Origin of the sequence: Rhizomicrobium sp. (assembly GCA_037200045.1) — a bacterium.
Classification (GTDB): domain Bacteria; phylum Pseudomonadota; class Alphaproteobacteria; order Micropepsales; family Micropepsaceae; genus Rhizomicrobium.
The window spans coordinates 964,980-1,020,039 of sequence record JBBCHM010000002.1 but is presented as its reverse complement, the minus strand read 5'-3'; the positions used below and the strand labels follow the sequence as shown (position 1 = coordinate 1,020,039).

The window sequence follows — 55,060 nt, the reverse complement described above, 5'->3', positions numbered from 1 at the left end:
GGAAAATCCTCGCCGCGCGACGGCGCGTGCTCCCATTTGAGGGCCGGCCCCAGCAAGGCGTCGTCGACCGCGACCAGCAGGATGTCGTTCACGCCCGCATAGTAGAGGCGCAGCGTCTCGGCGAGCTGCGGGCCGGTCGAAAAATGGATGAACCCGTCCGCCTTGTCATGCGCCGAGCCGTCGAACCGACCGGCGCGTTCCGCCTCGGCCCAATCGGCTGCCGTCGCGATCTTGAAGATCATCGGATCACGCCGTCCCGCGGCCGGAAGGCCGCCCGCTCACGATGCTGCCGTGCCGCCGACGGTCAGCCCGTCGAGCCGCAGCGTCGGCTGGCCGACGCCGACCGGCACGCTCTGGCCGTTCTTGCCGCAGGTGCCGACGCCCGAATCGAGCTTCATGTCGTTGCCGACCATCTTCACCCGGGTCAGCGCTTCGGGCCCGCTGCCGATCAGCGTCGCGCCCTTGATCGGCGCGCCGATCTTGCCGTTCTCGACCAGATAGGCCTCGGTGCAGGAGAACACGAATTTGCCGTTGGTGATGTCGACCTGGCCGCCGCCGAAATTGCGCGCATAGATCCCCTTCTTGACGCTGGCCAGGATCTCGCCCGGATCGGTCTTGCCGCCCAGCATGTAGGTGTTGGTCATGCGCGGCATGACCGGGCTGGCATGGGACTGCCGCCGGCCGTTGCCGGTCGGCGCCACGCCCATCAGCCGCGCGTTCTGCCGGTCCTGCATATAGCCCTTCAGGATGCCGTCCTCGATCAGCACGGTGCGCGAGGTCGGCGTGCCTTCGTCGTCGATCGACAGCGAGCCGCGCCGCCCCTCGATCGTGCCGTCATCGACCACCGTCACGCCCGGCGCCGCGACACGTTGGCCGAGCAGGCCGGCGAAGGCGCTCGTGCCTTTGCGGTTGAAGTCGCCTTCCAGTCCGTGGCCGATCGCCTCATGCAGCAGGATGCCGGGCCAGCCGGGACCGAGCACGACGGTCATCTCGCCGGCCGGCGCCGGGATCGATTCGAGGTTGACCAGCGCCTGGCGCAGCGCCTCGTCGACCGCCGCATGCCAGTAGTCCGCGGTCAGATAGGTCGAATAGTCGCCGCGCCCGCCGCCGCCGAAATGTCCCGATTCCTGTCGGCCGTCCTGTTCGGCCACCACCGACACGTCGATCCGCACCAGGGGACGGATGTCGCGATAGACCGAGCCGTCGGCCCGCAGGATCTCGACCTGCTGCCACTCGCCGGAGAGATGGCAGGACACCTGCCGCACCCGTCCGTCCTTGTCGCGCGCATAGGCATTCATGTCTTCCAGGAGCTTCACCTTGGTCTCGAACGCAGCGCTGCCGAGCGGGTCGATATCCGTATAAAGCTTCACATTGCTGCGCGCCGGCGCCAGCGCCACCGTGCCGCCATGGCCGCGGGCGACCGCCCGGACCGTGTCGGCGGCGCGCTGGATCGCCTCCTCCGACAGGTCGGTGGCATGGGCATAGCCGGTGGCTTCGCCGGCCACGGCGCGCAGGCCGAAGCCCTGGGTGGTGTCGAACGTCGCCGCCTTCAGCCGCCCGTCGTCGAAGGAGAATGATTCGCTCTGGCGGAATTCCAGGAACAGTTCGCCGTCGTCCGAGCCCTTCAGGGCCTCGCCGACGGTGCCGAGCACGCGGTCGCGGTCCATGCCGGTGCGGGAGAAGAACAGGTCTGTGGTGTCGCTCATGACGGGCTCCGAAACGCGTGTTTTCGCTGCTATATACATATAGGTGCTTTTGCCGCGGCTTGCCCATGGATCGGCGGATGCGGCCGAGCCCCCCTCCAAACCGACCCCGTGCCAGAAGGTCGCAATGACTTTAGGGGCTTAGCGCCTCTAAATCGCCGGCAAGAATCTGAAAGCGGGGGTTTCAGACGCCCCGCCGGCTTACTTTGTGAGGAATGCCTCATGTCCTTGAGAAAAACCGGCATCGGCGCTGGCATCGTGGCGGGTGCCATGGCCTGGGCGGGTTCCGCCCTGGCGCTGCCCTATAATTACGAGCTGGGCATGCAGCCGGCCGCCTCGCCGGTGATGGAGCGCATCGAAAGTTTCCACACCCTTCTGCTCTACATCATCGTAGCGATATGCATTTTCGTGCTGGCGCTCTTGATCTGGATCATCGTGCGCTACAATGCCCGCGCCAATCCGGTTCCGAGCAAGACCCACCACAACTCGCTGCTCGAGGTCGCCTGGACGATCATTCCGGTGATCATCCTGGTGATCATCGCGGTGCCGTCCTTCAAGCTGCTCTATTTCGAGGCGGAGATTCCCAAGCCCGATTTGACGATCCGGGTCATCGGCAAGCAGTGGTACTGGACCTACCAATACCCGGCCGCCAACCTGACCTTCGACTCCAATCCGCTGAACGACGATGCCGCCAAGAAGGCCGGCGAGCCGCGCCTGCTCGGCGTCGACAACATCGTGGTGGTGCCCGTGAACAAGGTCGTCGAGATCGTCACCACCGGTGCCGACGTCATCCATTCCTGGGCGGTGCCGCAATTCGGCGTGAAGATGGACGCCATCCCAGGGCGCATCAACCACACCTGGTTCCTCGCGACGCGGACCGGCACGTTCTACGGCGAATGCTCCGAGCTCTGCGGCCCCAACCACGACTTCATGCCGATCGAGGTCAAGGTCGTGTCGGACGCCGATTTCGCCGCCTGGCTCGCCGCCGCCAAGAAGAACACCAAGGTCTATTCGCCGATCGCCGACGCGGGTGAACCCACGCGCCTGGCCGCGCAATAACGCAGGACAAAGTCCATGGCTGATCTCGCCCACGCTGCCGACGACCACGCCCACGGCCATCCGACCGGCTGGCGCCGCTACGTCTATTCGACGAACCACAAGGACATCGGCTCGATGTACCTCATCTTCGCGATCGGCGCGGGGATCATCGGCGGCTTCCTGTCGATGATGATGCGCGCCGAGCTGATGGAGCCGGGCCTGCAGATCTTCAAGGATCCGCACACCTTCAACGTGTTCGTGACCGGCCACGGCCTCATCATGGTGTTCTTCATGATCATGCCGGCGATGATCGGCGGCTTCGGCAACTGGCTGGTGCCGCTCATGATCGGTGCGCCCGACATGGCGTTCCCGCGCATGAACAACATCTCGTTCTGGCTCCTGCCGTTCTCCTTCGCGCTCCTGGTGCTCAGCATGTTTGTCGAAGGCGACAGCGGCGGCACCGGCGTCGGCGGCGGCTGGACGCTCTATGCGCCGCTTTCGACCTATGGTTCGCCGGGGCCGGCGATGGATCTGGCGATCTTCTCGCTGCACATCGCGGGCGCCTCCTCGATCCTGGGCGCCATCAACTTCATCACCACGATCTTCAACATGCGCGCGCCCGGCATGACGCTGCACAAGATGCCGCTGTTCGTGTGGTCGATCCTGGTGACGGTGTTCCTGCTGCTGCTGTCGCTGCCGGTTCTCGCCGGCGCGATCACCATGCTGCTCACCGACCGCCATTTCGGCACCTCGTTCTTCAACCCGGCCGGCGGCGGCGATCCGGTGCTCTACCAGCACCTGTTCTGGTTCTTCGGCCATCCGGAAGTGTACATCCTGATCCTTCCCGGCTTCGGCATGGTCAGCCACATCATCTCGACCTTCTCCAAGAAGCCGATCTTCGGCTATCTCGGCATGGCCTATGCGATGGTGGCGATCGGCTTCATCGGTTTCCTGGTCTGGGCGCACCACATGTACACGGTGGGCCTCAGCGTCGACACCAAGGCCTATTTCGTCTTCGCCACCATGGTCATCGCGGTGCCGACCGGCATCAAGATCTTCTCCTGGATCGCCACGATGTGGGGCGGCAGCCTCGAGTTCAAAACCCCGATGCTGTGGGCGGTGGGCTTTGTGTTCCTCTTCACCGTCGGCGGCGTGACCGGGGTGGTGCTCGCCAATGCCGGCGTCGACGTCGTGCTGCAGGACACCTATTACGTGGTGGCGCATTTCCACTACGTGCTCAGCCTCGGCGCCGTGTTCACGATCTTCGCCGGCTTCTACTTCTGGTTCCCGAAGATGAGCGGCTACATGTACAACGAGTTCCTCGGCAAGCTGCACTTCTGGATCACCTTCGTCGGCGTGAACATCGCCTTCTTCCCGATGCACTTCCTGGGTCTGGCGGGCATGCCGCGCCGCTATGCGGACTACCCGGAGGCCTTCGCCGGCTGGAACTACGTCTCGTCGATCGGCGCCTTCATCGCCGGCCTCGGCGTGATCGTGTTCCTGATCATGCTGGTCGAGGCTTTCGTGCGGAAGCGGGTCGCCGGCGACAATCCGTGGGGCCCCTACGCGACCACGCTGGAATGGACGCTGTCCTCGCCGCCGCCCTTCCACCAGTTCAACGAACTGCCGAAGATCACGTGATGGCAAAGAATAACTTTCCTCCCCCGCTTGCGGGGGAGGTGCTGAGCGAAGCGGCGCGTAGCGACAGCGTATGCGCGAGGGGGCAGGGCGTATGGCTCTGACTTCAACATTCGAGACAGCACGTGTCGCTACCGTCGGCGACTACTTCGCGCTGCTCAAGCCGCGGGTGATGTCGCTCGTCATCTTCACCGGACTGGCCGGCCTCGTCGCGGCGCCGGGGCACATCGATCCGGTCACCGGCTTCGTCGCGCTGCTCTGCATCGCGGTGGCGGCCGGCGCCTCGGGCGCGCTCAACATGGCCTATGACGCCGACATCGACCGGGTGATGTCGCGCACCGCGACGCGGCCGATCCCGATGGGCCATATCGCGCGCGGCGAGGCGCTGGGTTTCGGCTGGACGCTCTCCGTCGCGTCCGTGACGCTGATGGGCCTGTTCGTGAACTTCGCGGCCTGCGCGCTCTTGGCGTTCACGATCTTCGTCTATGTCGGCGTCTACACGCTCTGGCTGAAGCGCCGCACGCCGCAGAACATCGTGATCGGCGGCCTCGCCGGCGCGCTGCCGCCGGCCATCGGCTGGGCCGCGGTGACCGGCGATCTGTCGCTCGCGCCGATCCTCCTGGTCGCGATCATCTTCCTATGGACCCCGCCGCATTTCTGGGCGCTGTCGCTGTGGCGTTCCGAGGATTACGCCCGCGCCGGCGTGCCGATGATGCCGGTGGTGCGCGGCAAGGCCTCCACCCGCCGCCAGATTCTCGCCTACACCGCGATCCTGATCCCGCTCGGCCTCCTGCCCGCCGCCATCGGCACCGCCGGCCCCGTCTATCTCGCCGCCGCCGCCGGCATCGGCGCCTGGTTCGCGGTCGAGGCGGTCGCCGTCTTCCTGGAGCGCGACGCGGTCAAGGAACCGGCCGCGCATCGGCTGTTCCGCGTTTCGCTGATCTACATGTTCGCGCTGTTCGCTTCGCTGATCGTCGAGCGCGTGGCGCATATCGCGGCCTTCGCGCCATGGCTGTGACGGCGGTGGACGAGAATGGCGACAAGGCCCGGCGGCGGCGTAACATCGCGCTCGCCTTGGCGCTGGGCGCGTTGGTTGTTTTGTTTTACGTCATGACGATGGTGCGGGTTCACCCGTAGGAGAGGGTTTCGAAAATGGCCGATTCAGAGGTCAAGCACGACTACCACCTGGTCGATCCCAGCCCGTGGCCGATCGTCGGCTCGATGTCCGCTTTCGTCATGCTGATCGGCGCCGTGTTCTGGATGAACAAGGACTATACCGGCTTCTTCGGCCTGCCGGTGAACGGCCAGCCCTGGATCTTCGCCATCGGCCTGTTCCTGGTGCTGTTCACCATGGCGGGCTGGTGGCGCGACGTGGTCGCGGAATCGGTCTATCGCCACCAGCATACGCCCATCGTGAAGCTGAATTTGCGCTACGGCATGCTGCTGTTCATCGCGTCGGAGGTGATGTTCTTCGTCGCCTGGTTCTGGGCCTATTTCAATTCGGCGATCTTCTTCAACGACGTGTCGATCGGCTCCTGGCCGCCCGCCGGCATCGTGACACTCGATCCCTGGCATTTCCCGATTCTCAACACGCTGATCCTCCTGACCTCGGGCACCACGGTGACCTGGGCGCACCACGCCATCCAGCACGGCGACCGCAAGGGCTCGATCCAGGGCCTGGTCATCACCGTCCTGCTCGGCGCCTCCTTCACCTGCGTGCAGGCCTATGAATACGCGCATGCGCCGTTCACCTTCGGCTTCAACCACGCCGCCCTGACGGCCTTCACCGATCCGGCGCATATCAACCTCGCGGCCTCGAACCTCAATCCGGTGATCGACCTGATCAATCCGGCCTCCAAGGCCTTGATCGCCGGCGGCGGCGACCTCGGCGCGATCTACGGCTCGACCTTCTTCATGGCGACGGGCTTCCACGGCTTGCACGTCATCATCGGCACGATCTTCCTGGCCGTGTGCCTGTTCCGCGCCATCGCCGGCCAGTTCACCCCGACCCGCCATTTCGGCTTCGAGGCGGCGGCCTGGTACTGGCACTTCGTCGACGTGGTGTGGCTGTTCCTGTTCGCCTGCATCTACGTCTGGGGCGCCGGGCCGGTCATTGCCGGCTGATGGCATGACCGCGCCCAGCACGCTGCAGGCAAGCCTGCTGGGCCGGTGTCCGCGCTGCGGGCAGGGCCGGCTGTTCGACGGCTATCTCAGCATCGCGCCGGCTTGCACGGTCTGCGGCCAGGACTTCAAGGCGTTCGACGTCGGCGACGGCGCGGCAGCCCTTGTCATCCTGGTGGTCGGCGCCATCGTCTGCGGTCTGGCGCTGTGGACCGAGTTCACCTTCCAGCCGCCGCTCTGGGTGCACGCGGTGCTCTGGGCGCCGGTGATCGCGGTCCTGACGATCGTCTTCCTGCGGCTCACCAAATCGACGCTCCTCGTCCTGCAGTACCGCCACAAGGCCGGCGAGGGGCGGCTGGAAGGGTGAGGGCGAACGTGCCAATCACCTCTCCCGCTTGCGGGAGAGGTCGAACGGCGCGAAGCGACGTTCGGGTGAGGGGATGTCCGCGCCAGACGGCCCCTCACCCGGAAATGCTTCGCATTTCCGACCTCTCCCGCAAGCGGGAGAGGTAAGAATGCGCTTCCGCCCGCTCCCCGGCATCACCATTGCCGTCGCGATCCTGCTCGCCCTCCTGATCGGTCTTGGCGTCTGGCAGCTTCAGCGGCTGCAATGGAAACTCGCGCTGATCGATCAGGTGAACAACAACCTCACGGCTCCCCCGCTGCCGCTGGACCGCATCCTCGCCCTGGGACCGAAGGCGGAATACCGCCGCGTCGCGCTCGCCGGGCGGTTCGACAATTCCAAGGAAGCCTACATCTTCGGCATCGGCGTCGAGGGCGCGCCGGTCTTCCACGTCGTCGTTCCGTTCCGGACCGACGACGGCCGCGAGCTCCTGGTGGATCGCGGGATCGTCCCGCGCGACCTGCGCGATCCCGCGACCCGTCCGCGCGGCATCGTCGCCGGCGAAACCAGGATCGTCGGCGTCTGGCGCGCGCCCGACACCGGCGGTGCCTTCACGCCGCCGCCCGATCTTGCGAACCGCGTCTGGTTCGACCGCGACGCCGCCGCCATCGCGCGGCGCCTCGGCGTCCGTCTCTCCGCGCCGGCGCTGATCGAGGCCGATGCGGCGCCCAACCCCGGCGGCTGGCCCCGGGGCGGCCAGACCGTCGTGACCTTCCGCAACGAGCACCTGCAATACGCCATCACCTGGTTCCTGATGGCGGCGGGACTCCTGGCGGTCTACATCGCCTATCATGTGTCTGTAGGCAGGCTGACATTCGGAAAGAAACCGTGAGCGACGCGCCGCATTACATCAGCACGCGGGGGCGCACTTCGCGCGCCCCCAGGGCGAGCTTCGCCGACGTGCTGCTGGCCGGCCTGGCGCCGGATGGCGGGCTCTATCTGCCGGAAGCGTGGCCGCGCCTCTCCGCCGCCGAGATCGACGGTCTGCGCCGCGGCAGCGACTATATCGCCGTCGCCACCGAAATACTCCACCGCTTCGCCGGCGGCTCGTTCAGCCGCGACGAGATCCACGCCGACGTGACGGCCGCCTATGCCGACTTCGACGATCCCGCCATCGTGCCGCTCAAGACGCTGGCGCCCGGCCTGCACCTGCTGGAGCTGTTCCACGGTCCAACGCTCGCCTTCAAGGATTTGGCGCTCCAGGTTCTTGGCCGTCTCTTCGCGCGGGCGCTCCAGCGGCGCGGGGGCAGGGCGACCGTCGTCGTCGCGACCTCCGGCGACACCGGCTCGGCGGCCATCGCGGCGCTCGGCGGCCTTCCCGACATCGACGTCTTCGTCCTGCATCCCTTGAACCGCGTCAGCGAGGTCCAGCGCCGGCAGATGACCACGGCGGCCCACGCCAACGTCCACAACATCGCGCTCGAAGGCACCTTCGACGACGCACAGAGTCTCGTGAAGGCGCTGTTCGCCGACACTGAGTTCGCGGACGCCGTCTCGCTCACCGCCGTCAACTCGATCAACTTCGTGCGCATCGCGGCGCAGGCCGTCTACTATTTCACCGCCTCGCGGATCGGCGAGGGCAGCGTCTTCGTCGTACCGACCGGCAATTTCGGCGACGTCTTCGCCGGCGAGGCGGCGATGCGCATGGGCCTTCCCATCGCCAAGCTGGTGATCGCCACCAACGCCAACGACATCCTCGCCCGCGCCCTGAACGACGGCGTCTATGCGCGCGGGTCCGTGCACGCCTCGCTCAGCCCCTCGATGGACATCCAGGTCGCCAGCAATTTCGAGCGCGCTTTGTTCGAAGCCTCGAACCGCGACGCCGCATGGTTGCGCGACGCGATGGCCGCTTTCGCGCGCGATGGCCGCCTCGTCATCCCGCCGCCGGTGCTGGAGGCCCTTCGCGCCCGCTATGCCGCCTTCGTCTGCGACGACGCGTTGACGCTCCAGACCATGGCGCGCGCCCAGCGCGATTTCGGCGAGATCGTCGATCCGCACACCGCCGTCGCCCTGGCCGCCGCGCTGCCCTGGTGGGACGCGAAGGAACGCAATGTCATCGTCCTCTCGACCGCCCACCCCGCCAAGTTCCCCGATGCCGTCGCCAAGGCGACCGGCGCCCCGCCGCCCGTGCCCGAGCGCCTGAAAGGCCTGTTCGACCGCCCCGAAAGCTTCGAAATATTGCCCAACGTCAAGGCCTTGGTTAGGGCTCATATCGAGTCTAAGCTGAGCCTATGAAACCTGAAATCACAAGACTTTCCAACGGCTTGACCGTTGTGACCGACCCCATGCCGCAGCTTCAGAGCGCGATGCTGGGCGTTTGGGTCGATGCCGGCAGCCGCAACGAGACCCGGCCGCTGATGGGCGTCAGCCACATGCTCGAGCATATGGCATTCAAGGGCACGGCCACGCGCAGCGCCCGCGACCTCGCCGAAGAGATCGAGGCGGTCGGCGGCTATCTCAACGCCTATACCAGCCGCGAGCAGACCGCGTTCCACGCCCGCGTGCTGAAGGCCGACGTGCCGCTCGGCATCGACCTGCTCGCCGACATCCTGATCAAACCCGACCTTCGAACAGGGCGAACTCGAACGCGAGCGCCATGTCGTCCTTCAGGAGATCGGCCAGGCCGCCGATACGCCCGACGACATCATCTTCGACCATCTGCAATCGGTGACCTATCCGGACCAGCCGATCGGCTGGCCGATCCTGGGCTCGGTCGAAACCGTCAGCGGCTTCACGCAGGAGCATCTGCGCACCTATTCGAATGCGAATTACCGCGCCGGTGGCATGACCTTCGTCGCATCCGGCGCCGTGAGCCATGACGAGATGGTGAAACTCGTCGCCGAGAAATTCGCCAATCTGCGTTCCGGCCCGACGCCGCCGCCGCTGCCCGCGCGCTATGCCGGCGGCGACATCCGCGTCGTGGAAGACCTCGAACAGGCCCATATCGCCTATGCGCTGCCCGGCGTGTCGGCGACGGACGCGGATTTCTACGTCGCGCAGGTCTATGTCACCGCGCTCGGCGGCGGCATGTCCTCGCGCCTGTTCCAGGAAGCACGGGAAAAGCGCGGCCTGTGCTACGCGATCTCCGCCTTCGCCCAGGCGTCGAAGGATTCCGGCACCATCGGCATCTACACCGGCACCGGCGAGACCGAGGCGGGCGAGATCTCCGCCGTCATCGCCGGCGAGATGGAGAACCTCGCCGCCACCGCGACCGAGGCCGAGGTCTCGCGCGCCAAGGCGCAGATGAAATCGAGCCTGTTGATGGGTCTCGAACGCCCCGGCCAGCGCGCCGAGCAGATCGCCGGCCAGATGTTCACGCATGGCCGCGTGCTCCCGATCGAGGAACTGACGGCCAGGCTCGACGCCGTCGACCGCCGCCGCGGTGCGCCGCTTCGGCGAGCGCGTGATGGCGGCGGCCGAGCCCGCCATCGCGGCCATCGGCCCGATCGGCAAGCTCGAAAGCCACGACGCCTTCGCGCGGCGCTTCGGTGTCGGCCACACGTTGCGAGCGGCGGAATGAACACCGGCCCCATGGGCGTTCATGCGGGGGCCTCACCTTTCCCGGCGGCCAGCAGCCGGTCATCAAGGCGGGCGCGGTCTATCTGCGCTATCCGCGCATGGCGGACTTTCCCGCCTGGGCGCGGCTGCGCGGCGAGAGCCGGGCGTTCCTCGAACCCTGGGAGCCCGTCTGGGCCAGCGACGAGCTGACCAAGGGCGCCTTTCGCCGCCGCATCAAGCGCTACCAGAAGGAGGCGCGGCTCGACGGCGCCTATGCCTTCTTCGTCTTCCGCTACGAGGACGACGCGCTGATGGGCGGCTGCACGCTGTCGAATGTGCGGCGCGGCGTGACGCAATGCTGCGCGCTCGGCTATTGGGTCGGCGAGCGCTTTGCGCGCCAGGGCTACATGTACGACGCGATCCGCGCTCTGGTGCCCTTCGTCTTCGGCACGCTCGGCCTGCATCGGATCGAGGCGGCGTGCCTGCCGTCCAACCAGCCGTCGCGCAACCTCCTGACCAAGGCCGGGTTCCGGCAGGAAGGCCTGGCGCTGCGCTATCTGCAGATCAACGGCGAATGGCGCGATCATCTCCTCTTCGCCCTCCTCGCCGACGAAGCGAAGCTCGCGTGAAACGCCCACGCCCCCGCTGTCATGGCCCGCGAATGCGGGCCACCCAGTTGAAACCTTGCTCGGTGCCGGTCGCACCGGTTCAGTTACAGTCCTTCGCCAATCGATTTTCTCCTCAACTGGGTGGCCCGCATTCGCGGGCCATGACAATAGATTGGCGATGAAACGATTCGCCTTCATCGCCGCCCTGTGGGCCGTGCTGGCGGCGGCCTTCGCGGCCGCCGCGCCGCAGCCGCCGTCGATCGACTTCGCCGGGCCCGAAGGCGTGGTCGAAGTTTCCGACGCGCTCGCGCCCTATCACGCGCCGACGGGCCACACCGAGCCGAACGGCACCGCCTGGTACATCTTCACCGCGACGAATTCCTCGATCCGCCCCGCCGCGCGCGTGCTCCAGGCGGCGCAGCCGCAGAGCGTCAGCTTCCGCCTCCTGCCGCGTTCGACCCGCCCCGCCATCCTGGCGGTCGCCAGTTCGGATTCGCTCGTCGACATCGGCCATCTGAGCGCCTATGGCCGGCGCGCCTTCCGCGTCATCGTCCCGCCCGCGACCTCGGTCGCCATCGCGGTGGAGATCGCCAACGCCGCCGAGCCGCCGGCGCTGCTCGCCTGGACCGAGCCGGCGCTGGCCGGCCACAACCGCCAGCTCGCGATCTTCACCACCGCGGTGTGGGCGGTGATCGCCGCCGCCGCGCTGCTGGTCGCCGGCCTGGCGGTGACGCTCGGCCACGCGCCGGCGCGCTGGGCCGCGATCGCGCTCCTTATGATTTTGCTGGAACGACTATCCGAGACCGGCCTGTTCGATGCCAGCCTCGCCACCGCGGTCGGCGGGCCCTACGGCCTGATGGCGATGATGGCGGGATTCTCGCTCGCCGCCGCCGCGATGCTCGCCGACGCCATCGTGCCGCTGCACGATCTATGGCCACGCCATGTCCGCCGGTTCCGCCTCGCTTTGGCCGGACTGTGCCTGATCGCGGTGCTCGCCTGGTTCGGCATCCCCGGCGCGGCGGTGCTCTCCGACACGCTCGTCGTCCTCGGCACGCCGGCGCTGGCCGCCTATCTGGTCTATCGCGGCAGGCTGGGGGCCCAGGCGGCGCGCGTCGCCGCCCCCAGCGCGCTGGTCTTCTCGCTTGTCGTGTTCGCCTCCGCCATCGCCACGATGAACAATGTCGGCGACTCCTGGGCGACCTCCGCCGCCGGCGGCTTCGCCGCTGCGGGCGCGCTCCTGCTCGCGCTGGCCGTCGCGGCGGGCGAGGGCATCGCCGTGTTGCCCTTCCAGTCGGTCGCCGCGCATCCCGAGGCCGAGCCGCTGCCGCCGCCCGAGGCGCCCGCCGCCGGCGGCTTCACCAGTACCGCGCTGCAGGCCATCGGCGCCTCGCACCAGGGCGTGTTCGACCTCGATTTCGACAGCGAGATCGTGAAGCTGAGCCGCGAGGCCGCCATCCTGATCGGCCTGCCGCAGGCGAGCGCCCGTGTCGCCCATGCCGACTGGCTGGACCGCATCCATCCCGACGACCGCGAGACCTATGCCCAGGCGCTCGACGATTACCGCAGCCATCCCGGCATCGCGTTCCGCGTCGAGTTCCGCGTGCGCAGCGAGAGCGGCCGCTATGCCTGGCTCGAACTGCGCGCCACGATGCAGGGCGAGCGCGGCCCGTCGGAGCGCTGCCTGGGCCTGATGGCCGATGTCACCACGCGCAAGGAGACCGAGGCCGATCTCCTGCGGCGCACGCTGCGCGATCCGCTGACCGGTCTGGGCAACCGCGTCGCGCTGATGGAGGAACTGGAACGGCTCGGCACCGGGCTTTCGGGCGCTACTTTCGCGCTGCTCGACATCGACCGCTTCAAGCAGATCCACGCCAGCCTGGGCGATGCCGGCGGCGACGAACTCCTGACCCAGGTCGCCGGCCGTGTCGCCGCGCGCTTTCAGGGCGTCGCCGAAGTGTTCCGCGTCGGCGGCGACGCCTTCGCGGTCCTGTTCCCGAACGCGGACGGCGAGCCGGCGTCGGTCGGCAACGAACTGCTTGAGGTCTGCGCCGCGCCCTACGGCCTCGACGGCCGCAACGTCTTCGCGCCGGCCAGCATCGGGGTGGCCCAGGGCCAGGGCGCGCGCGATCCGCTCGATCTGCTCAAGAACGGCGAGCTCGCTCTGCTGCAGGCCAAGCGCGCCGGCGGCACCTGCGTGCGGGTCTATTCCCATGACCTGGAAGAACTGGCGCCCGGCGATGCCGTGGCGCTGGAGACCGATCTGCGCCGCGCTCTCGAAGACAACCAGCTCGACCTCTACTACCAGCCCATCGTCCGGCTCGCCGACAACACCGTCGCGGGCTTCGAGGCCTTGCTGCGCTGGAACCATCCGACGCGCGGCCTGGTCTCGCCCGCCGATTTCATCGCCCATTCGGAGGAGACCGGCACCATCGTCGCCCTCGCCGCTTCGCGCTGGAGCGCGCCGCGCATGAGATGGCGCATTGGCAGCGCTTCTTCCCGCTCGATCCGCCGCTGTTCGTCAGCGTCAACGTCTCGCGCCGGCAATTGCGCGACGAGGATTTCGTGGTCTTCCTGGGCGCCCTGCTGCACAGCGGCACGATCGCGCCCGGCACGCTCAAGCTCGAAGTGACGGAGAGCACCGTCGCCGCCAACCAGGACGTGCGCGCCGCGCTGGAGCGCTGCCGCGCGCTCGGCGCCGGCATCTCGATCGACGATTTCGGCACCGGTGTGTCGAGCCTCAGCCAGCTCAAGACGCTGCCTTTCGACACCATCAAGATCGACCAGAGCTTCCTTGCCCGCCATGCCAGCGCCGACGCGGCGGCCGATGGCGAGACCATCCTCAAATCGATCATCGCGCTGGCGCAGAGCCTCAAGCGCCAGGTCGTGGTCGAGGGCGTGGAGACGGCGCGCGACGCGCAATGGCTGAAGGCGCTCGACTGCGAATTCGGCCAGGGGTTCTATTATTCGCAGGCCGCTGCCGTCGCCCAGGCGCTGCAATTCATCGCGCTCCACTTCGGCGGCCAGGCTCAAGACGCGGCGAGTTGATGGCTTTCTGAGATAAAAACCGTCATGGGCGGTTGCCCCGCCCATCCATCGCGCCCGCGTCTGCGGGCGCAAGAAATCTCACGCGGAGCCGCGGAGAACGCGGAGTTCAATTTGATCTCCGCGTTCTCCGCGGCTCCGCGTGAGTCATTGGCGCGCCGATGCGCGCCGGATGGATGGCCGGCTCGGAGGCCGGCCATGACGAGAGATGGGATTACGCCCGTCCCGCTTCCGACGACAGTCCCGACAATCCCGCGCCCAGCTTGCCGAAGGCGAGCCGCCATTTGTCGTTGGCGTCGGCGTCGAACACCAGGCCCGGATCGGCGTCGCAATGGATCCAGCCGTTGGCGACGATCTCGCTCTCGATCTGCCCCGGCCCCCAGCCGGCATAGCCCAGCGCCATCAGCCAGCGCTCCGGTCCGCGGCCGTCGGCGATGGCGCGCAGCATGTCCACGGTCGGGGTCAAAAGGATGTCCGGCGTCACGGTCAGCGTCGACGGCCGGTTGGTGGGCTCGGCGCTATGCAGGACATAGCCGTGATCGGTCTCGCACGGCCCGCCGAACAGCACCGGCTTGGACGACGTCGCGTCGGTCGTCTCGATGTCCATCTTCTGCATCAACTCGCGGAAGCCGAGCTGCGGGATCGGCTTGTTGACGATCAGCCCCATCGCCCCGGTGTCGGAGTGGGAAATCATCAGGATCACGCTCTGCTCGAAGCGCGGATCCGACATGCCGGGCATGGCAATGAGCAGCTTTCCATGCAGAAAGCCCTGTTTCTCCTGGGGTTGCTCGTGCAGCGCCGACGCCATGGGGAGAGGCTATCATCCTTGGGAAGGCTTTGCGACCCGCTTCGCGCTGGGCTAAAACCCGCATCCCGCCTTTCCAATCCCTCCAGGAGACACCCATGACCATCCATGTCGGCGACAAGGTTCCTTCCGCAACCCTGATGGAGATGCAGGACGGCGGCCCCAAACCCGTGAAGACCGACGATTTCTTCGCCGGCAAGAAGGTCGTCCTGTTCGCGCTGCCCGGCGCCTTCACGCCGACCTGCTCGGCCAAGCACGTGCCGGGCTATGTGCAGAATTTCGACGCGCTGAAGGCCAAGGGCGTCGACGCGATCGCTTGCGTCTCCGTCAATGACGCTTTCGTGATGGGCGCCTGGGGCAAGGACCAGAACGCCGGCGGCAAGGTCCACATGCTGGCCGACGGCAAACGGCGATTTCACCCGCGCGGTCGGCCTGGAGTTGGACGGCACCAAGTTCGGCATGGGCAAGCGCAGCCAGCGCTATGCGATGATCGTCGACAACGGCGTGGTGAAGGAACTCAACGTCGAAGAGCCGGGCGCGTTCTCGGTGTCGAGCGCGGAGCACGTGTTGGGACAGCTTTAAGATTAACCTCTCCCGCTTTGCGGGAGAGGTATTCTTCAAGGTATCGCCCCGCGCGCCAGCGCATCCGCACGTTCGTTCTCCGGATGCCCGTCATGCCCGCGCACCCATTGCCAGCGTATCTCGTGGCGCGCCATCTCGACTTCGAGCAGCCGCCACAGATCGTCGTTCTTCACCGGTTTCTTGTCGGCGGTCTTCCAGCCGTTCTTCTTCCAGTTCGCCAGCCACTTCGTCGCGCCGTCCAGCACATAGCGCGAATCCGTATAGAGCGTGATCGCCGACGGCGTCTTCAGCGCCGCCAGGCCCTGAATCGCCGCCATCATCTCCATGCGGTTGTTGGTCGTGGCGCGGTCGCCGCCCGACAATTCCTTCTCGGCGCCCTTGGAACGCAGGATCACGCCCCAGCCGCCCGGCCCGGGATTTCCCGAACAGGCGCCGTCGGTGAACATCTCGACCTCGGGCTTGCTCACAATCCGTACTCCGTCGCGTTGCGGACCTTGCGGTGGAAGCGCAGCCGGCGCGAGAAATCGCGCGGGTCCTTCGGCCGCACCAGTGCGTTGGGGTCGTGGTTCAGCCGGTCATAGAGCCGCGTCAGCAGGAAGCGCAGCGCCGCGCCAGCGCTGAGCACGGGCAGGGCGGCGATCTCCGCGCCTGTCAGTTCGCGCTCGCGGCGATAGGCGCCGATCAGGCTGGCGCTCTTGGTGACGTTGAAGCCGCCATCGCTCTCGAAGCACCACGCGTTCAGCATCACCGCGAGGTCGTAGGCATAGGCGTCGTTGCAGGCGAAGTAGAAATCGATCAGCCCCGAAACCTCGGCATTCATGAACAGCACATTGTCGGGGAACAGATCGGCATGGATCACGCCGCCCGGCAGCCCCTTCGGCCAGTTCGCGACGATGTCGCGATGGCTGTCCGCGATCAGGTCGCGCAAGCCCGCCTCGATCCCGTCGGCGCCCGCTTCCGTCTTCAGGGCCAATTCGCCCCAGCCGCCCGGCCCCAGCGCGTTCGGGCGCGCGATCGCGAAGCCGACGCCGGCCGCGTGCATCCTCGCGAGCGCCGCGCCCGCCGCGGCGCAATGCACCGCGTCCGGCCGCTTCAAGGACAATCCGTTCAGGAACGTCACCAGCGCCGCCGGCCTTCCGTTAAGCGTGCTCCATTGGCCGCCGTCGCGCCGCCTTATCGGCTGCGGGCAGGCGATGCCGCGCGCCGCCAGATGCTCCATCAGCCCCAGGAAGAACGGCAGATCGGCCTCGCTGACGCGCTTTTCATAGAGGGTGAGGAAATAGGCGCCGCGGTCGGTCTGCAGGTGGAAATTGGAGTTCTCCACCCCCTCCGCGATGCCCTTGAAGCTCAGCGGCTGGCCCAGATCGTAATCGCCGAGCAGCGTTTCCAGCTCCTCGAAGGAGACGTCGGTATAGACCGCCATGGCCCGTTCTTCCCGAAGGCGGCGTGCTTCCCCTGAAGCGTCCGCTTGGCTATTGTCCGGCCGCGTTTTCGAAGGCCCGTGCGCCGAGAAGTCGGCCGGGCCCCGGCAAAAGTCAAGCGAAGGGCGTTGTCATGTCTGAGCCATATATGGCGCGGAAATCTCCGTTTTCGACCGATGCGAGCCCGCTCGGCCGCCACGCCGCGCCCCGGTGCGACGGCTCGCGCAACACACTTTAGAGCAACGCCATGATCCCGATTCTTCGCAGCGCCGTCGTCCTGTCGATTCTGCTCCTTGCCGGCTGTCAGTCCGCGAAGGAGAAGGCGATGTGCCCCGCCTCGAACGTGCTCTCCAACACCGCCACGCTGACGATCTTCAAGAAGGGCATGGAGGGCGATCCGGCCGGCGAGCTCTACACCGTCGAGCTCACCGGCGTGAGCCTGAGCTGCAGCTTCGACAAGGACGAGGGCACGACCGATTCCGACGTTCAGCTCAGCTTCCGCGCCCGGCGCGCGCCCAGCGGCGACGCAGCGAACTACACGGTGCCCTATTTCCTCGCCACGGTGCTCAACGGCGCCGACGTCATCGACAAGCACATCTTCGCGACGGTCTTCGCGTTCCAGCCCGGCGAGGCGACGACGACCTTCACGGCGGAAATCCCCTCGGCCGTCATCCATTTCGCCAACGGCAAGAAGCCCTATGAATACGGCCTGCTGGCCGGCCTCCAGTTGACGCGCGAACAGCTCGACTTCGCCAAGGCGCACGGACCGCTCGGCCCATGACGTCGCTGCTTTCGGACCTGGGCGTGATCGCGGGCGCCGCGTTCGCGGCCGAAGGACTGTCCGAATCCTTCGGCCAGGTGAGCCGGTCCGACCGGCCCGACCTCGCGCAGTTCCAGTGCAACGGCGCGCTCGCCGCCGCGAAGGCCGCCAAGGCCAACCCGCGCGCCATCGCCGAGAAGGTCGCCGCCCGGCTGAAAGCCGATCCGCTGTTCGCCAAGGTCGAGATCGCCGGCCCCGGCTTCATCAACCTCGACGTGACCGACGCGGCGCTCGCGGCGCGCGGCGTGGCGCTGGCGAAGGACGCGACGCTCGGCGCGCCGGCGACCGGCGCCGGCAAGTCGGTCGTGCTCGATTTCGGCGGCGCCAACATCGCCAAGCCGATGCATGTCGGCCATCTGCGCTCCGCGATCATCGGCGACAGTCTGCAGCGTCTGTTCCGCGCCAATGGCTGGACCGTGACCAGCGATATCCATCTCGGCGATTGGGGCCTTCAGATGGGCCAGCTCATCTCCGAGATCGATCATCGCGGCATCGCGCCGGTCTATTTCGACGCGAATTTCACCGGTCCCTATCCGGCGCAATCGCCCGTCACGATGGACGATCTGGAGGAGCTCTATCCGGCCGCCTCCGCCGCTTGCAAAGCCGACGAGACAAGGCTCGCCGAGGCCCGCCAGGCGACCGCCGATCTGCAGGCCGGGCGGCCGGGCTACCGCGCGCTGTGGACGCATTTTTTCAATGTCTCCAAGGTCGGTCTCGATCGCGAATATGGCGCGCTCGGCGTCCATTTCGATCTGTGGAAGGGCGAGGCGAGCGTCGATCCGCTCGTCGGCCCGATGGTCGCGGACTTCAAGGCGCGCGGCATCGCGGTGGAGAGCGAAGGCGCGCTCGTCGTTCCCGTCGCGCGCAACACCGACAAGAAGGAGATGCCGCCGCTGATCCTGGTGAAGTCCGACGGCGCGGTGCTCTACGGCACCACCGACCTCGCCACCGTGATCGACCGCGTCGCCGAGCAGAATCCCGACCTGATCGTCTATGTCGTCGACCAGCGCCAGAGCCTGCATTTCGAGCAGGTGTTCCGCGCCGCCGAAAGGGCCGGCATCGCCGGCAAGGCCACGCTCGAACATGCCGGCTTCGGCACGATGAACGGCGTCGACGGCAAGCCGTTCAAGACCCGCGCCGGCGGCGTGATGAAGCTGTTCGACCTTATCGCCATGGTGACCGCCGAAGCCGAGAAGCGCCTTGCGGAGCAAGGCATCGGCGCGGACTATTCCGCCGAGGAGCGCGCCGACATCGCCAGGAAGGTCGGCATCGCCACGCTCCGATTCGCCGATCTGTCGAACTGGCGGCTGACCGACTACATCTTCGATCTCGAACGTTTCTCGAAATTCGAGGGCAAGACCGGCCCCTATCTGCAATACGCGGCGGTCCGCATCCAGTCGATCCTGCGCCGCGCGGCGGAGCAGGGCTTCACGCCCGCCGATCCCGCGATCCGCTCGCCGGAAGAGCGCGCTTTGTTCCTCCAGCTCTTGGCGCTGCCCGACACGATGGCGGCGGCCGAGAAGGCCCGGGCGCCCAACATCCTGTGCGACTACGTCTTCACGCTGGCCCAGCTCTACAGCCGCTTCTATGGCGAGCACCACATCCTCTCCGAATCGGACGCCGCCCTGCGCGCCGCCCGGCTCGGTCTGTGCCAGCTGACCCTGGACGTGCTGATCCACGTCTTGTCGCTCTTGGGCATCGAAGTCCCGCAAAGGATGTGATCGCTTCGCTTTTCGGCGTTTGTCATTGCGCCTTTCGTTGACTTGGGCGCCGTCCTCCTTATGATGCATTGCAACGAGACGCCCCGCCGGATGGCGCGCCGTTCCGGCCATACAATCGATCCCTCGCGGGAGAGATCAGCGAAAGCTGGCGCCGAAGGAGCAACCGCCCCGGAAACTCTCAGGCAAAAGGACCGCGACAGGTGATGAACTTCTGGAAAGCAGGGCGCCGCGTTTCGGCACCCTCACCGAAGGGGTAATCCGCCGGCCTTCGCGCCGCGCGGGGAAATCTCTCAGGTCCCAATGACAGAGGGGCGCGAGTTTCGCGATGAGCGGGCGCGCCGGACAAACCTCTGTATACGGACTGTCAGTGACCGATACCGATCAGGCCCTGAAGCAGACCCCGCTGCACGCGCTGCATGTCGCGCTTGGCGCCCGCATGGTGCCGTTCGCCGGCTACGACATGCCGGTGCAATATCCCACCGGCGTGCTCAAGGAGCATCTGCACGCCCGCGAGAAGGCCGGCCTGTTCGACGTTTCGCATATGGGCCAGGCGTTCCTCTCCGGCGACGATCCGGCCCGCGCCCTCGAACGCCTCACGCCCGCCGACGTGATCGGCTTGAACGAGGGGCGGCAGCGCTACGGCCTGCTGCTGAACGGGCAGGGCACGATCAAGGACGATTTCATGTTCTCGCGCCTTCTGGGCGAGGGCGCGCTCTATCTCGTCGTCAACGCCGGCACCAAGGACGGCGATTTCGCCTATATCGCGGACCGGTTGAAGGGCATCGCCACGCTCGAGCCGCGGCCCGACCGCGCGCTGCTGGCGCTGCAGGGTCCGGCCGCCGCCGCCGTGCTGGCGCGCCATTCGCCGGGCATCGATGGGCTCAGCTTCATGAAGGTAGTGCGCGGCATGGTCGCCGGCGCGCCCGCCATCGTCAGCCGCTCCGGCTATACCGGCGAAGACGGCTTCGAGATCTCCATTGACGCGATCCACGCCGAGCGGGTCGCCAACGCGCTGCTCGGCGAGCCGGAGGTCCTGCCCATCGGCCTTGGCGCCCGCGACAGCCTGCGCCTCGAAGCCGGCCTCTGCCTTTACGGCCACGACATCGACGAGACCACCGATCCGGTCGAAGCCAATCTGGTCTGGTCCATCGCCAAGCGCCGCAAGATCGACAAGGATTTCCCCGCCGCCGATCGGGTCATGGATCGCGTGTTCAACGGCGCGCCCCGCAAGCGCGTCGGCATCCGCCCCGACGGCCGCGCGCCGGCGCGCGAGGGCGCCGAGATCGCCGACAAATCCGGCCGCATCATCGGCAAGATCACCAGCGGCGGTTTCGGCCCCACGCTGAACGCGCCCATCGCGATGGGCTATGTCGAGACCCCATTCGCCGGCGACGGCACCGAGCTTGATCTCATCGTGCGCGGCAAGCCCTTGCCGGCGCGCGTCGTGCCGCTGCCTTTCGTTCCCCACCGTTACCGGAGAGCCCTATGACCGAAACCCGCTACACCGACCAGCACGAATGGGTGAGCCTCGACGGCGACGAGGCGACCGTCGGCATCACGAAATACGCCGCCGAGAAGCTTGGCGACGTGGTGTTCGTCGAATTGCCCGAGGCCGGCCGCAAGGTCGGCGCCGGCGGCGAGATCGCGGTGGTCGAAAGCGTCAAGGCGGCAAGCGACGTCTATTCGCCGGTCGGCGGCGAGGTGACGGCGAACAACGCCGCGCTGGTCGCCGATCCCGCCAAGGTCAACGAGGACCCGGAGGGTGCCTCCTGGTTCTTCAAGCTGAAGCTCGCCGACAAGGCCGAGTTCGCCAAGCTGATGACGGCCGAGCAGTACGCGGAATTCGTGAAGGGGCTTTAACAGAAACGGTGTCATGGCCCGCGAATGCGGGCCACCCAGTTGGTGCGCGCACATTGATTGGAATGAATCTCGGATCGTCTATCGACGCCTGCGCAGGCGTCACCTGGGTGACCCGCATTCGCGGGCCATGACAAGTGTGGAGTGAGAGCGTGAGATATCATCCCCTGACCGCCGGCGACCGCGCCCAGATGCTCGCGAAGATCGGCGTCCCCTCGGTCGACGCCCTGTTCAAGGACGTGCCGGCCTCCGCCGTCGTGCCGCTCTCCGCCTTCGCGCTGCCGGACGGGCAGGGCGAGATCGAGGTCGAACGCAAGCTCTCGCGCATGGCCGCCAAGAACACCGATGCCGGCGCGGGGCCGTCTTTCCTGGGCGCCGGCGCCTACAAGCATCACGTGCCCGCCGCGGTCGATCACCTGATCCAGCGCTCTGAATTTCTTACCTCCTACACGCCCTATCAGCCCGAGATCGCGCAGGGCACGCTGCAATACATGTTCGAATTCCAGACCCAGGTGGCACTGCTCACCGGCATGGAAGTCGCGAACGCCTCGCTCTATGACGGCTCGACCGCCACCGCCGAGGCGGTGCTGATGGCGATGCGCGTCACGCGCCGGTCCAAGGCGATCCTCTCCGGCGGCCTGCATCCGCATTATGCCGAAACGGTGGAGACCGTCGCCACGCTGTCGGGCACCGTCGCCCGCGCGCCGGTTACGCCCGGCAAGGCGGAAGACATCGCCGCGCTGATCGATTCCGACACGGCCTGCGTCGTGGTGCAAAGCCCCGACGTGTTCGGCCTGATCCGGGACCTGAAGCCCATCGCCGCCGCCGCGCACGCCAAGGGCGCGCTGCTGATCGCGGTCGTGACCGAGGCGATCTCGCTCGGCCTGCTCGAAGCCCCCGGCTTCCAGGATGCCGACATCGTCGCCTGCGAGGGCCAGTCGATCGGCAACGGCCTGAATTTCGGCGGACCCTATGTCGGGCTCTTTGCCACGCGCGAGAAGTTCCTGCGCCAGATGCCCGGCCGCCTCACCGGCGAGACCGCCGATGCCAGCGGCAAGCGCGGCTACGTGCTGACGCTTTCCACCCGCGAACAGCACATCCGCCGCGAAAAGGCGACCAGCAATATCTGCACGAATTCCGGCCTGTGCTGCCTCGCCTTCACCATCCATCTCTCGCTGCTGGGCGAGGAGGGCCTTGCCCGCCTCGCGCGCCTGAACCACGCCAAGGCGTCCGCGCTGGCTGACAAGCTGGCGCGCGTGCAAGGCGTCAGCCTCGTCACGCCGTCCTTCTTTAACGAGTTCACGATCAAGCTGCCCAAGCCCGCCGCAGAGGTCGTCGAGGCCCTGGCCGCGAAAGGCATTCTCGCCGGCGTCCCGGCCTCGCGCCTGCTGCCGCACGATCCCGCGGTGCGCGATCTTTTGATCGTCGCCGCCACCGAAACCACCACCGACGAAGACGCCGACGCCTTCGTCGCCGCGCTGACGGAGGTCCTGTCGTGACCATGAACAACCAGGGCCGCCCCACCGCGCCGGGCACCATCGAGGCGAACGAGCTGCCGACCATCTCCGGCGACCGTGGCCTCGACCATGAAGAGCCCCTGATCTTCGAGATCGGCCGCGACGGCATGACCGGCGTCGATCTTCCCGACGTGCAGCTCTCCGACGCGCGCCTCGGCGGCCAGCGCCGGCGCGGCCCCATCGGCCTGCCGGGTCTCTCCGAGCCGGAGGTCGTGCGCCACTATGTGCGGCTCAGCCGTCAGAACTACGCCATCGATGCCGGCCTCTATCCGCTCGGCTCCTGCACGATGAAGCACAATCCGCGCCTCAACGAGAAGATGGCGCGGCTGCCCGGTTTCGGCGACCTGCATCCCTTGAGCCCGCAGTCGGCGACGCAGGGCGCGCTGGCGCTGATCTCCGAATTGATGACCTGGCTCACCACGCTGACCGGCATGCCAGCAGTGGCGATGTCGCCCAAGGCGGGCGCCCATGGCGAACTCTGCGGGCTTCTTGCCATTCGCGCGGCGATTGCGGCGCGGGGCGAGACTCGCAAGCGCATCCTCGTCCCCGAATCCGCCCACGGCACCAATCCCGCCACCGCCGCCTTCGCGGGCTTCACCATCGACGAGGTCAAGGGCACCGCCGACGGCCGCGTCGACATGATCGCGCTCGAAGGCAAGCTCGGCCCCGACGTCGCCGCCATCATGCTCACCAATCCGAACACCTGCGGGTTGTTCGAGCGCGACATCCGCCACATGGCCGACGCCACGCACAAGGCCGGCGCCTATTTCTATTGCGACGGCGCGAATTTCAACGCCATTGCCGGCCGCGTGCGGCCGGGCGATCTCGGCGTCGACGCGATGCACATCAACCTGCACAAGACCTTCTCGACGCCGCATGGCGGCGGCGGTCCGGGTGCGGGGCCGGTCGTGCTCTCCGCCGCGCTGGCGCCCTTCGCGCCGCTGCCGCTGCTCGTGTCGGACACGAACGGTTTTCGCCTGATCGAAGACCGCGACCAACTTCCCGAAGGCGCCCAGCCCTTCGGCCGGCTTTGTGCCTTCCACGGCCAGATGGGCATGTTCGTGCGCGCGCTCGCCTATATGCTCAGCCACGGCCGCGATGGCGTGCGCCAGGCGTCGGAAGACGCGGTGCTCTCCGCCAACTACATCCTGGCCAGCCTGAAGGACGTGATGAGCGCGCCGTTCGGCGACGGCCCCTGCATGCACGAGGCGCTGTTCGACGACGGCTTCCTCGCCGGCACCGGCGTCACCACGCTCGATTTCGCGAAAGCGATGATCGATGAGGGCTACCACCCGATGACGATGTATTTCCCGCTCGTGGTCCACGGCGCCATGCTGATCGAGCCGACGGAATCGGAGTCCAAGGAATCGCTCGACCGCTTCATCCACGTCCTGCGCGAACTGGCGCTGGAGGCCAAGGCCGGGAAGACCGAACGCTTCGCCGGCGCGCCGCGCCTGGCGCCGCGCCGCCGCCTCGACGAAACCGCCGCCGCCCGCAAGCCGGTGCTGCGCTGGAAGAAGCCGGAGCTGCCGCAGGCGGCGGAATAAGGCGCGAAAAAAAGGCCCCGTCCGTGGGACGGGGCCGAAGTTGTCCCTAGGAGGAGACGAAACGGGTCAGGTGCAGAAATGCACTTTGAGGCCGGCTGGCGCCTTGGTGTCGGCGTCGCCGCAGGCCTGGTCGAGCTGCTTCTGGGTCAGGCCGCGCGCCTGGCGCAGGTCCGTGCCCTTGATCGAGGTGATGTCCATGACCGCGCCGGTCAGATCGGCGCCGTCGAGCGTGGCATGCGCCAGGTTCGCGGCCGACAGGTCGGTGCCGCGGAACGTGGCGCCGGTGAAATTCGCATAGGACATGCACATCAGGACGGCGGTGGCGCCGTCGAAATTCGCGCCGTGCAGGTCGTGCGCCTTGACGCAGGTGTTGGTCAGGTCGGCGCCGGCGAGGTTGCAGCCCGGGCAGTCGACGATGGCGGCATGGATGCGCGCGACGGCGGCGGCGTCATAGGCCGGCGCCGCGACGGCGGGCGAACCCGTCACGATGACGAAGGCGGCAATGAAGGCGATCAGTCTGGACACGGGGCTTGTCCCAAAGTGAAACGGTTGCTCCTGTCGTCGCAATCATCGTGCCGCGCCGTGGCGCCGTCAGGCGCGAAGGCCCCGATGGCGCAAGAACCGGGTCGTTTCGCGGCCCGCGCGGCGCCATGGTCGTCCCGTGTTCAAAAACGGGATTGCCTCATGTCTTTCCGCATCCGCGGCCTCGACGCCGGCCAATTCGCACCGCTCTTCGCGCTCGACGATGCCGCGCTGGCCGAGCGCGACATGCGGCGCGTCGCCATCGACGCGCCCCGCGGCGCGCCCTGCCGCGTCACGCTCGAGGACGCCGCGCCCGGCGAGCGCGCGATCCTGCTCCCCTTCGCGCATCAGGAGGCGCATTCGCCCTACCGCGCCTCGGGCCCGATCTTCGTGCGCGAAGGCGCGCGCGAAGCCTTCGACCGCGTCGATGAGTTGCCGCCGGTGTTTACCGGCCGCCTGTTGTCGGTCCGCGCCTATGGCACCGCCGGCATGATGATCGACGCCGACGTGGCCCAGAGCGATCCGCGCGGATTGTTCGAGAAATTCTTCGCCGACGCGAACGTCGACTATCTGCACGTCCACTATGCGCGGCGCGGCTGCTATTCGTGTCGCGTGGACAGGGCGTAAGCAGAAAAAGTTGTCATGGCCCGCGAATGCGGGCCACCCAGTTGAAAGCGGCAACTTGCTGATTGGTTGGGCCGGATCACAAATTTATAGATGGTGCAGTTGTCACCTGGGGGGTCCGCATTCGCGGGCCATGACAATTGGGCCCACCCCACAAACGCAAACGGAGGCCCCTCGCGATGGCCCCCGTCCACGGTCAGCACACTGGTTTGCCTGCTCGTCTCCCGCGCTTCGCAGTGCGGTTCGTCACAGATCCTGTGCGATCTTTTTCGATGCTTCCGTCCCGCCTTTCGTTGGGCCTTCCGCATCACGCTCGTACGGCCTTAGGTTCCGCACTTCGCGCCCAGCTTGAACGGTTTCCCCGCCGTTCCCTGGATTCCCGGTCCACGTCAGCGTTCTAGAACGCTTTCGGTGGCCCTTGCCGCACTCCGATCCGTCGCGGGCTTGCGCCCCCTTCGGCCGGTGCAAGGTGTGCGCCGGTCACCTTTTCAGGTGCCTTGGGCGTTTCCCGTGTGCGCGGGTGCCCTAGGCGCGAGAAGAGATTGCGACGGTTTTGTTTTTGAGTCGAGCGCCGCGAATCACTTGTCCACAGAAACCGAATCACCCGCAAACTTTGCTGCGCTTGCGAAAATTCTCCCCCTTATTTCACGCAGCGGGCGCGCAGATGGACGTACTCGGCGGCCGCGACGCGCCCCGATTTCTCCGCGAGAATCAGCGCGAATTCTTCGTACTCGGCATCGTGACAATCCGTGTCGTCGAGTTCGACGGCGTAGCGATCGACGACATGCCCGTTACGGTCGATTACCTCGACAAGCTGTTTCGCCATGATCCGTCTCCGTCGTTCGCCAACGCCGCCGCTCTGAGTCGCGTTCCTCCGAAAAAGCGGAAGGGGCGGGAGCGCGAGCCACCCACCCCTTCCCACCCATCGCGAGGTGTCTCGTCAGCTGCAGCCGCTCGTCGAGCCGCAGGTGTTGCACTTCATGCACGTCCCGTTGCGCACCAGGGTGAAATTCCCGCAGCCGCCGCAGGCGTCGCCTTCATAGCCCTTCATCCGCGCTTCCGCCGCGCGCTTGGCCTGGAGCTCGCGCACCTTGCCCGATTTGGTCGCGGCGGTTTCCGCCCGCTCGCGCAGCCTGGTGCCCAGCGCGTCGACCAGATCGCCGACCGGGTTCGAGGCCTCGGCCAGCACGCTGGCGCGGATTTCCGACAGCGCGTCCGACACTTCGACGTCGTCGGTGGTGAGGAATTCCTCGACCGCTTCGTGCTGCTCGTCATGCGTGTGCAGATGGGCGTGCTCGGCATGGGCATCCAGCTTCAGCGCCGCGCCGCCGCGCATCACCTTGATGGTGCGCGGAATGCGGCCGCGCACGAAGCCCGGCGACACCACGCGGCGCACTTCGCTGCCTTCGTCCGTACCGACGCCGACATCCTCGTCCCCCTCCGGAAGGACATGCGCCAGGTCGTTGCGACCCAGATAGCTGACCGCCAGTTCGCGGAAGATGTAGTCCAGGATCGAGGTGGCGTTCTTGATCGAATCGTTGCCGATCACCATGCCGGCCGGCTCGAAGCGCGTGAAGGTGAAGGCGTCGACGAACTCGTCCAGCGGAACGCCGTATTGCAGGCCCATCGAGATCGCGATGGCGAAGGCGTCCATCAGCGAGCGGAACGCCGCGCCGTCCTTGTGCATGTCGATGAAGATCTCGCCGATGCGGCCGTCCTCGTACTCGCCGGTGCGCAGATAAACCTTGTGCCCGCCGACGATCGCCTTCTGGGTATAGCCCTTGCGGCGCTGCGGCAGCTTCTCGCGGTCGCGTTCGCGCACCCGCTCGATCACGCGCTCCACGATCCGCTCGGTGACGATGGTGGTGCGGGCCACCGCGCTGACCTCTTCGGTCTCGTCCTCGTCGTCGATCTGCAGCACCTGGCTCGCCAGGGGCTGACTGAGCTTGGAGCCGTCGCGATAGAGCGCATTGGCCTTGAGGCCGAGCCGCCAGGATTGCAGATAGCTCTTGCCGCACTCCTCGACGGTGGCGTTGTTCGGCATGTTGATGGTCTTGGAGATCGCGCCCGAGACGAAGGGCTGCACCGCCGCCATCATGAGAATGTGGCTCTCGACCGACAGCGAGCGCTTGCCGATGCGGCCGCAGGGATTGGCGCAGTCGAACACCGCCAGGTGCTGCGGCTTCAGGTGCGGCGCGCCTTCCAGCGTCATCGCCCCGCAGACATGCAGGTTCGCCAGATCGACATCGGCGCGGGAGAAGCCCAGATGCTTCATCATGTCGAAGTCCGGCGCTTCCAGCGCAGCGGCGTCGATGCCGAGGATGGCGGTGCAGAACTCCGCGCCCAGCGTCCATTTGTTGAACACGAAGCGGATGTCGAACGCCGATTCCAGCGCGCCTTCCACCGCGTTGATCTGCTCGTCGCCGAACCCCTTGGCGCGCAGCGCGTCGTGGTTGAGCGCGCCGCGATAGCCCTCCAGCGTGCCGTGGCCCACCGCATAGGCGACGATGTTGTCGATCTGCGCCTGGGTGTATTGCAGCGTCGCCAGCGCCTCGGGCACGCAGCGGTTGATGATCTTGAAATAGCCGCCGCCGGCCAACTTCTTGAACTTCACCAGCGCGAAGTCCGGCTCGACGCCCGTGGTGTCGCAGTCCATCACCAGGCCGATCGTGCCGGTCGGCGCGATCACGGTGGACTGAGCGTTGCGATAGCCGAAGCCCTCGCCCAGCGACACCGCGTCGTCCCAGGCCCGCTGCGCCGCGAAGGCCAGGTCCCGGTTCATCACCGCCGCGAGGTCGAGCGGCACGGGCAGGGTGGACAGGCCCTCATAGCCGTCCTTCTCGCCATGCGCGGCGCGGCGGTGGTTGCGCATCACCCGCAGCATCGCGTCCTTGTTCTTGGCGTATTCCGGGAACGGTCCCAACTCGCCCGCCATCTCGGCCGAGGTCGCGTAGGCGACGCCCGTCATCACCGCGCTGATCGCGCCGGCGATCGCGCGGCCCTCGCGCGAATCGTAAGGGATGCCCGCCGCCATCAGGAGGCCGCCGATATTGGCGAAGCCCAGGCCCAGCGTGCGGTAGTCGTAGGAAAGCTGCGCGATCTCCTTGGACGGGAACTGCGCCATCATGACCGAGATTTCGAGCACGATGGTCCACAGCCGGCAGCCATGCTCGAACGCCGCGACATCGAACACTTTTCCGTGGCCTACCGCTTCGCTTCTCGAGGCCGGGGCGCCGCCCGGCTCTTTGCGGAACGCCATCAAGTTCAGCGAGGCGAGATTGCACGCCGTGTCGTCCAGGAACATGTATTCCGAGCACGGATTGGAGGCGCGGATGTCGCCGCCCGCCGGGCAGGTATGCCAGTCGTTGATCGTCGAATGGAACTGAATGCCCGGATCGGCGCAGGCCCAGGCGGAATAGGAGATCTTCTCCCACAATTCGCGCGCCTGCACCGTCTTGGCGATCTTGCCCGAGCCGCGATAGGTCAGGTCCCACGGCTTGTCTTCAAGGACCGCGTTCAGGAATTCGTCGGTCACGCGCACCGAATTGTTCGAGTTCTGGCCCGATACGGTGAGATAGGCTTCCGAATCCCAGTCGGTATCGTAGGACTTGAACTCCATCTCCTTGTAGCCCTGCCGGGCGAAGGAGATCACGCGCTCGATGTAATTGTCCGGGATCATCGCCTTGCGCGCGGCTTTCACCTCGCGGCGCAGCGCCGGGTTCTTCTTCGGATCGAAGCAGTCGTCGCCCGAGCCCTGGCAGTTGATGCAGGCCTTCATCACGGCCTTCAGGTGCTTCTCGGCGAGCTTGGAGCCCGCCACCATGGCGGCGACCTTCTGCTCCTCGACCACCTTCCAGTCGATGAAGGCTTCGATATCGGGATGATCGACATCGACGATCACCATCTTGGCGGCGCGGCGCGTGGTGCCGCCCGACTTGATCGCGCCCGCCGCGCGGTCGCCGATCTTCAGGAAGCTCATAAGCCCCGACGACTTGCCGCCGCCCGACAGCCGCTCGTTCTCGCCGCGCAGCGAGGAGAAATTCGTGCCGGTGCCCGAGCCGTATTTGAACAGCCGCGCCTCGCGCGTCCAAAGGTCCATGATGCCGCCCTCGTTGACGAGGTCGTCGGCGACGGACTGGATGAAGCAGGCATGCGGCTGCGGATGCTCGTAGGACGAGGCCGACTTGGTCAGCCGCTGGGTCTTGTGGTCGACATAGTAATGACCCTGGCTCGGACCGTCGATGCCATAGGACCAGTGCAGGCCGGTGTTGAACCATTGCGGCGAGTTCGGCGCCGCCATCTGCGTCGCCAGCATGTAGGAGAGTTCGTCCTTGAACGCGCTCGCATCGGCTTCGCTGTCGAAATAGCCGCCCTTCCAGCCCCAATAGGCCCAAGTGCCGGCGAGGCGGTCGAACACTTCGGTGGCCGAATTCTCGCCGCGGGTCTTGTCGCTGTCGGCGGTCTTGCGCCAGAGGAATTCCGGCACGCCCTCTTCCGGCACCGGCTTCAGCGCCGTCGGCACGCCGGCCTTGCGGAAATACTTCTGGGCGAGCACGTCGCACGCGACCTGGCTCCAGCTCTCGGGTACCTCGATGTTCGACTGCGAGAAGACGACCGAGCCGTCGGGGTTCTTGATCTCGCTGGTGGCGGACCGGAACGCGATGCCTTCGTATGGCGAATGACCCTCGACCGTGAACTGACGGCGAATGCGCATGGACGTGATCCCCGAAAATAAACCTGTTAGGCCCCGTTGTGATCGCCGCTTTCGGCACCATTTCAGGGACGGTTTTCCGTCGCCGGGATCTCCGCCTGTGTGGCAGGACCCTCGGCGGGGAGTTGAATTCCGTCCGCCAGATTTGGTGTCGCGAGCAGCGACAGGCCCCAAGTATGGGCACTGTTCGAAAAGCCTCGCAAGCGAAAAGTAGTAAACGAAACCTTACCCACCATATGTGGTAGGTCGATGACATCGCGTTTTTGCTGGGGAAAGTCGCGTGTCAAGCCGTTAACAAGAATCGCGCAGAAAAAATTTTCGCGTTCGTGACAGCTGGAACCTCGAAGACGGTTTTGGATCGATTGTGGATAGTCGAAGAAACGCGCGTCCAGAGTCGCTGGTCACCGTGTCGCCATCGTCCCAATGGCATCATCGGCAACGGGCTTCTATAGTCCCGCGCGATTCCGTCAGGGGTTTGGCCGGTTAATGTCCTTCATCCGCATGCTCTATAGCTGGTGGCACAACGCCACGCTGGGAACCCTGACCACGACCTGGTTCTCCGGCGCGCTCGTCGGCACCGACGATCACGGCAACCGCTATTACCGCTCCAAGAAGGGCGACCGCCGCTGGGTGGTCTATTCGGGCCTCGTCGAGGCGAGCCGGGTGCCGCCCGACTGGCATGGCTGGCTGCATCACACCTTCGCCGAACCGCCGACCTCCGAGCCGTTCAAGATCAAGTCGTGGGAAAAGGCGCACCGCCCCAACCTCACCGGCACCGCCGGCGCCTATCGTCCGGACGGCAGCCTGCTCGCCTCGGGCGTGCGACCGCGCGCGACCGGCGACTACCAGGCCTGGAAGCCGGAGTAGGGGATGGGCAACAACACCGTCGAGACGATCATCGGCGCGATCGTGGTCGCGATCGCCGCGGTCTTCCTCTGGTTCACCTACACGACGACGAATTCCGGAAGCCTCGGCGGCTACGAGATCACCGCGCGCATGCCGCGGGTCGACGGGCTCGCCACCGGCACCGATGTGCGGCTCTCCGGCATCAAGGTCGGCGCGATCAGCGCGCTGACGCTCGATCCCAAGACCTATCTCGTCACCCTGCACATGGACATCCGCCAGGACATTCCGATCCCCGACGATTCCTCGCTGATGGTGACGTCGTCCGGCCTGCTCGGCAGCTCCTATCTCTCGATCACGCCGGGCGGCAGCGACAAGATGCTCCCGCCGGGCGGCCAGATCACCAATGTGCAGGGCGCGGTCGACCTGATGGGGCTGGTCGGCCGCTTCATCGGCGGCGGCAACAACAACGCCAATGGCGGCCAGCCCAAGCCGGCGCCGCAGACGAGCGCGCCAGATGCGCATCCTTAGCGTCCTGATGCTGGGCGCCGGGCTGGTCTTCGGCGCCAACACCGTGCTGGCCGATCCGCCCGTCAAGCCCGTGCGGGCCAAGCCCGCGAGGACGCTGCTGACGGACTTTCCGGCGCCCAAGGCGCCGGCCGTGCCCACGCCGCCGCCAAAAGGGCCGCTCACGCTTGTCATGCGCGGGCTGGACAAGATCACCGGCCGCGCCACCACGCTGCTGATCCCGATCGGCAAGTCGGCGCAATTCGCAACGCTGACCATCACCGCGCGCTACTGCTATTCGACGCCCCCGACCGAGACGCCCGAGACCGCCGCCTTCGTGCAGATCGAGGACCACCGCCCCGACCAGCCCGCACGGCGCATCTTCTCGGGCTGGATGTACGCGTCGAGCCCGGGGCTCAACGGCATGCAGCATCCGCTCTACGACGCCTGGGTGATGACCTGCAAAGCCATCGCCCCCGGCGAGACCGTCGCCATCGGACCGGAGAAGCCGGTCAAGCCCGTCTCGCCCGACGCGCCCGACACCGAAAAGGCCGTCGCGCTGCCCGCGGACGCCAGCCAGTAACCCCTCCGGTTCAGGGCCTCGTTCAGCCGCGCGAGATAGGCCTCGCGCGCGATCTCGACGGCGCCGAACTGCGACAGGTGCGACGTGAGAAACTGCGTGTCCAGCAGCACAAATCCGCCGCGGATAAGCTGCGCCACCAGATGCACCAGCGCGACCTTGCTGGCGTCGCGCGCCGTGGAGAACATGCTCTCGCCGAAGAACGCCCCGCCCAGGCTGACGCCGTAGAGCCCGCCCACCAACTCGCCGTCCAGCCGGCACTCCACCGAATGGGCATAGCCGGTCGCGTGCAGCGCCGTGTAGAGCCGCAGGATCTCGACATTGATCCAGGTCTCGTCGCGCGTCGCGGCGCAGGCTTTCATGACATCGACGAAGGAAAGATCGAAGGTGACGGCGAACCTGTCGCCACGCACCGTCCGTGCCAGCCGGTGCGGGATGTGGAAGCGGTCGAGCGGAATGACGCCGCGCTTCTCCGGCGACACCCAATAGAGGTCCGGATCGTCGCGCCGCTCGGCCATGGGAAACAGCCCCTCCGCATAGGCGCGAAGAAGCAGTTCCGGCGTCAGCTGCGGCGAGCCGTGCATGGTTCCAGCCTAGAGCCGATCGTTGCCGAGGTGAATCACAATTTGTCCGGCGGGCCGGAAACGAAAAAGCCCCGGCGTTTCCGCCGGGGCCTCTTTTCGTTGCGGGCGGTCCGCTTTAGCGGCGGCCGTTGCCCATCAGCCTCAGGATCATCAGGAACAGGTTGATGAAGTCGAGGTAGAGCTTGAGCGCGCCGTAGATCGCCTTCTTGCCGGCGGTGGCCGCGTCGTCGGCGTCGGCATAGGCGTTCTTGATCCACTGCGTGTCGTAGGCGGTCAGCCCGGTGAAGACGAGCACGCCTACCACCGAGATCACCCACACCAGCATCGTCGACTGCACGAAGAAGCTGACCATCGAGGCGATCACGACGCCGATCAGGCCCATGAACAGGAACGAGCCGAAGCCCGTCAGGTCGGTCTTCGTCGTGTAGCCCCAAAGGCTCATCGCGCCGAAGGTCGCCGCCGTCACGAAGAAGGCCTGCGCCACGTCCGCGCCGGTATAGACGAGCACGATGGGCGCCAGCGCGATGCCGTTGATGCCGGCATAGAGCCAGAACGTGGTCTGCGCCGTCGCCAGGCTCATCTTGGTGATGCGGAACGAGAGGAAGAACACCAGCCCGATCGGCGCGATCAGCGCGATCCAGCCCAGCGGCGACAGGCCGACGCGGCCGGTCTGCTCGTTGACCGCGAAGAACAGGTCGCGGATCGCCGGTATCTCCGCCACGGCATAAGCCGTCGCGCCGGTGAGCAAGAGGCCCACCAGCATGTAATTGTAGACGCGCAGCATGTAGGTGCGCAGGCCGCTGTCGATCAGGCCGGCGGTGTCCGTCTGGCCGCGCAACACCCGATTGTCGAAGTCCGCCATGGTGTCGAAATCCTTTCCTGCCGGTGGTTTGGCCGGCTCACGCTACTATATCGTGTTTCGCGGGCCTCGTATCAAGAGGCGTAAACCCGCGATTTGGCTGAAGAATCATGACACGCCGGCAACCTGGCCGCGCCGCCGGCACGGGATTCACGGCGCGCGCAACTGCTCCGCCGGCTTGGCGGCCAGCGCGGCCCAGGCGCCGATCAGGCCGAACAGCAGCGTCGCCGCGCCGCCGCCCAATATCGTGATCAGCGCGGCGCCCGCATCGAAGCTCAGCGCCACGCCCAGGACCTGCCGGCAGATCAGATCGGCCGCGAGCGCGCCGGCGCCGAACGCGATTACGCCGGTCAAGAGGCCGGTGACGCCATATTCGACGATATAGACGGTCGCGATCCGCGCCCGCGTCGCGCCGAGGACCTTCAGCACCGTCGCGTCGTAGAGCCGCCCGCGGCTCCCCGCCGCGATGGCGCCGGCGAGCACCAGAAGGCCCGACAGGATGGTGAGCAGGCTCGCCGCCCGCACGCCGTCGCTCAACTCCTGCAAGAGCGTGTCGACCTGGGCGATGGCGTCCTTGACCCGCACGGCGGAGACGTTCGGGAACGCGTCGGTCACGGCGCGGTAGAGCGGCTCTTCCTCGCTGGGATCGACGCGCACGGTGGCGAGGAAGGAATGCGGCGCATGGATGATCGGTTGGGGCGTGGTGACGATGATGAAGTTCTGCCCGCCGGTGGTGAAATCCACTTTGCGGAAACTCGCGATGGTGTATTCGATCTCGCGTCCCAGCACGTTGAGCACGATCTTGTCGCCGAGCTTCAGTCCCATTCCCGGCGCCAGGCCGGCATCGAAGGAGACCAGCGGCGGCCCCGCATAGTCCTTCGGCCACCATTTGCCCTCGGTGATCACCGTTCCCTCGGGCGGGGTTGCCGCATAGGTGATGCCGCGGTCGCCGGACACCGCCCATTTCGCCTCGGGCACGATCTTGGCGTCCTTGGCCGCGACGCCGTTCAGCGACACGATCCGCCCACGGATCATGGGCGTGCGCTTGTAATCCTCGGCCGTCTTGAACCTCTGGATCGTGGCATCGAACCGCGCCGCCTCGTCCGGCTGGATGTCGATGAAGAAGAAGCTTGGCGCCGTGCCCGGCAGGCGGTCCTTCACCTGCGCCGAGATCGTGCGATCAAGCAGCGTCACGGTGGCGAGCAGCGTCAGCCCAAGCCCGAGCGCCGTCACCACGCCCGCCGTCGCCGCGCCCGGGCGCGTCAGGTTGGCGAGCGCGAGGCGGATCGTCGGGCTGCGGGGCCGGGGCAGCCTGCGCAGCGCCCAGCGGAACGCGCCCGCGACCAGCCGCAGCGCCACGAGGCTTGCCGCGACGCCCGCCAGGAACTCGGCGGCGAATTCTGGCGAGGGCGAAAGGAAAAGCGCCAGCGCGATCACCAGCGCGCCCGCCACGCCCGCGCCGAGCAGATAGGGCAGGGCGCCGCGTGCGTCGGAGGGCGCCACGATATCGCGGAACAGGCTGGCCGGCGCGATCAGCCGCGCCCGCGCGAGCGGCGGCACGGCGCAGGCAATCGCGGAGAGCAAGCCGAACGCGGCGGCGAAGGCCAGCGGCGCGGGATAGATCGCGAAATGCGCCGGCGCGGGAATGTCGCTGCCGAAGAAATATTCGACCGCGAAGGGCAAGGCGGCGCCCAGGATCAGGCCCACGACCACCGCCAGCGCGGCGATCGCCATCACCTGAAAGAAGAAGATCAGGAAGATCAGCCCGCCATCGGCGCCGAGCGATTTGAAGATCGCGATCTCGCCACGCTTGCGATCGAGGAAGGCGCTCACCGCCTGACCGGCGCCGACGCCGCCGACCGCGAGCGCGGTCAAACCGACCAGCGTCAGGAACATCGTCACCTGCTCGACGAAGCGGCGGATGCCGGGCGCCGCGTCGGAGCGGTCGCGGATGTCCCAGCCGGCATCGGGGAATGCCGCCTCGGCGTCGTGCTTGAATGCCTTGAGGTCGGCATTGGGCGGCAGGACGACGCGGTAATTGTAGTCGATCAGGCTGCCCAGCGTGACGAGGCCGGTGCGCAGCAGCGCCGCGTTCGACACGATGATGTGCGGCCCGAGGCTGAAGCCGCCGGAAATGCGGTCGGGTTCGCTCACCAGGATCGCACTGAGCCGAAAGGTCTGCGTCCCGATCCGCACCAGGCCGCCGGGCGCGATGTTCAACCGGTCGAGCAGCGTCTGCTCCGCCACCGCGCCACAGATATCCGCCGCGCAGGCGAGCGCTTTGTGGAAATCGAGCGCCGGCGACAGCGAGACGTTGCCGAAGAACGGATAGGCGCCGTCCACGGCCTTGAGTTCGACAAGCTGGCGCTCCGCTTCCGCGCCGTTCTTGAGCGCATAGGCCATGCCGCGCAGCGACACCGTCTCGGACACCCGCCCGCGCGTGCCCAGCCAGGTCCGCTCCGCCGGACTCGCCTCGCGATGGACCAGATGCACCACGACGTCGCCGCCGAGCAGCGTGCGGCCCTGTTCGGCGAGACCGTTCAGGAACGCGGCCGACAGCGACTCGACGCCCGCGATGGCGGCGACGCCCAGCACCAGACAGGCGAAGAAGATGCGAAAGCCGGATAGCCGCAGCCGCATCTCGCGTCGCGCGAAACGCAAGGCGAGCGCCAGGCGGCTCACGCCGTCCGCTCGTTGGTCACGATGCGGCCATCCTTGAGCCGCACGATGCGCTGGCAGCGCCTGGCGAGGCTTTCCTCATGCGTCACGAGAAACAGCGTCGTGCGCGCCCGGGCATGCAGCGCGAAGAGGAGATCGGAAATCTCCTTGCCGGTCGCGCCGTCGAGATTGCCGGTCGGCTCGTCGGCGAAGAGCACGGTGGGCCGGGGCGCGATGGCGCGGGCCAGCGCGACGCGCTGCTGCTCGCCGCCGGACAATTGCCCCGGATAATGTTCGAGCCGCGCGCCGAGGCCGACCGCGTCGAGTTCCGACTTGGCGCGGTCGAAGGCGTCCGGGGTGCCGGCCAGTTCCAGCGGCACGGCGACGTTCTCCAGCGCCGTCATGGTCGGAATGAGGTGGAAGGACTGGAACACGATGCCGATGCGCCCGCGGCGAAAGCGCGCCAGCGCATCCTCGCCCAGCCGCGTGATGTCGGTACCCGCCACCGTCACCCGGCCGGCGGTCGCGGCTTCCAGCCCCGCCGCCACCATCAGCAGCGACGACTTGCCCGAGCCCGACGGCCCGAGCAGCGCCACGGCCTCGCCCTCGGGCACCGTCAGCGACACGCCGTTCAGGATGTTCACCGGCCCGGCGACGCTGGACAGCGTCAGCCTCACATCTTCCAATACGATGGCGTCTGGGGGATTGTGCATCGATGACTCGGGCGGACCTTACAGGCGATATGGGATGAGCAGCGCCCGATACAAGCATTTGCTTAGCATGTTTGCCGCCTTTGTCCTTTCCGTGACGGCGGTTCACGCCGCGCCGGTGAAAATCCTCGCGCTCGGCACCAGCCTGACCCAGGGCTATGGCGTGCCGCCCGGGCAGGACTTCACCGCCGTGCTGCAGGACCGCCTGCGCGCCGAACACATCGACGCGACGCTCATCAATGCCGGCGTCTCCGGCGACACCTCGGCCGGCGGATTGTCGCGGCTGGACTGGTCGCTCGCCGACCATCCCGACGCCGCCATCGTCGAGCTCGGTTCCAACGACGCGCTGCGTGGCCAGTCGCCGGCCCAGACCGAGGCCAATATCGCCGCCGTGCTCACGAAGCTGAAGGCGGCGCATGTTCCCGTTCTGCTCACCGGCATGAAGGCGCCGCGCAATCTGGGTCCGGAATACGCCGCGCAGTTCGATCCGATCTATCCCAGGCTCGCCAGGAAATTCGGCGTGCTGTTCTATCCCTTCATCCTGGACGGCGTGGCGATGAACCCCGGGCTCAACCAGGCCGACGGCATCCATCCCAATCCGGCCGGCGTGAAGATCGTCGTGGACCGCATCCTGCCTTATGTGAAACAGCTCATCGCGCAGGCGCGCGCGGGCAAGCGCTAGGCGATGTTCCAGCGGCTCCTCTCGGTCGGCGGTTTCACGCTCCTGTCGCGCATCACCGGCTTCGCGCGCGACATACTCATGGCGGGGATCATCGGCGACGGCATCCTGTCCGACGCCTTGATCGTCGCCTTCATGTTTCCCAACTATTTCCGCGCGATCTTCGGCGAAGGCGCGATCAACCCCGCCTTCCTGCCGCGCTATGCCGCGCTGCAGGCGCGGGGCGAGTCCGATGCGGCCGCCAGGTTCGCCGACCAGATTTTCTCCTGGCAGATGCTGGCGCAGCTCGCGATCCTGGTCGGCGGGCTTTTTGCGATGCCCCTTATAGTCAGCGTGCTGGCGCCGGGCTTCGCCGAGAATCCGGCGCAGATGGCGCTAACCGTGGACCTCGCGCGCATCACCTTCCCCTATCTGATCCTCACCCTGGTCGCGATCCAGCTTTCGGCGATGCTGAACGCCATCGACCGGTTCTGGGCCGCCGCCGCGTGGTCGAATTTCCAGAACCTCGGCATGATCGCGACGCTGGTCTGCTGGCGCTGGTTTCCCAATGCCGCCTATGCGGCTGCCTGGGGCGTGCTCCTTGGCGGCTTCGCGCAGTTGTTCTTCATGCTGTGGGCGGCGAAGCGCGACGCTCTCGACTTGCGCATCGTCTGGCCGCGCTGGACGGCGGAGGTGAAGGAATTCTTCAAGGCGCTGGGCGCCGTGACACTCGGCACCGCCACGACGCTGATCGCGCCGATGATCGACACGGTGCTGGCGAGCTTCCTCGCCACCGGAAGTCGCACCGCGCTCTATTACGGCGACCGGATCAACCAATTGCCGCTGGGCGTGCTGGGCATCGCGCTCGGCACGGTCCTGCTGCCGCGGATGTCGTCGCTCCTGGCGAAGAACGACCGCACCGGATCGGATGCCGCGCAAAACAATGCCGCCGCGCTGACGCTGCTGCTGACGCTGCCCTTCGCGGCGGTGTTCGTCGCGATCCCGGACACGATCATGACGGCGATCTTCGCCCATGGCGCCTTCGACGCCCGCGCCGCGGCGCAGGCCGCGACCGCACTGGCCGCTTACGGCGTGGGACTGCCCGCCTTCGCGCTGGTGCGCATCTTCGCCTCGACCTTCTATGCCCGCCACGACACCGCGACGCCGGCGCGGATCACTTTCGTCGCTTTCGGCGCGAACATCGCGATGAAGCTCGTCCTGGTCTGGGGTCTCCATCTGGGCGTCGCCGGGATCGCGCTCGGCACCGCCTTCGGCGCCTGGCTCAATGTCGGGCAATTGATCTGGACCGGCCGCAGCCGTTCGCTGCTGGTGATCGATGCCAACCTCAAGCGCGCCCTTCTTCCGACCCTGTTGGCCGCCGCCGCCGCCGCCGTCGGCGCCTATGCCGGCATTCACTTGACCGCGCATGCCGCTGGTGCGCCCTGGCTCAGGGACATGATCCACCTGGCCGCGGCCGCGGGCCTGGGCGGCGGCCTTTATCTTGTGATTGTCCTCGCCTTCCGCCGGATGCTGCCGCTGGGCCGCCTGGCGCGTTCCAAGAGCTAGCCATGCAGCGCCTGTTCGTCGCCCTTTCGATCCCCGACACCGTCGCGCAGTCGCTGGCGCTGCTTCAGGCCGGCGTGCCCGGGGCGCGCTGGCAGACGCGCGAGCAGCTTCATCTGACCCTGCGCTTTATCGGCGAGGTCGACGGGCGTGACGCGGCCGCGATCCACGACGCGCTGGCGACGATCGCGGCGCCCACCTTCACGCTCGAACTGCACGGGGTCGGCGAATTCGGCGGCAAGCACCCGCACGCGCTGTGGGCCGGGGTGCGGCCCAACGAGGCGCTTCTGCACCTCCAAAAGAAGATCGAGACCGCGATCCAGCGCGCCGGCCTTGCGCCGGAGCGCCAGAAATACACGCCGCATGTCACGCTGGCCCGCCTGCGCGGCACGCCGGTCGGCCGCGTGATGGACTATCTCACCGATCACGCGCTCTACAGTTCGGTGCCGTTCCCGGTCGCCGGCTTCATCCTCTATTCCAGCGTCCTGACCAGCAACGGCAGCATCTACCGCGCCGAACAGGCCTATAGATTGCGCTAGCCCGCGTCCTCGATCCCATGCATGTCGTCGTCCGACAGCCCGAAATGATGGCCGATCTCGTGGATCAGGACGTGGCGCACGATGTCGCCCAGCGTGTCGGCATGCTCGGCCCAATAGTCGAGGATCGGCCGGCGGTAGAGGAAGATCATCGTCTGATACCCGTGGACGCGGCCGGCGATCTCGTCGGCGAGGCGCGGGCCGTGGAACAGGCCCAGGATGTCGAACTCGCTTTGCAGCTTCATGTCGCGGATCACGTCCTCGTCGGGAAAATCCTCGATGCGAAAGACGATGTCGCCGGTGAGGCCGCGGAACTCGCGCGGCAAGGCCTCGAAGGCGCGCCGCGCCAGCTCCTCGAAATCGGCGAGCGAAGGCGATTCGATGTCGTTCCAGTCCATGGCGCGCTAGACTAACGGCAAACCGGGAGAGAATTCATGACAAAACTGACCGCCCCCGCGCGCGACGCGGCGCTGAAGTCGCTGGCGGGATGGAAAGAGGTCGCCGGCCGCGACGCCATCGCCAAGACCTTCGAATTCAAGGACTTCAACCGCGCCTTCGCCTTCATGACGCGCGCCGCCCTGCTGGCGGAGAAGATGGATCACCATCCCGAATGGTTCAACGTCTACAACAAGATCGAGGTCACGCTTTCGACCCACGACGCCGGCGGCGTGACGCAGAAGGACATCGACATGGCGAAAGCGATGGACGGCTACGCGGCGTGATCCGCGCCCGCCGCCTTCGCGCGGCGGGCACGGCCGTTCGAACTCAGAACGGGATCTGGTGGTAGTAGAGCGCTGCCGCCGTCGCCGAAGCGATGAATGCGGCGAGCAGGAGAAGCAGCACGGGATGCCGGAACGGCGATCTGCGCTGCGCAATCCGGTCGAAATGGTCTTCGAGCGTGTTCGGATTGACCAAGGGCCCAACGAGCGACGTCATGTCAGTGCCTCCTATTACAACCAAGGGGCGGCGCATGTAGTCTTCATTGCCCCCCGGTGCAATAGGGAATTCGCGCCAGCGGGCTTTTTCTTCGCCGCTAGGCCTCCAGGCGATAGCCATCGCCGTCGCGCTTGATCCATCCCGCCGTCGGCGCGGCGAAGTGCGAGCCGATGATGAGGATCGGCTTGTCCGCCCAATCCTGAAACACGGCGCGCCGTGTCGCCACCGAGGCTTTCTTGTCGCTGTCGTATTCGGTCGACCAGTCCGGCCGGCCGATCTGGCAGGGATGGTGGATCATGTCGCCGGTGATCACGGCGGTCTCGCCCTTGGATTCGATCATCACGCTGACATGGCCGGGCGTGTGGCCGGTCGTCGGGATCAGGCGCAGCTCCGGCGAGATGCGGTGGTCCAGCGCCACCGTCTGCGCCAATCCCGCTTCGACGATCGGTGTGACCGAGTCCGACATGATGTCGGCCATCTGGTCCTCGTCGGATGCGATCCAGTGTTCGTAGTCCTTCGCGCTGAACAGATAGCGCGCGTTGGGAAAGGTCGGCACCCATTTGCCGTTCTCGAGCATCGTGTTCCAGCCGACATGGTCGACATGGAGATGGGTGCAGACCACCGCGTCCACGCTTTCGCGTGTGAAACCGGCGGCCACCAGGTCTTCGAGGAACGCCGTATGCAAGGCATTGCCGCCCAGCTCCTTGCGCGGCTTGTCGTTGCCCATGCAGGTGTCCACCACCAGCTTCAGGCCCGGTGCGTCCACCAGCAGGGCGTGAAACGACAGCCGCAGCTCGCCCTTGGGCGTCACATAGTTCGGCCAGAGCCATGGCATGGTCTTGAGCGCCTCCGGCGTCGCGTCCAGCATGAAGGGAATGGGGCCGTCGACGGCGGCGTCCACCGCCATCTCCACCACGCGCGTGACGGTCACGTCTCCGATCTTCCACGTCAGCATGTCGTTGCCCTCCCGTTTTCGCCGAGCCTAACCCGCACGGCGACGCGAGCAAGGGTCGCCGCGCGGACATTCATTCCGGCTTATCGGACGACTTCGCTGTGACGTCCGAGCCGTAGCGCTGGCGGTGGAGAATGTTGATGCGCTGTCGCGGGAGGCCGAAGCCGTTCGAGGCTCTCAGAGCGACAGGTAAAGGATCGCGGCGGCAATCAGCCAGAAGGCGATGCACCCCGCCACGGCCCAGCGCACGAAACCGCTGTCTGTCCCGTCGATCGACGGCCGCGGGCGGAAGTCGTCCTCGAACGAGCGGATGGGGATCAGGGGGTCGGTAAGAGTCATGGCGTGCACAACCCAAATTTCTCGTTGCGAAGTCTGCGCCGATTCCGGCCGCAGCAACACTCCTCTAGGTTACATAGCGTGCGATTAACTCGTTCTGAAGGGGGCGTTCGGATTTTGATGCGTTCGCCGCGCGGATTTGCTGCGCTGCGGTTTTCGCAGGTGCACTTTGCTGCACTGCACGCATCCAGACCGCGAGGCGGACCCGCCCAAAGGCGGATACGCGCTGTTGCCGCGTTACTTCCGGATGGAAATGCTCACGCCGTAGAAGCGGGGCTCGCCGGCGATGAAGGTCGGGATGCCGAAGGCATCGCCCGTATTGCCGGCGTCCTTGATGTATTTCTCGTCGAACAGGTTGTTGGCGAACACCCCGACCGTCCACTGCGTTCCGTCCGGCTGGTAGGTGAGGCGGGCGTTGAACAGGCCATAGGGCTTCTGCAGCTCGTCCTGCTTGGTGTCGGGCAGGATGTGGCTGGTCTGCAGCGCCGGTATGTCGTTGTCGTCGTCGAAGAATATCTTGGACTGCCAGGTGAAGGTCGGCGTCAGCGTGAAGCGGCCGCCGAGCGCGTCCTGGCGCAGCGAAAGCCCGAGCGAGAGCTTGTTATCGGGCGTCAGGCGGAACTGGTTGCCCTTGAAGATGCCGCTCGCGAAGCGGGCATGGCTGTAGGCATAGGTCGCGAACAAATCGGCCCAGTCGGCGATCGCCCAGTCGGCCTGGCCTTCGAAACCGTAGGCGTTGGCCTTGCCGGCATTGGTGGTGACCAGCACCGCGCCCTGCTGGATCGTCGTCTGGAAGTTGGTGTAGTCGTAATAATAGAGCGCGGTGTCGAGGCGCAGCGTTCCGTCGAGCGTCAGCGCCTTGGCGCCGATTTCGTAGGAATCCACGATCTCGGACGGCACCGCGGTGAACACGCCGGCGCCGAACGGCGCGGCCGGCGCCTGTGCTTCCAGGTCGACCGGGCGGCGGCCGCGGGCATAGGAGGCGTAGAAGCTGGTGTTCTCGTCCGCCGCATAGCGCGCGACCGCGCGCCAGGTGAAGGCGCCGTCGGTGTCGCTGTCGGAAATGCGCGCGCCGTTGTTCGCCGTCGGCTGCGCCACGATGCCGAATTGCGGCAGGAGGGCAGCGGGTATGAGCGCGGCGCTGCTCGCGCCCGGCAGCGCGAGGCCGCCGAGCACGGCGTTGCGCAGCGGCGCGGGCAGGCCGAGCGCGCCGATCACCCCGCCGAGGACGGAGCGGCCGTTGTTCAACTCGCTCGCCGAGACGCCGCTGGTCTTGTCTTCGGTGCTGTAGCGCAGACCGGCGGTGAACTCGATTCTGTCGGTGACATGCCAGGTCGCCTCGCCGTACCAGTCATAGGCGTTGGTGAGGCCGAAATTGGTGTACTGCTCCTTGGCATTGTGGCGCAGATTGGCGGCGATGGCTTGCGCCTCGGCGAGGGGCAGGGCGACGCCGGAATGCGCGGCAAGGCCCTGCAGCAGGGCCGGCGCGATCAGCGTGGCATAGGTCGGCGAGTTGAAGAAGGCGGCGGGCTGCGGCGTGGGCGCCGTGATCTGGCCGGTAAGAAGGGCGAGCGCCATGTATTCGTCGATCTCGTCCGGCACGCGCTGAAAGCCGTCATCGTGATAGTAGCTCACGCCGGTGAACCAGCTCACCGGCCCGCCGTCGTCGAAATTGAGGCGGAATTCCTGGCTCGCCTGTTCGCCGCGCGCCTGCTCGGCGAAGGTGAGCAGCGGCAGCGAGAAGCCGTCGGGATCGAACACTTCGAGGCTGTCGAAATCGCGATAGGACGTGATCGAGCTCAGCTTGTAGCGGTCGTCGAGGTCGTAGCTCATGAGCCCCGTCACGCCCCACACCGTGCGGTGGATGCCGAGCGGACCGTCGGGGAAGTCCGAAGCCGCCGAAGCCGCGATCCCCGAATTGTGATCGAGATTGCCCAGCACCGTGCCGGTCGCCGGATTGGTCGGCACGAAGGTGCCGGATTTGAAGCCGGTGTCGCTGGGCGTATCGCGCTGATAGTTGACGATCAGGTCGGCGCGGAAATCGGAGCTCGGCTGCCAGCCCAGCGAGACGCGGCCCGCCCCGGTGCGCACGCCGTTGAAGTCCGGCCCGTCGAGCAGGTTGTCGGTATAGCCGTCGCGGATCTTGTAGCGGCCGGAGGCGCGGATTGCGAGCGTGTCGTCGATCGGGATGTTCACCATGCCCTCGACCATGCCGTAATCGTCATTGCCGTATTCGCCGCCCGCCGACCAGTCGAAGGCGGTCGGATCGGCCTTGGCCTGGACGATGTTCACCGCGCCGATCAGCGCGCTGCGGCCGTACAGGGTCGATTGCGGGCCGCGGGCGATCTCGATGCGGTCGAGGTCGAACAGCTCGACATAGGAGCCGCGGGATTTGGAGATCGAAACGCCGTCCTGGAACACCGAGACGCGCGGTTCCTGCGTCGACTCGCCGGAATCGGAGGTGACGCCGCGCATCACGAAGCCGGGATTGTTGACCGACTGGTTCTGGACCTCGAAGCCGGGGACAAAGAGCGACAGCCTGTCGAATTCCTGGATACCGACGGTGTCGAGGAACTTCCTGCCATAAGCGGTGAGCGCGATGGGCACGTCGATTGAATTCTGTGGGCGCTTCTGCGCGGTGACGACCACGACCTCGATCTGATCGACGGCGGGCGCTTGCGCGACGGCGCAAGTCGGAAGGACGGCCGCCGCGACGGCGTATTTCAGGAAACGGATTCTGCCGGACATGATGAACCCCTACGCAACCAAGTGGCGGTGCTAGGGGAAGCGCATGTCAGCCGCGTGACTGCGAGGCGTCGTCTTTGTCGCGGCCGCGCGGAATGCGCGACATCCGCCATGCGGTGAAACCGCGCAGAGAAAATTTACGGCGTTCGTCCGCTCACGGCGCGATCACGATGGCGCGCGAACGTGCGATCACGATTTGACGACCGCGTTCTTTACCAAGTCCGCCACCACGCTCGGATCGGCCAGTGTGGAGGTGTCGCCGAGATTCGACGTGTCGCCCTCGCCAATCTTGCGCAGGATGCGGCGCATGATCTTGCCGGAGCGCGTCTTGGGCAGGCCGGGCGCGAACTGGATGACGTCGGGCCGGGCGATCGGGCCGATCTCGTGGCCGACCCATTGCTTGAGCTCGCGGTTGAGCGCCTCGCTCGGCTGCACGCCGACCTTCAGCGTGACATAGGCGTAGATGCCCTGGCCCTTGATGTCGTGCGGATAGCCGACGACCGCCGCTTCCGCAACGTCATGATGCGCCACCAGCGCGCTCTCGACCTCGGCGGTCCCGAGGCGATGGCCCGAGACGTTGATCACGTCGTCGACCCGCCCGGTGATCCAGTAATAGCCGTCCTCGTCGCGGCGGCAGCCGTCGCCGGTGAAATACTTGCCGCGATAGGTCCTGAAATAGGTGTCGATGAAGCGCTGGTGGTCGCCATGGACCGTGCGCATCTGCCCCGGCCAGCTATCGAGCAGGCAGAGATTGCCGCTCACCGCGCCCTCCAGAACATTGCCGTCGGCGTCAACGAGCTGCGGCCGGATGCCGAACAAGGGCTTGGCTGCCGAGCCGGGCTTCAGGTCGGTCGCGCCAGGCAGGGGCGAGATCAATATCCCGCCGGTCTCGGTCTGCCACCAGGTGTCGACGATCGGGCAGCGGCCGTCGCCGACCACGCGGTGATACCATAGCCAGGCTTCCGGATTGATCGGCTCGCCGACCGATCCGAGCAGGCGCAGCGAGGCGCGGCTGGTGGATGTCACATGCGCGTCACCCTCGCGCATCAGGGCGCGCAACGCGGTCGGCGCGGTGTAGAAGATGTTGACCTTGTGCTTGTCGATGACCTGCCAGAAGCGCGAGCTGTCCGGATAGTTCGGCACGCCCTCGAACATCAGCGTGGTGGCGCCGTTGGCGAGCGGGCCGTAGACGATGTAGCTGTGCCCCGTCACCCAGCCGACATCGGCGGTGCACCAGTAGATGTCGCCGTCGTGATAGTCGAACACGTAGTGATGCGTGAACGCGGTGTACATCGCGTAGCCGCCGGTGGTGTGCAGCACGCCCTTGGGTTTTCCGGTCGAGCCGGAGGTGTAGAGGATGAACAGCGGGTCCTCCGCGCCCATCTCCTCGGGCGGGCAGTCGTCCGACACCTTCGCCGCCGCCTCGTGATACCAGACGTCGCGACCGGGCTTCATGGCGATGACGCCGCCGGTGCGCTTGACGACGATCACGGTCTTCACGCCCGGCGCTTTTTCCAGCGCCTCGTCGGTGTTTTTCTTCAGCGGTATCGGCTTGCCGCCGCGCAGGCCCTCATCCGCCGTCAGCACGATCGTGGAGGCGCAGTCGGTGATGCGCCCGGCGATGCTGTCCGGCGAGAAGCCGGCGAACACCACCGAATGCACCGCGCCGATGCGCGCGCAGGCGAGCATGGCGTAGGCCGTCTCGGGGATCATCGGCAGGTAGATGGTGACGCGGTCGCCCTTCTTGACGCCTTGGGCCTTCAGCACATTGGCGAAGCGGCAGACCTCGCGGTGCAGCTCCGCATAGGTGATGTGCCGGGACTCGGAAGGGTCGTCGCCCTCCCAGATGATCGCGGTCTGCTGGGCGCGCGCCGGCAGATGCCGGTCGATGCAGTTCGCCGAGATGTTCAGCGTGCCGTCCTCGAACCATTTGATATGGAGATCATCCGGATTCCACGAAACGTTCTTCACCTTGGTGAAGGGCTTGATCCAGTCGATGCGCCGGGCCTGCTCGCCCCAGAACCCGTCGGGGTCCTTGATCGAGCGCTCGTACATCGCCTCGTATTTCGCGGCGTCGATATAGGCGCGGTCTTTCCATTCCTTCGGAACAGGGATCAGGGTATCGGACATGGCGTTTCCCGGGCTTGTTTGCCGCGATATTGGCGGGGGCGGGCCGGGGGTTCAAGAAGGCGGTTTCGGCCACATTTGCGAGGTATGATAAACGCGAAGCAATTCAACCTCACCATCCAGTTTGATGCGATAGATAAGTTTGAATGGCGTCTTCGCGACAAAGAACTGCCGGGTGCCGGTTTCGGGCCCGGGACGGCCAAGCCGCGGGAAGCGGTCCAATCTTTCGGCTGCCGTCGTCAGCCGTGTGACGATCCGGTCTGCGGCCACTTCGCTATCCCGAGCGATGAAAGCCCACGCCTCGCCGATGTCATACACGGCTTCCGGCGCCCAGGCGACCATTTATGCGGCTCTGCGCCGCTCACGCTTGCGCTTGGCGATATGCGCTCGAATTTGACGCAGGGCTTCATCGTGAGAAACCGATTCGCCTCGATCCGAGGACGCGATCGCCTCACGGATACCCTGAACGGCCCAGCCGTCATAATCCAAATATTCCTTGAGAATGCCTTCAACCGCTTTTGATTTCGACTGTTCGTGAAATCGGGCGTAGGTCTCAAGTTTCTTTTCGAGCTTCGGCGCAATACGCGCGGTAACGGTTGCGGATTTAAGCGTACGCTTTGCCATTCCACTCTCTCGCGATAATTGTACACAATGTATACAATTTCACCCGATTGCGCAATTGGTCAGGACGGTTATTCCGCCGCTTTCCCAACCCGGCCCAGCACCGCCTCGGTGCTCGCGCCCGGCTTCTCCGGATTGCGCCGCACGCTCGCCGGCGTCTTGGAGAATTTGACTGGCGGCTTCATCGAGCGCCATTGCCCTTCCGTCTCGTGCGGCAGGACCTCGAAGAAGCCGACCGCTTTCAGATGTGGGTCTTCCAGCACGTCGTCCATCTTGTTGGCGCGCATGATCGGGATGCGGTGGCGCTCGCCCAGCTCCATCCATTCCTCGGTCGTGTGCGTCAGCGCCGCCTGGCGCATCGCCTTGTTGTAGAGCGCGACCTTTTCCTTGGCCGTCTTCGCCGAAACGAAATCCTCGCTGTTGTAAAAGTCTGGGATGCCGCCCAGCTTCATGAAGGTGTCGGCGCCCTCGCGGCCCGAGGGCATGGTGGCGAGCCAGCCGTCCTTGGTCCGAAAGCAGGCGCGGTCCGGCGCCAGCGCCGGCGTCGAGCCGACATGGCCGACCACCGGCTCGAACGACGCGCCGTACAGATGCTCGACCATCAGGAAACTCGTATAGCTTTCCAGCATCGGCACCTCGACGAACTGGCCCTCGCCGGTGCGCTCGCGATGGAAGAGGGCGGCCAGCGTCGCGTAAAGCGCGTGCAGTCCGCTGACCTTGTCGGCGACATAGCTCGGGAACATCCGCATCGTGCTCTCGCCGTTCGCGTCCAGGATCATGTCGGCGCCGCCGCTCGCCGCCTGCACCAGATCGTCGAACGCCTGCCGCCCGCCATAGGGCCCTTCCGAGCCGTAGCCGACGCAATGGACATAGACCATCGACGGATTCACCGCGTGCACTTGGCTATAGCCGAAGCCGAGCTGGTCCATCGCGCTGCTGCGCACATTGTGGATGAACACCTGCGCCGTCGGCAGCAGGGTGCGCAGCTTCTCGCGATCCGCCTCGATCTTGAGGTCGAGCGTCACCGAGCGCTTGTTGCGGCCGAGCATCATGAAGGTCGAGCCCATGTCCTTGGATTTGTTCTGCTTGAAGCCGAAGCGCTGCTTGTCGCCGCCCGGCGCCTCGATCTTGATGACCTCGGCGCCCAGATCGCCCAGGGTTTGCGTCGCGTAAGGTCCGAAGATGAAACTCGTCAGGTCGATGACCGTGACGCCGTCGAGCGGCCCCGTTTTCTCACTCGCATGCATGGGAGAAATCCTCGAAATTGCGTATGGTCGGATGGCGATTGGGAGAGACTAAGCCATGGCGGGAAAGGGGCAAGCGGCCAAGGCGGCGGCCGGGCCGGCCAAGCCGATCATGACCGACGCCGGCATCGCGGCGAAGACCGGCCACGACTGGGACTGGTGGTTCGCCGCGCTGGACAAGGCGGGCGCGGCCAGGCTCGACCACAAGGGCATCGTCGCGCTGCTCAACGGCAAGATGGGCGCCGGCCGCTGGTGGGGCCAGATGATCGCGGTGTCCTATGAGCGCGCCCGCGGCATAAGGGCAATGAACCAGAAATGCGACGGCGAGTTTTCGGTCGGGGTCACCAAGGTGTTCCCCGTGCCGCTGGCAAAGCTCTACGCGGTCGTGACGGATGCAAAGGCGTGGCCCCAATGGCTGCCGGCCGGCGCATTCGAGGAAACCTCGCGCACCGAGAACAAATATCTGCGCGCCAAATGGAAGAAGGACGCCCGCATCGCGATCGGTTTCTATGCGAAGGGCGACGACAAGGCGCAGGTCGCCTTCGACATCGGCAAGCTCTCCAGTTCCGACGCGGTCGAGGCCGAGCGCGCGGCGTGGAAGAAGGCGGTGGACAAGCTCTCCAAAATACTCGAAAGCAACTGAATGCAGCTCCATCTCTCCGCATGGCCCGAGATCGAGGCCTATCTCGCCAAGTCCAAGGCGATCCTGATCCCCATCGGCTCGACCGAGCAGCATGGCCCCAACGGCCTGCTCGGTACCGATGCGCTCTGCCCCGAGATCATCGCGCGCCGCGCCGGCGACGAGGCCGGCATCCTGATCGGCCCGACCTTCAATGTCGGCCAGGCGCAGCACCACATGGCGTTCCCGGGCACGATCACGTTGCGCCCCTCCACCATGATCGCGGCGATGACCGATTGGGCGCAGTCGCTGACACGCCACGGCTTCGAGCGCATCTATTGGCTTAACGGCCATGGCGGCAACATCGCCACCATCACCGCGGCGTTCGCCGAGATGTATCACGGCGTCACCTTCGGCGATCCGGGCTCGAACAAGCCGCCCTTGCGCTGCATGCTGCGCAATTGGTGGGAGCTGGCCGGCGTGATGGATCTGTGCCGCCAGCTTTTCCCGGTGGGCGAGGGCAGCCATGCCACGCCGTCGGAAGTCTCCGTCACCTATTTCGGCTATCCCGAGGCGATCAAGCATGTCGCGATGACGCCGAAGATCGCGCCCAACGGCCCGATCTACGACGCGGAGGATTACCGCCGCCGCTTCCCCGACGGCCGTATCGGCTCCGACCCGAGCCAGGCCAATGTCGAAGCCGGCGGCAAGATCGTCGCTGCCGCGGTGAAATCCGTCATCAGTGAATTCCGCGGCTTCGCGGCCTCGTAACCGTTACCGGCGCTTGAGCAGCCTGATCTGCCCGACGGCGAGGTCGTCGATTTCGAGGCGGCGGATGCGGGCGTGGCCGAGGGCCAGGCGCCCCACCGCCAATTGACCGATCGCCAGAAAACCGATCGCCGCGGCACCGATCGCGAGCGCGCCGAAGGCGACGGCGCCGATGGCTGCGGCGCGCAAGGCGCGGTCGGAACCCGCGGGCGGCGCCATGGTTCAGCCCTTCGCGAACGAATATTCGAGATCGTAGAAGTGCTTGCCGTCCTCGATCCGGATGCCGAGCGCGCCTTCCAGGCCTTCGAGCTCGCCGGTTCCCGAATCCGGCACGACCGTCACTTTCAGCTCGCCGCTGCCGCGCGTCATGACGCCATGATGCTGCAGGATGAACGTGCCCTTGCGGCCCTTGAGCGAGCCCTCGACCTTCTCGATCGCGACATAGCCGGCGGAGCCTTTCACCGCCGTCCCGGCCGACAGCATCTGGCCCTTGCTCGTCGCGTCCAGCTCGCCATGGAAAGTCTTGTCGACGATCATCCGGCCCAGCAGCGGATCGGCCGCGCCTTCGCCGCCGGCCGCCGGCGTCAGCTTCACGTCGAACGTGCCGAGCGCCCATTTCTTGGCGGGCGGTTTGGGCTGTTCCTCATCCGGCTTGCCTGGCCAGATGTAGAGGGCGTCGGGCAGCTTCTCCTCATTGTCGGCGCCGTCGGTCAGCTTTTCGAGCGCGCAGCCATGCCGCTCGTAGAAGCGGCGCGCGCCGGCATTCTGCTGGAACACCCAGAACTGGAAACCTTGCGGATGCCGCGCGGTCACCTGCGCGAACAGCTTGTCGCCGGTGCCGGTGTTGAAGCGCGACGGGTGGACATAGAGATGCTCCAGCCAGCCGCCGTCGATCACCGCGAAGCCCACGATCTTGCCGTCGCGGTCGGCGACCCAGGTCTCCTTGTCCGCCACCACGCCGGCGACGAAGCCGCGCGTCTCGTCATCGGTGTGGAGCGCCGGCAGATAGGCCATGGTCGCGCGGGCGGCCACGAATATGTCGGCGGCGGCCTGGGCGTCGGCATCGGTGGCGCGGCGGATGGTGGTGGGCATGTCTTTGTCCTGCCAAAGGTTCCGCGCTTGAAAAGGCGCCGTGTTGGGGCCATCATCGGCGCATCCCAGGGGTGCCCGCAAGGGCTGAGATCGCAATCCCGCGAATCCCTTTGAACCTGATCCGGTTAGTGCCGGCGTAGGGAGAGGTGAATGAACAAGCCCATCTTGAATCCGAAATCCGTCGCCGTCACGCGCGGGCCGCTGCCCGGTTCGAAGAGGGTGCTGGTGGACGGCGTGCCGTTCCGCGAGGTCGCGCTCAGCGGCGGCGAGGCGCCGGTGCGCCTCTACGACACCTCCGGTCCGTACACGGATGAATCCGTCTCCATCGACATCGACAAGGGCCTCCGTGCCGCCCGCCGCGCCTGGATCCTCGCCCGCGGCGACGTTGAGGAATACGAAGGCCGCGCCCGCAAGCCGGAGGACGACGGTCTCAAGCGCGGCGAACTTCTGTCCGTTCCGCAATTCGACCGTGCCGGGCGCAAGCCCCTGCGCGCCAAGCCGGGCCGCAATGTCAGCCAGCTTCATTATGCACGGCAGGGCCTCGTCACCGAGGAGATGAAATACATCGCCGCCCGCGAGAACCTGGGGCGGTCGCTCAAGCGCGACGGCAATTCCTTCGGCGCCGCGATCCCGGACGAGATCACGCCGGAATTCGTGCGTGACGAGGTGGCTCGGGGCAGGGCGATCATCCCGGCCAACATCAACCATCCCGAGACCGAGCCGATGATCATCGGCCGCAATTTCCTCACCAAGGTCAACGCCAATATCGGCAATTCCATCGTCACGTCCGGCGTGGCGGAGGAGGTGGAAAAGCTGGTGTGGTCGATCCGCTGGGGCGCCGACACGGTGATGGACCTATCCACGGGCCGCCACATCCATACCATCCGCGAATGGATCATCAGGAATTCGCCGGTGCCCATCGGCACGGTGCCGATCTACCAGGCGCTGGAGAAGGTCGGCGGCGTCGCCGAGGACCTGACCTGGGAAATCTATCGCGACACGCTGGTCGAGCAGTGCGAGCAGGGCGTCGATTATTTCACCGTCCATGCCGGCGTGCGCCTCGCGCACATCCCGCTGACGGCGGATCGCGTCACCGGCATCGTGTCGCGCGGTGGCTCGATTCTGGCGAAATGGTGCCTGGCGCATCACAAGGAGAATTTCCTCTACACGCATTTCGAGGAAATCTGCGAACTGCTGAAGCAATACGACGTGTCGTTCAGCCTCGGCGACGGCCTGCGCCCCGGCTCCATCGCCGACGCCAACGACGCGGCGCAATTCGCCGAGCTCGACACGCTGGGCGAGCTCAACCGCATCGCGCAGAAGCACGACGTGCAGGTGATGATCGAGGGCCCCGGCCATGTGCCGATGCACAAGATCAAGGAGAACATGGACCGCCAGCTCGCCGCCTGCGACGAGGCACCGTTCTACACGCTGGGGCCGCTGACGACCGACGTGGCGCCGGGCTACGATCACATCACCAGCGCCATCGGGGCGGCGATGATCGGCTGGTTCGGCTGCGCCATGCTCTGCTACGTTACGCCGAAGGAACATCTGGGCCTGCCCGACCGCGACGACGTGAAGGCCGGCGTCATTGCCTACCGGATCGCCGCGCATGCCGCCGATCTCGCCAAGGGGCACCCGGCGGCGCGGATCTGGGACGACGCGATGAGCAAGGCGCGTTTCGAATTCCGCTGGCGCGACCAGTTCGCGCTGGCGCTCGATCCGGAGACGGCGCAGGCCTATCACGACGAGACGCTGCCGGCCGACGGTGCCAAGGTGGCGCATTTCTGCTCGATGTGCGGCCCGAAATTCTGCTCGATGAAGATCAGCCAGGAAGTCCGCGACGCGGCGCGCGGCACCAATGACAGCCTGTCCACCGCCGAAATCCGCGCCGCGATGGCGAAGAAGGCGGCCGAGTTCAAACAGGGTGGCGGCGAGATCTACGTGCACAAGCCGGCGGCGGAGTAGCGCGATGACGGACTTCGATCCGGCGCATTCCGCGCTCCTGCTCATGGATTTCCAGAACGCCATCGTCGGCATGGTGGGCGAGGGCGGGGCGGTCTTGCTGGAACGCGCCAACCGGGCGCGCGCCGCCGCCAGGGCGGCCGGCATGGCGGTGATGCATGTCCGCGTCGCCTTCGCCGATGCGGACTTCGCCGCGGTCTCGCCGCGCAACAAATCGTTCGCGGCGCTTTCCAAGTCCCGCTTCCTCGCCGACGGCACGCCGCCCGCCGCGATCCATGAGGCGCTCGCGCCCGCCGCCGACGAGGAGGTCTTCACCAAGCACCGCGTCGGCGCGTTCAGCACCACCAACCTTGCCGAACGGCTTAAGGCGCGCGGCATCGACACGCTGGTGCTTGCCGGCATCGCCACCAGCGGCGTGGTGCTGTCCACGCTGCGCGACGCCGCCGACCACGACTATCGGCTGTTCGTGCTGAACGATGTCTGTGCCGACCAGGACCCCGAGGTCCACCGCGTGTTGCTGGAAAAGGTCTTCCCGCGCCAGGCCGACGTGATCGGACTGGCGGATTTTCTCGGCGCCCTGGGGAAGTAAAGGCGCCGGCGCGCCAGTCGCCCTCAGGCCGCCGTGCGTTGCGCCGCCGTCACCGATCGCGCCGGCGGGAACGTCACGCTGATCAGCGTTCCCTCGTTGACCGCGCTCTCGATGCCGAGCGTTCCGTTGTGCAGTTCGGTCAGCGCTTTCACCAGGGACAGGCCAAGACCCGTACCTTCCTGGCTTCGCGACAAGGGCGAATCGATCTGGCGGAAGGGCTCCAAGGCCATGGGAATCTGCTCGGCCGTCATGCCGATGCCGGTATCGCGCACGCAAAGGCAGATGCCGCCGTCCGCCGTCGGCGCCGCGCCCAGCCTCACATGGCCGCCGGACGGCGTGAACTTGATGGCGTTGGAGAGAAGATTGAGCAGGATCTGCTTCACGCGCCTGCGGTCGGCGTCGAGTTCGGGCAGGCCGGGCGCGACGTCGAGCACGACCTCGATGCCGCTCTCCTGCGCCCTGACCGCCACCATGCGCCGGCAGTCGCGGAACAGCGCTTCCACCGCGAAGGGCTCGCATTGCAGGTCCATCTTGCCGGCCTCGAACTTCGACAGATCGAGGATGTCGTTGATCAGCGCCAGCAGGTGCTTTCCCGCGCCGTGGATGTCGGCGGAATAGTCGCGGTAGCGTGCCACGCCATGCGGGCCGAACAGTTCCGACGCCAGGACCTCGGAGAAGCCGATGATGGCGTTGAGCGGGGTGCGCAGTTCGTGGCTCATCAGCGCCAGGAAGCTGGATTTGGCGCGGTTCGCGGCCTCCGCGTCGGCCAGCGCGCAGGCGAGCTGCGCTTCGCGCGTCTGCAGCAGGTTCAGCTTGCCGCTGACCAGCGCCTCGCAGGTTCCGATGCCGAGATAGCGTTCGCCGCGCGTCACGACGAAGCATTCGCGCAGCGCGTCGGGCCAGTCCAGCGTCAGCATCTTGCCCAGCTCGGTCAGCTTGACCTGCTCGTCGACCGCGAGCGGGCGGCGATTGGCGAGTTCGAGGATCGAGCGCTTGGAATAGAGCTCCGGGATGAAGGGCTGCGCGTAGCGCGCCAGGAAGCGCAGGCGGTTGACGATTCCTTTGACCGCGCCCTCTTCATCGACAATGGCGGCGGCCACTTGCTCGCGCTGGTCGTTGAACCATTCGAAGACCTGTCCGCAGGTGGTCGATGCCTGGAAGGTCGGCATCGCGATGGCAAGATGTCCCGCGGTCCAGCTGGACGAATCCGTCTCGGCTTCGTTCAACATGTCCCGTCGTCCCGCGCCCGTGCTGACGGCACGCTAGCGAGGTGCGGTTTTCGCGCGGTTAATGCGGCCGTGAATGATTTGCGACGAACGCTTTTCCGTCGCGCGGGGTCACCTGAGCGTCCGGCTCCCCGTCACCGCGTTCCACAGGAACAGCGCGATCA

54 protein-coding genes, 3 pseudogenes and 2 riboswitches (2 of these 59 only partly in view) are annotated in these 55,060 nt (G+C 66.6%); of the genes and pseudogenes, 32 read left to right on the top strand and 25 right to left on the bottom strand.

The annotated features are described in order from the left end of the window. Positions 1-242: the 5' portion of a DUF952 domain-containing protein gene (locus WDM86_20080; GenBank protein MEI9992321.1), read on the bottom strand. It extends 97 nt beyond the left edge of the window; only the first 242 of its 339 coding nucleotides appear in the window; it begins with the start codon at positions 240-242; the stop codon falls past the left edge of the window. Positions 243-278: 36 nt separating this feature from the next. Then, entirely contained in the window at positions 279-1,706 is a 1,428-nt protein-coding gene (gene tldD, locus WDM86_20075; protein ID MEI9992320.1) for a metalloprotease TldD, read from the bottom strand. A gap of 219 nt (positions 1,707-1,925) precedes the next feature. On the opposite strand from tldD, the gene coxB reads away from it, so the two are divergent. The 13 genes and pseudogenes from coxB to WDM86_20010 all read left to right on the top strand — a co-directional run bounded on the left by coxB (position 1,926) and on the right by WDM86_20010 (position 14,054). Beyond that, positions 1,926-2,762, top strand: a complete 837-nt coding sequence (gene coxB, locus WDM86_20070; protein MEI9992319.1) for a cytochrome c oxidase subunit II — start codon at positions 1,926-1,928, stop codon at positions 2,760-2,762. A 15-nt stretch (positions 2,763-2,777) separates the two neighbouring features. After that, positions 2,778-4,382: a cytochrome c oxidase subunit I gene (ctaD, locus tag WDM86_20065; protein MEI9992318.1), complete on the top strand. Its 1,605-nt coding sequence runs from the start codon at positions 2,778-2,780 to the stop codon at positions 4,380-4,382. A 91-nt stretch (positions 4,383-4,473) separates the two neighbouring features. Then, positions 4,474-5,397 (top strand): heme o synthase, encoded by a 924-nt coding sequence (locus WDM86_20060; protein ID MEI9992317.1) that lies wholly within the window; start codon positions 4,474-4,476, stop codon positions 5,395-5,397. Further along, positions 5,388-5,516: a hypothetical protein gene (locus WDM86_20055; protein MEI9992316.1), complete on the top strand. Its 129-nt coding sequence runs from the start codon at positions 5,388-5,390 to the stop codon at positions 5,514-5,516. Before WDM86_20060 ends, WDM86_20055 begins: the two co-directional genes overlap by 10 nt. A gap of 15 nt (positions 5,517-5,531) precedes the next feature. After that, positions 5,532-6,503, top strand: coding sequence for a cytochrome c oxidase subunit 3 (locus WDM86_20050; GenBank protein ID MEI9992315.1), 972 nt, complete (start codon positions 5,532-5,534; stop codon positions 6,501-6,503). A gap of 4 nt (positions 6,504-6,507) precedes the next feature. Next, the gene (locus tag WDM86_20045; GenBank protein MEI9992314.1) at positions 6,508-6,867 is read left to right on the top strand and encodes a DUF983 domain-containing protein; all 360 of its coding nucleotides are present in this window, start codon (positions 6,508-6,510) and stop codon (positions 6,865-6,867) included. 148 nt (positions 6,868-7,015) lie between these two features. Continuing rightward, positions 7,016-7,735 (top strand): SURF1 family protein, encoded by a 720-nt coding sequence (locus tag WDM86_20040; GenBank protein ID MEI9992313.1) that lies wholly within the window; start codon positions 7,016-7,018, stop codon positions 7,733-7,735. Further along, positions 7,732-9,138, top strand: a complete 1,407-nt coding sequence (thrC, locus tag WDM86_20035) for a threonine synthase (GenBank protein ID MEI9992312.1) — start codon at positions 7,732-7,734, stop codon at positions 9,136-9,138. Before WDM86_20040 ends, thrC begins: the two co-directional genes overlap by 4 nt. Next, a complete protein-coding gene (locus WDM86_20030) occupies positions 9,135-9,722 on the top strand; it encodes an insulinase family protein (GenBank protein ID MEI9992311.1) in 588 nt (195 codons plus the stop codon). Before thrC ends, WDM86_20030 begins: the two co-directional genes overlap by 4 nt. Next, positions 9,688-10,611, top strand: a complete 924-nt coding sequence (locus WDM86_20025; protein MEI9992310.1) for a pitrilysin family protein — start codon at positions 9,688-9,690, stop codon at positions 10,609-10,611. The genes WDM86_20030 and WDM86_20025 overlap by 35 nt, the downstream gene beginning before the upstream one ends. Then, positions 10,521-11,030 carry a GNAT family N-acetyltransferase gene (locus WDM86_20020; protein MEI9992309.1) on the top strand — a complete coding sequence of 170 codons (510 nt, stop codon included), beginning with the start codon at positions 10,521-10,523 and terminating at the stop codon, positions 11,028-11,030. The genes WDM86_20025 and WDM86_20020 overlap by 91 nt, the downstream gene beginning before the upstream one ends. A 157-nt stretch (positions 11,031-11,187) precedes the next feature. Next, a pseudogene (locus tag WDM86_20015) lies at positions 11,188-13,440 on the top strand (diguanylate cyclase). A 41-nt stretch (positions 13,441-13,481) separates the two neighbouring features. Beyond that, complete coding sequence (locus tag WDM86_20010; protein MEI9992308.1) at positions 13,482-14,054, top strand: EAL domain-containing protein; 573 nt, start codon at positions 13,482-13,484, stop codon at positions 14,052-14,054. Between the two features lie 211 nt (positions 14,055-14,265). Here WDM86_20010 and WDM86_20005 read toward each other — a convergent pair whose 3' ends face one another. Further along, a complete protein-coding gene (locus WDM86_20005) occupies positions 14,266-14,859 on the bottom strand; it encodes a YqgE/AlgH family protein (protein ID MEI9992307.1) in 594 nt (197 codons plus the stop codon). A 414-nt stretch (positions 14,860-15,273) separates the two neighbouring features. On the opposite strand from WDM86_20005, the pseudogene WDM86_20000 reads away from it, so the two are divergent. Further along, positions 15,274-15,438: pseudogene (locus WDM86_20000) on the top strand (hypothetical protein). A gap of 35 nt (positions 15,439-15,473) precedes the next feature. Here WDM86_20000 and rnhA read toward each other — a convergent pair. Together rnhA and thrB are read right to left on the bottom strand one after the other, a co-directional pair. Then, the gene (rnhA, locus tag WDM86_19995) at positions 15,474-15,905 is read right to left on the bottom strand and encodes a ribonuclease HI (GenBank protein ID MEI9992306.1); all 432 of its coding nucleotides are present in this window, start codon (positions 15,903-15,905) and stop codon (positions 15,474-15,476) included. Next, entirely contained in the window at positions 15,902-16,861 is a 960-nt protein-coding gene (gene thrB, locus WDM86_19990; protein MEI9992305.1) for a homoserine kinase, read from the bottom strand. The genes rnhA and thrB overlap by 4 nt, the downstream gene beginning before the upstream one ends. A gap of 245 nt (positions 16,862-17,106) precedes the next feature. Between thrB and WDM86_19985 the strand changes: the two genes are divergently transcribed. The 6 genes from WDM86_19985 to gcvPB all read left to right on the top strand — a co-directional run bounded on the left by WDM86_19985 (position 17,107) and on the right by gcvPB (position 24,321). Next, the gene (locus WDM86_19985; GenBank protein MEI9992304.1) at positions 17,107-17,640 is read left to right on the top strand and encodes a hypothetical protein; all 534 of its coding nucleotides are present in this window, start codon (positions 17,107-17,109) and stop codon (positions 17,638-17,640) included. Beyond that, complete coding sequence (gene argS / locus WDM86_19980; GenBank protein MEI9992303.1) at positions 17,637-19,400, top strand: arginine--tRNA ligase; 1,764 nt, start codon at positions 17,637-17,639, stop codon at positions 19,398-19,400. Before WDM86_19985 ends, argS begins: the two co-directional genes overlap by 4 nt. Positions 19,401-19,516: 116 nt before the next feature. Continuing rightward, positions 19,517-19,604: riboswitch (glycine riboswitch) on the top strand. Between the two features lie 163 nt (positions 19,605-19,767). After that, entirely contained in the window at positions 19,768-20,889 is a 1,122-nt protein-coding gene (gene gcvT / locus WDM86_19975) for a glycine cleavage system aminomethyltransferase GcvT (GenBank protein ID MEI9992302.1), read from the top strand. Continuing rightward, positions 20,886-21,260 (top strand): glycine cleavage system protein GcvH, encoded by a 375-nt coding sequence (gene gcvH, locus WDM86_19970; GenBank protein MEI9992301.1) that lies wholly within the window; start codon positions 20,886-20,888, stop codon positions 21,258-21,260. The genes gcvT and gcvH overlap by 4 nt, the downstream gene beginning before the upstream one ends. 149 nt (positions 21,261-21,409) lie before the next feature. Continuing rightward, entirely contained in the window at positions 21,410-22,756 is a 1,347-nt protein-coding gene (gcvPA, locus tag WDM86_19965; protein MEI9992300.1) for an aminomethyl-transferring glycine dehydrogenase subunit GcvPA, read from the top strand. 2 nt (positions 22,757-22,758) lie between these two features. Then, entirely contained in the window at positions 22,759-24,321 is a 1,563-nt protein-coding gene (gcvPB, locus tag WDM86_19960) for an aminomethyl-transferring glycine dehydrogenase subunit GcvPB (protein MEI9992299.1), read from the top strand. Positions 24,322-24,387: 66 nt separating this feature from the next. Here gcvPB and WDM86_19955 read toward each other — a convergent pair whose 3' ends face one another. Further along, complete coding sequence (locus tag WDM86_19955; GenBank protein MEI9992298.1) at positions 24,388-24,846, bottom strand: pentapeptide repeat-containing protein; 459 nt, start codon at positions 24,844-24,846, stop codon at positions 24,388-24,390. A gap of 159 nt (positions 24,847-25,005) precedes the next feature. Here WDM86_19955 and WDM86_19950 point away from each other — a divergent pair, with 159 nt between their 5' ends. Further along, complete coding sequence (locus WDM86_19950) at positions 25,006-25,470, top strand: DUF1203 domain-containing protein (GenBank protein MEI9992297.1); 465 nt, start codon at positions 25,006-25,008, stop codon at positions 25,468-25,470. Between the two features lie 637 nt (positions 25,471-26,107). Here WDM86_19950 and WDM86_19945 read toward each other — a convergent pair. Together WDM86_19945 and WDM86_19940 are read right to left on the bottom strand one after the other, a co-directional pair. Then, the gene (locus WDM86_19945; protein MEI9992296.1) at positions 26,108-26,293 is read right to left on the bottom strand and encodes a hypothetical protein; all 186 of its coding nucleotides are present in this window, start codon (positions 26,291-26,293) and stop codon (positions 26,108-26,110) included. A gap of 114 nt (positions 26,294-26,407) precedes the next feature. Next, complete coding sequence (locus tag WDM86_19940; protein ID MEI9992295.1) at positions 26,408-30,181, bottom strand: vitamin B12-dependent ribonucleotide reductase; 3,774 nt, start codon at positions 30,179-30,181, stop codon at positions 26,408-26,410. Positions 30,182-30,664: 483 nt separating this feature from the next. On the opposite strand from WDM86_19940, the gene WDM86_19935 reads away from it, so the two are divergent. The 3 genes and pseudogenes from WDM86_19935 to WDM86_19925 all read left to right on the top strand — a co-directional run bounded on the left by WDM86_19935 (position 30,665) and on the right by WDM86_19925 (position 31,931). Beyond that, complete coding sequence (locus WDM86_19935; GenBank protein MEI9992294.1) at positions 30,665-31,045, top strand: NADH:ubiquinone oxidoreductase subunit NDUFA12; 381 nt, start codon at positions 30,665-30,667, stop codon at positions 31,043-31,045. A 3-nt stretch (positions 31,046-31,048) separates the two neighbouring features. Then, positions 31,049-31,552 carry an outer membrane lipid asymmetry maintenance protein MlaD gene (locus WDM86_19930; protein MEI9992293.1) on the top strand — a complete coding sequence of 168 codons (504 nt, stop codon included), beginning with the start codon at positions 31,049-31,051 and terminating at the stop codon, positions 31,550-31,552. Further along, positions 31,497-31,931: pseudogene (locus tag WDM86_19925) on the top strand (DUF2155 domain-containing protein). Before WDM86_19930 ends, WDM86_19925 begins: the two are co-directional and overlap by 56 nt. A gap of 35 nt (positions 31,932-31,966) precedes the next feature. Here the strand turns inward: WDM86_19925 and aat are convergent. The 4 genes from aat to WDM86_19905 all read right to left on the bottom strand — a co-directional run bounded on the left by aat (position 31,967) and on the right by WDM86_19905 (position 36,922). Next, a complete protein-coding gene (aat, locus tag WDM86_19920) occupies positions 31,967-32,692 on the bottom strand; it encodes a leucyl/phenylalanyl-tRNA--protein transferase (GenBank protein ID MEI9992292.1) in 726 nt (241 codons plus the stop codon). A 115-nt stretch (positions 32,693-32,807) separates the two neighbouring features. Beyond that, positions 32,808-33,554 carry a Bax inhibitor-1/YccA family protein gene (locus tag WDM86_19915; protein ID MEI9992291.1) on the bottom strand — a complete coding sequence of 249 codons (747 nt, stop codon included), beginning with the start codon at positions 33,552-33,554 and terminating at the stop codon, positions 32,808-32,810. A 147-nt stretch (positions 33,555-33,701) separates the two neighbouring features. After that, positions 33,702-36,233: an FtsX-like permease family protein gene (locus WDM86_19910; protein ID MEI9992290.1), complete on the bottom strand. Its 2,532-nt coding sequence runs from the start codon at positions 36,231-36,233 to the stop codon at positions 33,702-33,704. Beyond that, complete coding sequence (locus tag WDM86_19905; protein ID MEI9992289.1) at positions 36,230-36,922, bottom strand: ABC transporter ATP-binding protein; 693 nt, start codon at positions 36,920-36,922, stop codon at positions 36,230-36,232. The genes WDM86_19910 and WDM86_19905 overlap by 4 nt, the downstream gene beginning before the upstream one ends. Positions 36,923-36,989: 67 nt before the next feature. Here WDM86_19905 and WDM86_19900 point away from each other — a divergent pair, with 67 nt between their 5' ends. Genes WDM86_19900 through thpR form a run of 3 tightly spaced genes read left to right on the top strand, consistent with a single transcriptional unit; the run spans position 36,990 to position 39,679 of the window. Next, on the top strand, positions 36,990-37,601 hold the full coding sequence (locus tag WDM86_19900) for an arylesterase (protein MEI9992288.1): 612 nt from the start codon (positions 36,990-36,992) through the stop codon (positions 37,599-37,601). A gap of 3 nt (positions 37,602-37,604) precedes the next feature. Then, a complete protein-coding gene (gene murJ, locus WDM86_19895; protein MEI9992287.1) occupies positions 37,605-39,143 on the top strand; it encodes a murein biosynthesis integral membrane protein MurJ in 1,539 nt (512 codons plus the stop codon). Between the two features lie 2 nt (positions 39,144-39,145). Then, positions 39,146-39,679, top strand: a complete 534-nt coding sequence (thpR, locus tag WDM86_19890; GenBank protein MEI9992286.1) for an RNA 2',3'-cyclic phosphodiesterase — start codon at positions 39,146-39,148, stop codon at positions 39,677-39,679. Here the strand turns inward: thpR and WDM86_19885 are convergent. Next, positions 39,676-40,074: a metallopeptidase family protein gene (locus WDM86_19885; GenBank protein ID MEI9992285.1), complete on the bottom strand. Its 399-nt coding sequence runs from the start codon at positions 40,072-40,074 to the stop codon at positions 39,676-39,678. The two genes, thpR and WDM86_19885, sit on opposite strands and share 4 nt — an antisense overlap. 36 nt (positions 40,075-40,110) lie before the next feature. Between WDM86_19885 and WDM86_19880 the strand changes: the two genes are divergently transcribed. Then, on the top strand, positions 40,111-40,398 hold the full coding sequence (locus tag WDM86_19880; GenBank protein MEI9992284.1) for a 4a-hydroxytetrahydrobiopterin dehydratase: 288 nt from the start codon (positions 40,111-40,113) through the stop codon (positions 40,396-40,398). A 43-nt stretch (positions 40,399-40,441) separates the two neighbouring features. Here the strand turns inward: WDM86_19880 and WDM86_19875 are convergent, their stop codons facing one another. The 8 genes from WDM86_19875 to WDM86_19840 form a co-directional block, all read right to left on the bottom strand. Further along, positions 40,442-40,612, bottom strand: coding sequence for a hypothetical protein (locus WDM86_19875; protein MEI9992283.1), 171 nt, complete (start codon positions 40,610-40,612; stop codon positions 40,442-40,444). Positions 40,613-40,709: 97 nt separating this feature from the next. Continuing rightward, entirely contained in the window at positions 40,710-41,567 is an 858-nt protein-coding gene (locus WDM86_19870; GenBank protein ID MEI9992282.1) for an MBL fold metallo-hydrolase, read from the bottom strand. Between the two features lie 174 nt (positions 41,568-41,741). Continuing rightward, positions 41,742-41,903: a hypothetical protein gene (locus tag WDM86_19865; GenBank protein MEI9992281.1), complete on the bottom strand. Its 162-nt coding sequence runs from the start codon at positions 41,901-41,903 to the stop codon at positions 41,742-41,744. A 234-nt stretch (positions 41,904-42,137) separates the two neighbouring features. Beyond that, positions 42,138-44,648 carry a TonB-dependent receptor gene (locus tag WDM86_19860; GenBank protein ID MEI9992280.1) on the bottom strand — a complete coding sequence of 837 codons (2,511 nt, stop codon included), beginning with the start codon at positions 44,646-44,648 and terminating at the stop codon, positions 42,138-42,140. Positions 44,649-44,834: 186 nt separating this feature from the next. Beyond that, positions 44,835-46,775, bottom strand: a complete 1,941-nt coding sequence (gene acs, locus WDM86_19855; protein ID MEI9992279.1) for an acetate--CoA ligase — start codon at positions 46,773-46,775, stop codon at positions 44,835-44,837. Between the two features lie 51 nt (positions 46,776-46,826). Then, positions 46,827-47,114, bottom strand: coding sequence for a type II toxin-antitoxin system RelE/ParE family toxin (locus WDM86_19850; GenBank protein ID MEI9992278.1), 288 nt, complete (start codon positions 47,112-47,114; stop codon positions 46,827-46,829). After that, positions 47,115-47,396, bottom strand: a complete 282-nt coding sequence (locus WDM86_19845; protein MEI9992277.1) for a hypothetical protein — start codon at positions 47,394-47,396, stop codon at positions 47,115-47,117. Between the two features lie 68 nt (positions 47,397-47,464). Next, positions 47,465-48,640 (bottom strand): CoA transferase, encoded by a 1,176-nt coding sequence (locus WDM86_19840; protein ID MEI9992276.1) that lies wholly within the window; start codon positions 48,638-48,640, stop codon positions 47,465-47,467. A gap of 55 nt (positions 48,641-48,695) precedes the next feature. On the opposite strand from WDM86_19840, the gene WDM86_19835 reads away from it, so the two are divergent. Together WDM86_19835 and WDM86_19830 are read left to right on the top strand one after the other, a co-directional pair. Next, positions 48,696-49,280, top strand: coding sequence for a hypothetical protein (locus WDM86_19835; GenBank protein ID MEI9992275.1), 585 nt, complete (start codon positions 48,696-48,698; stop codon positions 49,278-49,280). Then, positions 49,281-50,027 carry a creatininase family protein gene (locus WDM86_19830; protein MEI9992274.1) on the top strand — a complete coding sequence of 249 codons (747 nt, stop codon included), beginning with the start codon at positions 49,281-49,283 and terminating at the stop codon, positions 50,025-50,027. It begins immediately after the preceding gene. Between the two features lie 3 nt (positions 50,028-50,030). Here the strand turns inward: WDM86_19830 and WDM86_19825 are convergent, their stop codons facing one another. Further along, positions 50,031-50,243: a hypothetical protein gene (locus WDM86_19825; GenBank protein MEI9992273.1), complete on the bottom strand. Its 213-nt coding sequence runs from the start codon at positions 50,241-50,243 to the stop codon at positions 50,031-50,033. A gap of 3 nt (positions 50,244-50,246) precedes the next feature. Then, entirely contained in the window at positions 50,247-51,116 is an 870-nt protein-coding gene (locus tag WDM86_19820; protein MEI9992272.1) for a GNAT family N-acetyltransferase, read from the bottom strand. Between the two features lie 57 nt (positions 51,117-51,173). Continuing rightward, positions 51,174-51,276, top strand: a riboswitch (TPP riboswitch). On the opposite strand from WDM86_19820, the gene thiC reads away from it, so the two are divergent. Then, positions 51,267-53,084 carry a phosphomethylpyrimidine synthase ThiC gene (gene thiC, locus WDM86_19815; GenBank protein MEI9992271.1) on the top strand — a complete coding sequence of 606 codons (1,818 nt, stop codon included), beginning with the start codon at positions 51,267-51,269 and terminating at the stop codon, positions 53,082-53,084. Its footprint overlaps the riboswitch before it by 10 nt. A 4-nt stretch (positions 53,085-53,088) precedes the next feature. Further along, entirely contained in the window at positions 53,089-53,670 is a 582-nt protein-coding gene (locus WDM86_19810) for an isochorismatase family cysteine hydrolase (GenBank protein MEI9992270.1), read from the top strand. Between the two features lie 23 nt (positions 53,671-53,693). Here WDM86_19810 and WDM86_19805 read toward each other — a convergent pair whose 3' ends face one another. Together WDM86_19805 and WDM86_19800 are read right to left on the bottom strand one after the other, a co-directional pair. After that, complete coding sequence (locus WDM86_19805; GenBank protein ID MEI9992269.1) at positions 53,694-54,899, bottom strand: ATP-binding protein; 1,206 nt, start codon at positions 54,897-54,899, stop codon at positions 53,694-53,696. Positions 54,900-55,007: 108 nt separating this feature from the next. After that, positions 55,008-55,060 carry the final stretch of a GlsB/YeaQ/YmgE family stress response membrane protein gene (locus tag WDM86_19800; protein ID MEI9992268.1) on the bottom strand. Its footprint extends 214 nt past the window's final position, so the window shows 53 of its 267 coding nt (coding positions 215-267); its start codon lies off the right edge, out of view; the stop codon is at positions 55,008-55,010.

Coding starts and splice junctions, on each gene's coding strand:
- WDM86_19865 (MEI9992281.1), bottom strand. CDS start 41,903: ATGACTCTTACCGACCCCCTGATCCCCATCCGCTCGTTCGAGGACGAC.
- WDM86_19820 (MEI9992272.1), bottom strand. CDS start 51,116: ATGCCCACCACCATCCGCCGCGCCACCGATGCCGACGCCCAGGCCGCC.
- WDM86_20025 (MEI9992310.1), top strand. CDS start 9,688: ATGACCTTCGTCGCATCCGGCGCCGTGAGCCATGACGAGATGGTGAAA.
- thrB (MEI9992305.1), bottom strand. CDS start 16,861: ATGGCGGTCTATACCGACGTCTCCTTCGAGGAGCTGGAAACGCTGCTC.
- acs (MEI9992279.1), bottom strand. CDS start 46,775: ATGTCCGATACCCTGATCCCTGTTCCGAAGGAATGGAAAGACCGCGCC.
- WDM86_20010 (MEI9992308.1), top strand. CDS start 13,482: ATGGCGCATTGGCAGCGCTTCTTCCCGCTCGATCCGCCGCTGTTCGTC.
- tldD (MEI9992320.1), bottom strand. CDS start 1,706: ATGAGCGACACCACAGACCTGTTCTTCTCCCGCACCGGCATGGACCGC.
- WDM86_19885 (MEI9992285.1), bottom strand. CDS start 40,074: ATGGACTGGAACGACATCGAATCGCCTTCGCTCGCCGATTTCGAGGAG.
- gcvPB (MEI9992299.1), top strand. CDS start 22,759: ATGAACAACCAGGGCCGCCCCACCGCGCCGGGCACCATCGAGGCGAAC.
- argS (MEI9992303.1), top strand. CDS start 17,637: ATGACGTCGCTGCTTTCGGACCTGGGCGTGATCGCGGGCGCCGCGTTC.
- WDM86_19900 (MEI9992288.1), top strand. CDS start 36,990: ATGTTTGCCGCCTTTGTCCTTTCCGTGACGGCGGTTCACGCCGCGCCG.
- WDM86_20050 (MEI9992315.1), top strand. CDS start 5,532: ATGGCCGATTCAGAGGTCAAGCACGACTACCACCTGGTCGATCCCAGC.
- WDM86_19805 (MEI9992269.1), bottom strand. CDS start 54,899: ATGTTGAACGAAGCCGAGACGGATTCGTCCAGCTGGACCGCGGGACAT.
- WDM86_19840 (MEI9992276.1), bottom strand. CDS start 48,640: ATGCATGCGAGTGAGAAAACGGGGCCGCTCGACGGCGTCACGGTCATC.
- aat (MEI9992292.1), bottom strand. CDS start 32,692: ATGCACGGCTCGCCGCAGCTGACGCCGGAACTGCTTCTTCGCGCCTAT.
- WDM86_20040 (MEI9992313.1), top strand. CDS start 7,016: ATGCGCTTCCGCCCGCTCCCCGGCATCACCATTGCCGTCGCGATCCTG.
- WDM86_19940 (MEI9992295.1), bottom strand. CDS start 30,181: ATGCGCATTCGCCGTCAGTTCACGGTCGAGGGTCATTCGCCATACGAA.
- WDM86_19835 (MEI9992275.1), top strand. CDS start 48,696: ATGGCGGGAAAGGGGCAAGCGGCCAAGGCGGCGGCCGGGCCGGCCAAG.
- WDM86_20030 (MEI9992311.1), top strand. CDS start 9,135: ATGAAACCTGAAATCACAAGACTTTCCAACGGCTTGACCGTTGTGACC.
- WDM86_20005 (MEI9992307.1), bottom strand. CDS start 14,859: ATGGCGTCGGCGCTGCACGAGCAACCCCAGGAGAAACAGGGCTTTCTG.
- WDM86_20060 (MEI9992317.1), top strand. CDS start 4,474: ATGGCTCTGACTTCAACATTCGAGACAGCACGTGTCGCTACCGTCGGC.
- WDM86_19985 (MEI9992304.1), top strand. CDS start 17,107: ATGATCCCGATTCTTCGCAGCGCCGTCGTCCTGTCGATTCTGCTCCTT.
- WDM86_20020 (MEI9992309.1), top strand. CDS start 10,521: ATGGCGGACTTTCCCGCCTGGGCGCGGCTGCGCGGCGAGAGCCGGGCG.
- thpR (MEI9992286.1), top strand. CDS start 39,146: ATGCAGCGCCTGTTCGTCGCCCTTTCGATCCCCGACACCGTCGCGCAG.
- WDM86_19935 (MEI9992294.1), top strand. CDS start 30,665: ATGTCCTTCATCCGCATGCTCTATAGCTGGTGGCACAACGCCACGCTG.
- WDM86_19830 (MEI9992274.1), top strand. CDS start 49,281: ATGCAGCTCCATCTCTCCGCATGGCCCGAGATCGAGGCCTATCTCGCC.
- WDM86_19825 (MEI9992273.1), bottom strand. CDS start 50,243: ATGGCGCCGCCCGCGGGTTCCGACCGCGCCTTGCGCGCCGCAGCCATC.
- WDM86_19915 (MEI9992291.1), bottom strand. CDS start 33,554: ATGGCGGACTTCGACAATCGGGTGTTGCGCGGCCAGACGGACACCGCC.
- gcvH (MEI9992301.1), top strand. CDS start 20,886: ATGACCGAAACCCGCTACACCGACCAGCACGAATGGGTGAGCCTCGAC.
- WDM86_20045 (MEI9992314.1), top strand. CDS start 6,508: ATGACCGCGCCCAGCACGCTGCAGGCAAGCCTGCTGGGCCGGTGTCCG.
- WDM86_20055 (MEI9992316.1), top strand. CDS start 5,388: ATGGCTGTGACGGCGGTGGACGAGAATGGCGACAAGGCCCGGCGGCGG.
- ctaD (MEI9992318.1), top strand. CDS start 2,778: ATGGCTGATCTCGCCCACGCTGCCGACGACCACGCCCACGGCCATCCG.
- WDM86_19905 (MEI9992289.1), bottom strand. CDS start 36,922: ATGCACAATCCCCCAGACGCCATCGTATTGGAAGATGTGAGGCTGACG.
- WDM86_19845 (MEI9992277.1), bottom strand. CDS start 47,396: ATGGCAAAGCGTACGCTTAAATCCGCAACCGTTACCGCGCGTATTGCG.
- thiC (MEI9992271.1), top strand. CDS start 51,267: ATGAACAAGCCCATCTTGAATCCGAAATCCGTCGCCGTCACGCGCGGG.
- WDM86_19950 (MEI9992297.1), top strand. CDS start 25,006: ATGTCTTTCCGCATCCGCGGCCTCGACGCCGGCCAATTCGCACCGCTC.
- WDM86_19810 (MEI9992270.1), top strand. CDS start 53,089: ATGACGGACTTCGATCCGGCGCATTCCGCGCTCCTGCTCATGGATTTC.
- WDM86_19945 (MEI9992296.1), bottom strand. CDS start 26,293: ATGGCGAAACAGCTTGTCGAGGTAATCGACCGTAACGGGCATGTCGTC.
- WDM86_19870 (MEI9992282.1), bottom strand. CDS start 41,567: ATGCTGACGTGGAAGATCGGAGACGTGACCGTCACGCGCGTGGTGGAG.
- WDM86_19880 (MEI9992284.1), top strand. CDS start 40,111: ATGACAAAACTGACCGCCCCCGCGCGCGACGCGGCGCTGAAGTCGCTG.
- WDM86_19850 (MEI9992278.1), bottom strand. CDS start 47,114: ATGGTCGCCTGGGCGCCGGAAGCCGTGTATGACATCGGCGAGGCGTGG.
- WDM86_19875 (MEI9992283.1), bottom strand. CDS start 40,612: ATGACGTCGCTCGTTGGGCCCTTGGTCAATCCGAACACGCTCGAAGAC.
- WDM86_19930 (MEI9992293.1), top strand. CDS start 31,049: ATGGGCAACAACACCGTCGAGACGATCATCGGCGCGATCGTGGTCGCG.
- murJ (MEI9992287.1), top strand. CDS start 37,605: ATGTTCCAGCGGCTCCTCTCGGTCGGCGGTTTCACGCTCCTGTCGCGC.
- coxB (MEI9992319.1), top strand. CDS start 1,926: ATGTCCTTGAGAAAAACCGGCATCGGCGCTGGCATCGTGGCGGGTGCC.
- WDM86_19860 (MEI9992280.1), bottom strand. CDS start 44,648: ATGTCCGGCAGAATCCGTTTCCTGAAATACGCCGTCGCGGCGGCCGTC.